Source organism: Rhizobium sp. GR12, from assembly GCF_036596185.1.
Lineage (GTDB): Bacteria > Pseudomonadota > Alphaproteobacteria > Rhizobiales > Rhizobiaceae > Agrobacterium > Agrobacterium nepotum.
Genome location: NZ_JASXTH010000005.1, coordinates 338,738 through 391,106, shown reverse-complemented (window position 1 = coordinate 391,106; position 52,369 = coordinate 338,738). Strand labels below are relative to the sequence as shown.

At 59.4% G+C, this 52,369-nt stretch carries 56 protein-coding genes, 1 pseudogene and 1 riboswitch (1 of these 58 only partly in view); of the genes and pseudogenes, 21 read left to right on the top strand and 36 right to left on the bottom strand.

The features are described from left to right. Positions 1–136: 136 nt before the first annotated feature. A pseudogene (locus tag QSK43_RS11670) lies at positions 137–1,040 on the top strand (IS30 family transposase); the annotation flags it as partial. 63 nt (positions 1,041–1,103) lie between these two features. Here the strand turns inward: QSK43_RS11670 and QSK43_RS11665 are convergent. Further along, on the bottom strand, positions 1,104–1,754 hold the full coding sequence (locus QSK43_RS11665; protein ID WP_332303560.1) for a pyridoxamine 5'-phosphate oxidase family protein: 651 nt from the start codon (positions 1,752–1,754) through the stop codon (positions 1,104–1,106). A 346-nt stretch (positions 1,755–2,100) separates the two neighbouring features. Next, positions 2,101–2,625 (bottom strand): glutathione S-transferase family protein, encoded by a 525-nt coding sequence (locus tag QSK43_RS11660; RefSeq protein WP_332303559.1) that lies wholly within the window; start codon positions 2,623–2,625, stop codon positions 2,101–2,103. Between the two features lie 366 nt (positions 2,626–2,991). Here QSK43_RS11660 and QSK43_RS11655 point away from each other — a divergent pair, with 366 nt between their 5' ends. Continuing rightward, on the top strand, positions 2,992–3,648 hold the full coding sequence (locus QSK43_RS11655) for a peroxiredoxin (RefSeq protein WP_332303558.1): 657 nt from the start codon (positions 2,992–2,994) through the stop codon (positions 3,646–3,648). A 68-nt stretch (positions 3,649–3,716) separates the two neighbouring features. Here QSK43_RS11655 and QSK43_RS11650 read toward each other — a convergent pair whose 3' ends face one another. Continuing rightward, on the bottom strand, positions 3,717–4,169 hold the full coding sequence (locus QSK43_RS11650; protein WP_332303557.1) for a DUF5680 domain-containing protein: 453 nt from the start codon (positions 4,167–4,169) through the stop codon (positions 3,717–3,719). A gap of 166 nt (positions 4,170–4,335) precedes the next feature. Here QSK43_RS11650 and QSK43_RS11645 point away from each other — a divergent pair, with 166 nt between their 5' ends. The 3 genes from QSK43_RS11645 to fghA are packed head-to-tail and all read left to right on the top strand — an operon-like array spanning position 4,336 to position 6,340. Continuing rightward, on the top strand, positions 4,336–4,791 hold the full coding sequence (locus QSK43_RS11645; protein WP_045018465.1) for a YaiI/YqxD family protein: 456 nt from the start codon (positions 4,336–4,338) through the stop codon (positions 4,789–4,791). Between the two features lie 25 nt (positions 4,792–4,816). Then, on the top strand, positions 4,817–5,476 hold the full coding sequence (locus QSK43_RS11640) for a DUF1345 domain-containing protein (protein WP_332303556.1): 660 nt from the start codon (positions 4,817–4,819) through the stop codon (positions 5,474–5,476). 30 nt (positions 5,477–5,506) lie between these two features. After that, entirely contained in the window at positions 5,507–6,340 is an 834-nt protein-coding gene (gene fghA / locus QSK43_RS11635; RefSeq protein WP_332303555.1) for an S-formylglutathione hydrolase, read from the top strand. 22 nt (positions 6,341–6,362) lie between these two features. On the opposite strand, the gene QSK43_RS11630 is transcribed toward fghA, so the two are convergent. The 5 genes from QSK43_RS11630 to crcB form a co-directional block, all read right to left on the bottom strand. Further along, on the bottom strand, positions 6,363–6,851 hold the full coding sequence (locus QSK43_RS11630) for a hypothetical protein (RefSeq protein WP_332303554.1): 489 nt from the start codon (positions 6,849–6,851) through the stop codon (positions 6,363–6,365). Positions 6,852–6,911: 60 nt separating this feature from the next. Beyond that, positions 6,912–7,706 (bottom strand): ATP12 family chaperone protein, encoded by a 795-nt coding sequence (locus QSK43_RS11625; RefSeq protein ID WP_332303553.1) that lies wholly within the window; start codon positions 7,704–7,706, stop codon positions 6,912–6,914. A gap of 30 nt (positions 7,707–7,736) precedes the next feature. Further along, complete coding sequence (locus tag QSK43_RS11620; protein ID WP_045018470.1) at positions 7,737–8,405, bottom strand: HAD family hydrolase; 669 nt, start codon at positions 8,403–8,405, stop codon at positions 7,737–7,739. Positions 8,406–8,411: 6 nt separating this feature from the next. Then, positions 8,412–9,401 (bottom strand): RluA family pseudouridine synthase, encoded by a 990-nt coding sequence (locus QSK43_RS11615; RefSeq protein WP_045018471.1) that lies wholly within the window; start codon positions 9,399–9,401, stop codon positions 8,412–8,414. A gap of 67 nt (positions 9,402–9,468) precedes the next feature. Beyond that, positions 9,469–9,846: a fluoride efflux transporter CrcB gene (gene crcB, locus QSK43_RS11610; RefSeq protein ID WP_045018472.1), complete on the bottom strand. Its 378-nt coding sequence runs from the start codon at positions 9,844–9,846 to the stop codon at positions 9,469–9,471. A 204-nt stretch (positions 9,847–10,050) separates the two neighbouring features. Between crcB and QSK43_RS11605 the strand changes: the two genes are divergently transcribed. Then, entirely contained in the window at positions 10,051–10,371 is a 321-nt protein-coding gene (locus QSK43_RS11605) for a hypothetical protein (RefSeq protein WP_045018473.1), read from the top strand. Positions 10,372–10,594: 223 nt separating this feature from the next. Here the strand turns inward: QSK43_RS11605 and QSK43_RS11600 are convergent, their stop codons facing one another. Further along, positions 10,595–11,572, bottom strand: a complete 978-nt coding sequence (locus QSK43_RS11600; protein ID WP_332303552.1) for a copper chaperone PCu(A)C — start codon at positions 11,570–11,572, stop codon at positions 10,595–10,597. A gap of 89 nt (positions 11,573–11,661) precedes the next feature. After that, on the bottom strand, positions 11,662–12,042 hold the full coding sequence (locus QSK43_RS11595) for a hypothetical protein (RefSeq protein ID WP_332303551.1): 381 nt from the start codon (positions 12,040–12,042) through the stop codon (positions 11,662–11,664). Positions 12,043–12,214: 172 nt separating this feature from the next. On the opposite strand from QSK43_RS11595, the gene QSK43_RS11590 reads away from it, so the two are divergent. From QSK43_RS11590 to QSK43_RS11560, 7 genes are all read left to right on the top strand, one after another. After that, the gene (locus QSK43_RS11590; protein WP_045018479.1) at positions 12,215–12,400 is read left to right on the top strand and encodes a DUF3008 family protein; all 186 of its coding nucleotides are present in this window, start codon (positions 12,215–12,217) and stop codon (positions 12,398–12,400) included. Positions 12,401–12,524: 124 nt separating this feature from the next. After that, positions 12,525–12,612, top strand: a riboswitch (glycine riboswitch). Between the two features lie 154 nt (positions 12,613–12,766). Continuing rightward, complete coding sequence (gene gcvT, locus QSK43_RS11585) at positions 12,767–13,906, top strand: glycine cleavage system aminomethyltransferase GcvT (RefSeq protein ID WP_332303550.1); 1,140 nt, start codon at positions 12,767–12,769, stop codon at positions 13,904–13,906. 28 nt (positions 13,907–13,934) lie between these two features. Beyond that, positions 13,935–14,297, top strand: coding sequence for a glycine cleavage system protein GcvH (gene gcvH, locus QSK43_RS11580; protein WP_045016075.1), 363 nt, complete (start codon positions 13,935–13,937; stop codon positions 14,295–14,297). Next, complete coding sequence (gene gcvP, locus QSK43_RS11575; protein ID WP_332303549.1) at positions 14,297–17,161, top strand: aminomethyl-transferring glycine dehydrogenase; 2,865 nt, start codon at positions 14,297–14,299, stop codon at positions 17,159–17,161. The genes gcvH and gcvP overlap by 1 nt, the downstream gene beginning before the upstream one ends. A 157-nt stretch (positions 17,162–17,318) precedes the next feature. Further along, positions 17,319–17,861 carry a sigma-70 family RNA polymerase sigma factor gene (locus tag QSK43_RS11570; protein ID WP_332303548.1) on the top strand — a complete coding sequence of 181 codons (543 nt, stop codon included), beginning with the start codon at positions 17,319–17,321 and terminating at the stop codon, positions 17,859–17,861. Further along, positions 17,858–18,574 (top strand): anti-sigma factor, encoded by a 717-nt coding sequence (locus QSK43_RS11565; protein WP_332303547.1) that lies wholly within the window; start codon positions 17,858–17,860, stop codon positions 18,572–18,574. The genes QSK43_RS11570 and QSK43_RS11565 overlap by 4 nt, the downstream gene beginning before the upstream one ends. A gap of 166 nt (positions 18,575–18,740) precedes the next feature. Then, positions 18,741–19,298, top strand: coding sequence for a fasciclin domain-containing protein (locus QSK43_RS11560; RefSeq protein WP_332303546.1), 558 nt, complete (start codon positions 18,741–18,743; stop codon positions 19,296–19,298). A 218-nt stretch (positions 19,299–19,516) separates the two neighbouring features. Here QSK43_RS11560 and QSK43_RS11555 read toward each other — a convergent pair whose 3' ends face one another. Further along, positions 19,517–19,921, bottom strand: coding sequence for a nuclear transport factor 2 family protein (locus QSK43_RS11555; protein ID WP_332303545.1), 405 nt, complete (start codon positions 19,919–19,921; stop codon positions 19,517–19,519). A gap of 159 nt (positions 19,922–20,080) precedes the next feature. On the opposite strand from QSK43_RS11555, the gene QSK43_RS11550 reads away from it, so the two are divergent. After that, positions 20,081–20,671 carry a TetR/AcrR family transcriptional regulator gene (locus QSK43_RS11550; RefSeq protein WP_332303544.1) on the top strand — a complete coding sequence of 197 codons (591 nt, stop codon included), beginning with the start codon at positions 20,081–20,083 and terminating at the stop codon, positions 20,669–20,671. 36 nt (positions 20,672–20,707) lie between these two features. Here the strand turns inward: QSK43_RS11550 and QSK43_RS11545 are convergent, their stop codons facing one another. The 6 genes from QSK43_RS11545 to cysG form a co-directional block, all read right to left on the bottom strand. Beyond that, the gene (locus tag QSK43_RS11545) at positions 20,708–21,223 is read right to left on the bottom strand and encodes a hypothetical protein (protein ID WP_442967825.1); all 516 of its coding nucleotides are present in this window, start codon (positions 21,221–21,223) and stop codon (positions 20,708–20,710) included. Positions 21,224–21,382: 159 nt separating this feature from the next. Beyond that, positions 21,383–22,195: a ferredoxin--NADP reductase gene (locus QSK43_RS11540; protein WP_332303543.1), complete on the bottom strand. Its 813-nt coding sequence runs from the start codon at positions 22,193–22,195 to the stop codon at positions 21,383–21,385. A gap of 149 nt (positions 22,196–22,344) precedes the next feature. Further along, positions 22,345–22,851, bottom strand: coding sequence for a DUF934 domain-containing protein (locus tag QSK43_RS11535; RefSeq protein ID WP_332303542.1), 507 nt, complete (start codon positions 22,849–22,851; stop codon positions 22,345–22,347). A gap of 10 nt (positions 22,852–22,861) precedes the next feature. Then, on the bottom strand, positions 22,862–24,532 hold the full coding sequence (locus QSK43_RS11530) for a nitrite/sulfite reductase (protein WP_332303541.1): 1,671 nt from the start codon (positions 24,530–24,532) through the stop codon (positions 22,862–22,864). An 8-nt stretch (positions 24,533–24,540) separates the two neighbouring features. Next, a complete protein-coding gene (locus QSK43_RS11525) occupies positions 24,541–24,855 on the bottom strand; it encodes a DUF2849 domain-containing protein (protein WP_097102468.1) in 315 nt (104 codons plus the stop codon). Beyond that, a complete protein-coding gene (gene cysG / locus QSK43_RS11520) occupies positions 24,848–26,311 on the bottom strand; it encodes a siroheme synthase CysG (RefSeq protein WP_332303540.1) in 1,464 nt (487 codons plus the stop codon). Before cysG ends, QSK43_RS11525 begins: the two co-directional genes overlap by 8 nt. Before the next feature lie 261 nt (positions 26,312–26,572). On the opposite strand from cysG, the gene QSK43_RS11515 reads away from it, so the two are divergent. Beyond that, positions 26,573–27,160 carry a nucleoside deaminase gene (locus tag QSK43_RS11515; RefSeq protein WP_332303539.1) on the top strand — a complete coding sequence of 196 codons (588 nt, stop codon included), beginning with the start codon at positions 26,573–26,575 and terminating at the stop codon, positions 27,158–27,160. Between the two features lie 51 nt (positions 27,161–27,211). Further along, positions 27,212–28,057 (top strand): nucleoside triphosphate pyrophosphohydrolase, encoded by an 846-nt coding sequence (gene mazG, locus QSK43_RS11510; protein ID WP_332303538.1) that lies wholly within the window; start codon positions 27,212–27,214, stop codon positions 28,055–28,057. Positions 28,058–28,216: 159 nt separating this feature from the next. On the opposite strand, the gene hflX is transcribed toward mazG, so the two are convergent. From hflX to dusB, 8 genes are all read right to left on the bottom strand, one after another. Further along, positions 28,217–29,641 (bottom strand): GTPase HflX, encoded by a 1,425-nt coding sequence (gene hflX, locus QSK43_RS11505; RefSeq protein WP_332303537.1) that lies wholly within the window; start codon positions 29,639–29,641, stop codon positions 28,217–28,219. 108 nt (positions 29,642–29,749) lie between these two features. After that, positions 29,750–29,992, bottom strand: coding sequence for an RNA chaperone Hfq (hfq, locus tag QSK43_RS11500; protein ID WP_003496145.1), 243 nt, complete (start codon positions 29,990–29,992; stop codon positions 29,750–29,752). A 184-nt stretch (positions 29,993–30,176) separates the two neighbouring features. After that, the gene (gene trkA / locus QSK43_RS11495; protein WP_332303536.1) at positions 30,177–31,553 is read right to left on the bottom strand and encodes a Trk system potassium transporter TrkA; all 1,377 of its coding nucleotides are present in this window, start codon (positions 31,551–31,553) and stop codon (positions 30,177–30,179) included. Positions 31,554–31,602: 49 nt separating this feature from the next. Next, on the bottom strand, positions 31,603–32,967 hold the full coding sequence (gene ntrX, locus QSK43_RS11490; RefSeq protein WP_045018507.1) for a nitrogen assimilation response regulator NtrX: 1,365 nt from the start codon (positions 32,965–32,967) through the stop codon (positions 31,603–31,605). After that, positions 32,957–35,218, bottom strand: coding sequence for a sensor histidine kinase NtrY-like (locus QSK43_RS11485; protein ID WP_332303535.1), 2,262 nt, complete (start codon positions 35,216–35,218; stop codon positions 32,957–32,959). The genes ntrX and QSK43_RS11485 overlap by 11 nt, the downstream gene beginning before the upstream one ends. A gap of 148 nt (positions 35,219–35,366) precedes the next feature. Continuing rightward, entirely contained in the window at positions 35,367–36,818 is a 1,452-nt protein-coding gene (gene ntrC / locus QSK43_RS11480) for a nitrogen regulation protein NR(I) (RefSeq protein ID WP_045018510.1), read from the bottom strand. Then, positions 36,815–37,963 carry a two-component system sensor histidine kinase NtrB gene (locus QSK43_RS11475; RefSeq protein ID WP_045018511.1) on the bottom strand — a complete coding sequence of 383 codons (1,149 nt, stop codon included), beginning with the start codon at positions 37,961–37,963 and terminating at the stop codon, positions 36,815–36,817. Before QSK43_RS11475 ends, ntrC begins: the two co-directional genes overlap by 4 nt. Continuing rightward, positions 37,960–38,973, bottom strand: a complete 1,014-nt coding sequence (dusB, locus tag QSK43_RS11470) for a tRNA dihydrouridine synthase DusB (protein WP_332303534.1) — start codon at positions 38,971–38,973, stop codon at positions 37,960–37,962. Before dusB ends, QSK43_RS11475 begins: the two co-directional genes overlap by 4 nt. Positions 38,974–39,248: 275 nt before the next feature. On the opposite strand from dusB, the gene QSK43_RS11465 reads away from it, so the two are divergent. Both QSK43_RS11465 and QSK43_RS11460 read left to right on the top strand, forming a co-directional pair. Beyond that, positions 39,249–40,436 carry a bifunctional 2-C-methyl-D-erythritol 4-phosphate cytidylyltransferase/2-C-methyl-D-erythritol 2,4-cyclodiphosphate synthase gene (locus tag QSK43_RS11465; RefSeq protein ID WP_332303533.1) on the top strand — a complete coding sequence of 396 codons (1,188 nt, stop codon included), beginning with the start codon at positions 39,249–39,251 and terminating at the stop codon, positions 40,434–40,436. Continuing rightward, positions 40,433–40,942, top strand: coding sequence for a CinA family protein (locus tag QSK43_RS11460; RefSeq protein WP_332303532.1), 510 nt, complete (start codon positions 40,433–40,435; stop codon positions 40,940–40,942). Before QSK43_RS11465 ends, QSK43_RS11460 begins: the two co-directional genes overlap by 4 nt. On the opposite strand, the gene QSK43_RS11455 is transcribed toward QSK43_RS11460, so the two are convergent. Then, positions 40,924–41,379, bottom strand: coding sequence for a type II toxin-antitoxin system RatA family toxin (locus tag QSK43_RS11455; protein WP_045018516.1), 456 nt, complete (start codon positions 41,377–41,379; stop codon positions 40,924–40,926). The genes QSK43_RS11460 and QSK43_RS11455 overlap by 19 nt on opposite strands. A 9-nt stretch (positions 41,380–41,388) precedes the next feature. Continuing rightward, complete coding sequence (locus QSK43_RS11450; RefSeq protein ID WP_332303531.1) at positions 41,389–41,958, bottom strand: AAA family ATPase; 570 nt, start codon at positions 41,956–41,958, stop codon at positions 41,389–41,391. A 250-nt stretch (positions 41,959–42,208) separates the two neighbouring features. Between QSK43_RS11450 and QSK43_RS11445 the strand changes: the two genes are divergently transcribed. The 3 genes from QSK43_RS11445 to QSK43_RS11435 all read left to right on the top strand — a co-directional run bounded on the left by QSK43_RS11445 (position 42,209) and on the right by QSK43_RS11435 (position 44,268). Beyond that, entirely contained in the window at positions 42,209–42,385 is a 177-nt protein-coding gene (locus QSK43_RS11445) for a hypothetical protein (protein WP_167341581.1), read from the top strand. Positions 42,386–42,512: 127 nt separating this feature from the next. After that, positions 42,513–43,247, top strand: coding sequence for a helix-turn-helix transcriptional regulator (locus QSK43_RS11440; protein WP_332303530.1), 735 nt, complete (start codon positions 42,513–42,515; stop codon positions 43,245–43,247). 91 nt (positions 43,248–43,338) lie between these two features. Then, positions 43,339–44,268 carry a DMT family transporter gene (locus QSK43_RS11435; protein WP_332303529.1) on the top strand — a complete coding sequence of 310 codons (930 nt, stop codon included), beginning with the start codon at positions 43,339–43,341 and terminating at the stop codon, positions 44,266–44,268. Positions 44,269–44,425: 157 nt separating this feature from the next. Here QSK43_RS11435 and lipA read toward each other — a convergent pair whose 3' ends face one another. From lipA to pdhA, 9 genes are all read right to left on the bottom strand, one after another. Continuing rightward, complete coding sequence (gene lipA / locus QSK43_RS11430; RefSeq protein ID WP_332303528.1) at positions 44,426–45,397, bottom strand: lipoyl synthase; 972 nt, start codon at positions 45,395–45,397, stop codon at positions 44,426–44,428. Positions 45,398–45,555: 158 nt separating this feature from the next. Continuing rightward, entirely contained in the window at positions 45,556–45,804 is a 249-nt protein-coding gene (locus QSK43_RS11425) for a GlsB/YeaQ/YmgE family stress response membrane protein (protein ID WP_045018519.1), read from the bottom strand. 98 nt (positions 45,805–45,902) lie between these two features. After that, positions 45,903–47,348, bottom strand: a complete 1,446-nt coding sequence (lpdA, locus tag QSK43_RS11420) for a dihydrolipoyl dehydrogenase (RefSeq protein ID WP_045018520.1) — start codon at positions 47,346–47,348, stop codon at positions 45,903–45,905. Between the two features lie 58 nt (positions 47,349–47,406). Beyond that, positions 47,407–48,048 carry an SGNH/GDSL hydrolase family protein gene (locus tag QSK43_RS11415; protein WP_332303527.1) on the bottom strand — a complete coding sequence of 214 codons (642 nt, stop codon included), beginning with the start codon at positions 48,046–48,048 and terminating at the stop codon, positions 47,407–47,409. Beyond that, positions 48,045–48,311 (bottom strand): hypothetical protein, encoded by a 267-nt coding sequence (locus QSK43_RS11410; RefSeq protein WP_332303526.1) that lies wholly within the window; start codon positions 48,309–48,311, stop codon positions 48,045–48,047. The genes QSK43_RS11415 and QSK43_RS11410 overlap by 4 nt, the downstream gene beginning before the upstream one ends. 1 nt (position 48,312) lies before the next feature. Further along, on the bottom strand, positions 48,313–49,650 hold the full coding sequence (locus QSK43_RS11405; protein ID WP_332303525.1) for a pyruvate dehydrogenase complex dihydrolipoamide acetyltransferase: 1,338 nt from the start codon (positions 49,648–49,650) through the stop codon (positions 48,313–48,315). Positions 49,651–49,652: 2 nt separating this feature from the next. Then, on the bottom strand, positions 49,653–49,937 hold the full coding sequence (locus QSK43_RS11400) for a hypothetical protein (protein ID WP_332303524.1): 285 nt from the start codon (positions 49,935–49,937) through the stop codon (positions 49,653–49,655). Positions 49,938–49,948: 11 nt separating this feature from the next. Then, positions 49,949–51,370: a pyruvate dehydrogenase complex E1 component subunit beta gene (locus tag QSK43_RS11395; protein ID WP_332303523.1), complete on the bottom strand. Its 1,422-nt coding sequence runs from the start codon at positions 51,368–51,370 to the stop codon at positions 49,949–49,951. A gap of 17 nt (positions 51,371–51,387) precedes the next feature. Continuing rightward, positions 51,388–52,369: the 3' portion of a pyruvate dehydrogenase (acetyl-transferring) E1 component subunit alpha gene (gene pdhA, locus QSK43_RS11390; RefSeq protein WP_332303522.1), read on the bottom strand. Its footprint extends 62 nt past the window's final position; 982 of the gene's 1,044 nt are visible here — the last part of the coding sequence; its start codon lies beyond the right edge, outside the window; its stop codon occupies positions 51,388–51,390.

Here is a 52,369-nt window from a genome sequence, read left to right as displayed (position 1 = left end):
AAGAAAGTTCTCGCGCAGATGCGGCATGCAAGTTAGCTTTGGATGCCCCGCAAGTCGCGGTTCAGCATGAACTCACAGGGGTACATTCTATTTCCAAGTGCGACATGCCAATAATTTCAATGGCTTCACTTTGGAGATTTTCGCATGTTATTCGCAACTGACCCTCGCCGATCGGCGTCAACTTCATAAGCTTGTTGAGCGAAAAGTGCCGATCAAACGAGATGGCACGCCAGCTCGGTCGTCACTGCTCGACAATTTATCGGGAGACCCGTCGCAACACGTTCCGTGATCACGAACTCCCCGAGTACAGCGGCTATTTTCCCGTCATTGCCGACGAGATCACGCGTGAACGCCGGCGCCGGTTAAGAAAACTGCGGCGACACCCGAACTTGCGCAAGGAGGTCATCAAAAAACTGGAAGCACGCTGGTCGCCCGAGCAGATTGCCGGACGCCTGTTATTGGAGGGGTTAAGCCTTGTGAGTGTGTGTGCCGAGACCATCTACCGGTTTATCTACAGCAAGGAAGACTATGCGCTCGGCTTGTATCAATATCTGCCGGAAGCACGTCGAAGACGCCGTCCGCTTCACTCCAGAAAGCCGCGCGACGGGGCATTTCCCGCCAGCCACCGCATCTCCCAAAGGCCTGATTTTATTGGAAACAGATCGCAATTCGGGCACTGGGAGGGCGACCTCATCGTCTTCGAGCGTCCGTTTGGACATGCCAATGTCACGTCACTCGTCGAGCGCAAAAGCCGGTACACCGTTCTGATCAAAAACCCCAGCCGACACTCGCGGCCGATCATGGACAAGATCATCCGCGCATTCTCGTCCCTACCCGCATTCGCGCGTCAGAGCTTCACCTTTGATCGGGGCACGGAGTTTGCTGCATTCCGGGCTCTGGAAGATGGTATTGGTGCGCGCAACTGGTTCTGCGATCCCAGCGCGCCCTGGCAGAAAGGTGCGGTGGAAAACGCAAACAAGCGCATCCGTCGTTACCTGCCCTCCAATACAGACCTCAGCCAGATGTCGCCGGCAACACTCGATCAGACCGCAACGTTAAAGATATGGGTCGCGCCCAACACTTCCGTTTAAACCGGGTGCGCACTAGTAAAGTGTCCGCTGATAGTCTTTCTCAAGGTCGTCATCCATTTTCCGCATCTCATCCCTGTTGCTGGGTGCGCCTGTCGTTTCATCCAGAATAATCTTGATAAGCGACGGCATTTCGGAGCGATCCTGAAAATGATCCGGGCTCCATAAATGAGACCGCCGAAATGCCTTGGCGCAATGCATGAAAACCTCGCTCACTCTGACGACTATCGCCAGTTTCGGAGCGCGGTCATTGATGCTCATGCTTTTCAGGAGTTCAGGGTCGGTCGCCAACGCCGCCTGCCCGTTCACGCGCAATGTATCGTCGAACCCCGGTATGACGAACAACAATCCGACGTTCGGATTGGCAATGATATTGGTCAACGTATCCAGCCGGTTATTGCCCGGTCGATCCGGGATCGCGAGTGTGTGTTCATCAAGAACCTTGACGAACCCCGCAGGGTCGCCACGAGGGCTGACATCGGCGCGTCCTTCCCCATTCTGGGTTCCGATGCACAGGAATGGTGAGCGCCTGATGAACTCCCGCGCGTGCTCGCCAATTGCGTCCTGACACTTCAATATCGCGAGAGAATGGGTCGCCTCGAACAACCCTCGAAGCGACGGCTCATCCGTTATGGCGAATTCTGGATTGAGTTCGAATGCCGTCATCATACCCCACTTTTTTCACGTTACGCCGTTGTTCCCATCAGCTTTTCCAGACGGAACAGCCCGGCTGTTGCGGACCCGCCGAATGGCTGTTTTGTTGGCTTTTCAGTGCCTTTCACGATTCTGATGTACGTACCTCATAAATATCGATATCGCACATTTCCATTCCAATCAAGGCGTGGAGCACGCACTGGGGGGGGTTCGCGTTCGCGGTTACGGACGCTTCATGAAGGCGGTGCGTGTCATCGGGGTCGATCGGGAGCGGCTATGGACGCCTTCTACGGCGGATAATTCCCTGTAGAAATATCGGGCGGGTCTGCACGTTCAGGCCCTCGCCACTCAGCGACGCTCAGCCGCCCGAAGCGGCCTTGAAAACCGCCAGTTGGTCGGCAAAGGCGCGTTTATAGGCGGGACGCGCCTCACCGCGGGCCACATAGGCTGAAAGGTTCGGATATTCGTCGAGGATGCCCGAACTTTTTATCCTTTGCAGCACCGATATCATCAGGAGGTCGCCGGCACTGAACGCGCCGTCGAGCCAGTCGGCGATCGGCGGTTCCACGGTGCTGAGCGCGGCGAACATCCATGTTATCGCCCGCGCATTCGCATCCCCCGGCAAAAGGCCGGCATGGCGCTCCGCGATGTGGAAAACGATCGCACCGGACTCGAACAGGACAAGGTCGCCCTCTTCATAGGTCGGAATCTGCCCGAATGGCTGAAGCGCCAGATGCTCGGGTTCCCTCATCGCCTTGAAGGAGAGAAGACGAACATCGTAGGGCTGGCCTACTTCCTCCAGTGCCCAGCGCACGCGCGTGTCGCGGGCCAGACCCTTGCCGCCATCGGGCGAGCGTTCAAAAGCGGTAATTGTGATCGTCATTGCCGTTCTCCATCGCGTCTGTTTGGAGATTGTTGGCTCGCGTGGTGCTCGAGCGTCGTTCGCGTTTTGCGCCAGCCGGGAAAGCCATCTTGGCCTGTTTCTGGCCGATCCGGCAGGGGCCGCCATGTCAGGATAGATGCTTGACCGAACGAAAACAATCCTCGTGCGTTTCCGTGACAGGTCATTTGCGTCCCGCTTTCCGGCCTCACGTGAGCTTGATGAAGACGGGCGGCGCGCCCTGCCCGTTTCGAATTTTTGCCGTGAAAAAGCTGGCCATTTCGCGCGAAAACTCTAAGCTCCAGCGCCGGAAATGGATTGCCAGAACCTTCAGGATTTCAATTCAAATCATTAGGGAGAAACCAACAAATGAGCCTTCGTATCAACGACATAGCGCCCGATTTCACCGCCGAAACCACGCACGGTCCGGTGAGCTTTCACGACTGGATCGGCGACGGCTGGGCGGTTCTGTTTTCGCATCCGAAAAATTTCACGCCGGTCTGCACCACCGAACTTGGCGCGATGGGCGGCCTGCAGCCGGAATTCGAAAAACGCGGCGTCAAGATCATCGGCATCTCTGTCGATCCGGTCGAAAGCCATGAAAAATGGAAAAACGACATCCGCACCGCGACCGGCTTTAACGTCGATTATCCGCTGATCGGCGACAAGGATCTGAAAGTGGCGAAGCTCTACGACATGCTGCCGGCGGGCGCTGGTGAGAGTTCCGAAGGCCGCACCCCGGCCGACAACGCCACCGTGCGCTCCGTCTTCGTCATCGGTCCTGACAAGAAGATCAAGCTGGTCCTCACCTACCCGATGACAACCGGCCGCAACTTCGAGGAAATTCTTCGCGCGATCGATTCCATCCAGCTGACCTCGAAACATCAGGTGGCGACGCCGGCCAACTGGAAACAGGGTGAAGACGTGATCATCACCGCCGCCGTCTCGAACGAGGACGCCATCGCCCGCTTCGGCTCTTACGATACTGTCCTTCCCTATCTGCGCAAGACGAGGCAGCCGGGCTGATTTGAAACGGACAAAAAAAGGGGCGATGAGCCATCATCGTCCCCATTCGATCCTCCTGACGGTGGCAATTATGGCTTTATCAGGCCACCATGATAATCGAGCCGATATGCCTCGACGCCGTCACGATAAATCCGCTCGACCCCGGTAAAAGACTGGAATTCGCCCTCATTGGTATCGATATAGGTCATGTCTTCGACCTCGTGAGTGAAGCCGCCGAGAAACCGCCCTTCCCTGTAAAGCGTTGAGAGCGAGTGCTGGATCACCCTGCCCGCCACGGTGCCATCAATTGACGCAGGGCGAATGATGCGACCGTAATAGTTCATGGCCCATAGTGGAATACCCCGATGCCAGACAACCTCCTGGCCGATGAAATCGGTTCCGCCGAAATAACTGTCGATATAATGCCAGTCGCCGTTCCGATAGGTCAGATCGTGCGAGCTGAGGCGAGTGGGTGTCGCGGAGGTGTCGCCGCCGCCCACATAGGTGGCGGATTTGGCCTGCACGATGAATTCTTCCAGCATCGCAAATCTCCTCACCGAGAACATAAAGCGAACATATTCAAATTGCGCGGCAGTCGCAAGTGCGTTCTCGGCCCGGCTTCATGCCATAATTTCACCGATGGCGGGCTTGGTAATCGCTGCTTTTGCCCTTACAAGCGTGGCAGAAATTATCCCGCTAAGAGTACCCATGTCGCAGAACCCGCAAATCTATGTCGATGCCGACGCCTGCCCCGTGAAACCGGAGATACTCAAGGTGGCGGAACGGCATGGGCTGGAGGTGACCTTCGTTGCAAATTCCGGCTTGCGCCCGTCGCGCGATCCGATGGTGAAGAACGTCATCGTATCGGCCGGTTTCGATGCGGCTGACGACTGGATTGCCGAGCGTGCCGGCGAAAACGACATTGTCATCACCGCCGATGTGCCGTTGGCCGGGCGTTGCGTCGCCAAGGGCGCACTGGTGACCGGGCCAACGGGCCGTGTTTTCGACCAGACAAACATCGGCATGGCGACTGCGATGCGCGATCTTGGCGCGCATCTGCGCGAAACCGGCGAAAGCAAGGGATATAATGCGGCCTTTTCGCCGCGCGATCGTTCGGCTTTTCTGGAGACCCTTGACCGTTTCTGCCGCCGTGTCAAAAAATGACGGCACAAACAGAAAGACGCGATCCATGACCCCGGTCAAACCGCAAAGCAACGCCTATCGCCGCCATAAGCCCTTCCTCGTCGCTTTTCTCGTCAGCGCTTTCGGCCTCGGTCTGGCGCTGGTTTTCGCGCGATCGATTGCCATCGAAATCGCAGCTGTCCTGTTTTTTCTGACCTATCTCGTACTGGTGGCATTTCGGCTTCCCAAACTGACGGCGCAACACCTGAGGGCGCACGCCGACAGCGACGACCTGCCGGCAATAGCCATCATCGCCATTACGCTGCTTGCCGTTGGCGTTGCCGTCGTTTCGCTGTTCCAGGCGCTCAACCATTCCGGCGAAACGGTCTGGACCCTGCTCATCGCCTTCGGCTCCGTGATCTTCGGATGGCTGACGATCCATACCATGACGGCATTGCATTACGCCCATCTCTACTGGCGCCCTGAAACCGTTGATGGCAAGCGCCAGCACCGCGGCGGCATGGATTTTCCGGCGACGAAAGAGCCTTGCGGTTATGATTTCCTCTATTTCGCCGTGGTGATCGGCATGACGGCGCAGACATCGGATGTGGGCGTGACCACGACCGCCATGCGCAAGGTCACATTGCTGCATTCCATCGTCTCTTTCTTCTTCAACACGGTTCTGGTGGCGGCGGCGGTCAATGCCGCAGTCGCGCTTGCCGGCTGAACCGAAAACTCTTCTTAAGGGAATGGCTTCATGAACATCGTTTCGCAGAATACGGCCTTTGGCGGCATGCAGGGCGTATTTTCGCACGCATCCGAAACCCTGAAATGCGAAATGACCTTTGCGGTCTATGTGCCACCGAAGGCGATCAGCGAGCCCTGCCCGGTTGTCTGGTATCTCTCCGGTCTCACCTGCACCCACGCCAATGTCATGGAAAAAGGCGAATATCGCCGCATGGCGTCCGAGCTGGGGTTGATCGTCGTCTGCCCGGATACCAGCCCGCGCGGCAATGACGTGCCGGACGAGCTGACCAACTGGCAGATGGGCAAGGGCGCCGGCTTTTATCTCGACGCCACGCAGGAGCCTTGGTCGGAGCACTACCACATGTACAGCTACGTGACGGAAGAGTTGCCCGCCTTCATCGGCCAGCATTTTCGTGCGGATATGAGCCGTCAGGGCATTTTCGGCCACTCGATGGGCGGCCATGGCGCGATGACGATCGCTTTGAAGAACCCGGATCGCTTCAAGAGCTGCTCCGCCTTCGCCCCGATCGTCGCCCCCTCCTCCGCAGACTGGTCCGAACCGGCGCTGGAAAAATATCTCGGTACGGACCGGGCCGCATGGCGGCAATACGACGCCTGCGCGCTGATCGAAGACGGCGCACGTTTTCCCGAATTCCTGATCGATCAGGGCAAGGCCGACAACTTCCTCGAAAAAGGCCTGCGCCCCTGGCTGTTCGAAGAAGCGGTCAAGGGCACGGATATCGGCCTGACGCTGCGCATGCACGAGCGCTACGACCATTCCTATTATTTTATTTCCAGCTTCATGGACGACCATCTGAAGTGGCATGCCGAACGGCTTGGCTGAGGGTTGCGACAGGCGGCGTTGTTCACGGAAACAATGCCGTCGCCAGCGTCGTCGGGCCGGGCCGGCTAAGCCTGAATTCGCGGATGACGCGTTCCGCGACACCGTAAGCGAGATCCTGCTCGATTGACCGATTGTCGAAACTCACCACCGTGGTCGTGAATTTCGCCTCGGCGATCACCTCGCCCGTTGCCACGGCGGCGGCGCGCACGATCACACGGGCCGATGCCCGTTCTCCAAACAGGAAGGGCCCGCGTGTGACGGATGCGAGGCGAATTGTCAGCACCACGCGTGGTCTGATTTCGCCGCGTGCAGTCGTCTTGATCGCGTTCTGCAACTGCGCGTGAATGGATTGCATCAGTGCCGGCGCGACATCCGGTCGGGCCGCAACGAATGCGCCGCGCACATCGTAAAGCAGCCGGTCGGCATTGGTCGCTTCCGGTTCCAGCCTGAAAGACATGAGCGTGAAAGACGCCAGCACAACGATGCCAAGGCGCTTCAGCGTGGTGATCATGATCTGCGGCTCCCCTTACGTGAGGTAGCCGCATATTCGGTCATCAGGGTTAAAAAAGCGTCAAGAAGCGCTCTTCAACGCCTCCAGAACGTTGAGTGCCGCACGCATGTCGACAAGCCTGAGGGCACGGCGCTCCAGCGCCTCCTCATCCTCGCCCCATTGTTCGGCGGTCCAGTCCTCATCGAGATGCGCCAGCGCCCAGGTTTCTTCCAGCGTCTGCTGCCCCTCCGCCAGCGCCAGCGCCAGAATGGCGGAGCCGGTCAGGGACGTCATGGTGTGCAGGGCGGCGAGCGCTATCGGCGTATCGTATTTCCTGAGCGTCACGGCAAAGGCCGCAACGGCCTCCCGTGGCTGCTCGCGATGCATCACGCCTTCGATGAGGATGAAGCGGGCGCCGAGAACATTGGCCGCCCAGTCAAGCACCGGGTCCCAATGATCGATCTGGCGCTGAACCAGCGCGGATGGGTCGCCAGCGCGGTAGCACAGAAGGTCGGAGGAAGAAAAGCGGAGGATGTCCTCGAAAACCGCCTGGGTGTCGTCGGCGATGCCATCAATGGCGGTGTTCACATGCCGTGACACGGGCATGACGACCGGGTTCACCACTTCCTTCTGCGCATCCCATTCGTCGCGAAGCAGGTCCGCGAGCGCCTTGGATGGCAGCACAAGCGGCTTCTTGGCGGGCGTGCGCAGCGGCTTGCCATCGAGATGGATGGTGAAGCCGCCGTCTTCCACGTCAGCAACGGTGACGTCCTTGTAGAAGCGCTTCGGCAAAGGCCTCTGCATCTGGAGTTGCGCGCGAATGATCGGATCGGGATGGCTGAGGCCTTCCGAAAGGTCGTTCAGGAGATCACGCATGGCACGTCCTCATCAGTCGGATAGAAAGGGTCATTCGAGAATATCGGCGGGAACATAGGCCGGGATTTCGCGAGGGTGGCTGACGACCGCATCGGCGCCGGCCTTCCAGAGATCATCGACCGAGGCGTAACCCCAGGCGACGCCGATGGCCTTTGCGCCGGCCGCTTTCGCCATCTGCATGTCATAGATCGCATCGCCGATGACGACAGTGTCAGCCGGAACCATGCCGGTTTCATGGCAGCATTCCATCACCATGGCCGGATGCGGCTTGGATGGGCAATCATCCGCCGTGCGTGACACGATGAAATGCTCGGCAAAACCATGCGTTTCGAGAATATGGGTCAGTCCGCGACGGCCCTTGCCGGTGACCGCGCCGATCAGCACGTCGTCCCGCTTCGCCAGAGTGTCGATCAGCGGCGCGATGCCGTCGAAAAGCGGCTCGATCATGCCCGGCCGGGCGCGGATCGGGTGATAGATTTCCCGATAGCGCTCCGTCATCGCGCGCGCCTCGTCATCCACATGCGCCTTGCCGAGCATGCGGGCGATGGCGATATCGAGTGTGAGGCCAATGATCGCCTTGGTCTCTGAAATGTCAGGCCGAGGCTTTCCGAAATCGACGAATGTATCGGCCATGACGGCATGGATCAGGCCGGCACTATCCACCAGCGTGCCGTCGCAATCAAAAAGAACGAGTTTCATCGGCTATCAGCCTTCCCTGTCGCCATCGGCCACGTCGAGACCGAGCAGGTTCCAAGTCTGCACCATATGCGGCGACAAAGGCGCGCTGACGCGAAGCCGTCCGCCATTCGGGTGCGGAATGTCGATATGGCGGGCATGCAGGTGCAGGCGTTTCTGTACGCCGCCCGGAAAATCCCAGTTCGGATCGTCGATGTAATATTTCGGATCGCCGATGATCGGGTGCCCTATATGCAGCGCGTGAACGCGAAGCTGGTGGGTACGGCCGGTATAAGGCTCCATCTCCAGCCAGGCGAGGTTCTGCGCGGCGGTATCGATGACACGGTAATAGGAAACGGCGTGATCGGCCCCCTCCTCGCCGTGCTTGGCGATACGCATGCGGTCGCCGTCGGGCGTCTGTTCCTTGACCAGCCAGGTGGAAATCTTGTCCTGATGCTTGCGCGGCACGCCGCGAACCAGCGCCCAGTAGGTCTTCTTGGTATCGCGCTCGCGGAAAGCGGCCGTCAGCTTCTGCGCAGCACCACGGGTGCGGGCAACCACCAGCACGCCGGATGTGTCACGGTCCAGGCGGTGCACCAGACGCGGCTTTTCACCCTTCGGGCTGGTCCATGCTTCCAGAAGCCCGTCAATGTGGCGGTTGATGCCGGAACCGCCCTGCACGGCGATGCCGGCCGGCTTGTTGAACACTAAAACCTTGTCGTCCTCATGCAGCAGCATGCGCGCCAGAAGTTCGCTGTCTGCCGAATGTTTGAGATCCTTCGATCCGATAGGGCCGCTTTTGACCTTGAGGTCGGAATCGACCGGCGGTACGCGCACCATCTGTCCCGGCTGCACCCTTGCATCCGTCTTCACCCGGCCGCCGTCCACACGCACCTGTCCCGAGCGCAGCAGCTTTTGCAACTGCCCGAACCCCAGACCCGGATAGTGAATCTTGAACCAGCGATCGAGGCGCATACCGGCCTCGTCGGCCTCGACCTTGATATGCTCGATACCTGCCATGAAATTTCCAGTCTCTCTGTCTTGATCGCACGCCCTTTATCTCTGGCGCGCCGTTTGGATCAAGCCTTTAGAACAAACTGCGGCCCAAGGCCAGCCCGGCGAAAACCGCCGCGATGGAAACCAACAGACTTGCCATGATGTAAACGGCCGAAAGGCCGAGCGCACCGCGTTCGAAAAGCGAGACCGCATCGAGCGAGAAGGACGAAAATGTGGTGAAGCCGCCGAGCACGCCGGTAACCAGAAACAGGCGCATCTCCATGGACGCGTTCAGCCTTCTGGCCACAAGTTCGACGAGGAGACCGATCAGGAAAGATCCGACCACATTGACCGCAAGCGTTCCCCACGGAAAACTCGGCCCGGCAAGCCTCACGCTCCAGACGCCGACCAGATAACGGAACACGGAACCGATTGCGCCGCCTGTGGCGACAAGAGCGATATTCACCATTTGGGGATTGTCTCCGGAGGAAATTGTCGGACCGGGCTGTCCGGTGCATTTCTAGACCATAGCAATCGCCGGCGAAACCCCTTTGCCCGGAGCTTTCATCCATTAAAATACGGTTAAATTGCAAGCCCGCGATTTAGCCTTCCGACAAGGCGCGGCTGTTAATCTCCAGCTTTTACGGGGTCGGCGAAGAAGGCCGGAGGTTGGATGACACAGGTTCTTTCCGTTTCAGCAAATACAGCGGCCTATGCGCTGGAGGCTGTGAAACCGTCGCAGCGCGTGCCGCGCAAGACCGAGGTCGAAGAGGCCATTCACGCATTGGCGCGCAAGGCCGAACAGGGCGACGACTTCCAGCTCAAAGGCTTTATGACGGCGATCAAACCGCCGGCCTTGACGCTCTATTTCCTGACCACCGCCAGCCAGCGTCAGGAACCGCAGGCGACGCTCGAGCAGGCTGTGGAGGCTTACGAGGAGAATGGGGCCGAAACTCGTTCTAAAAATAATGTTTTAGATCAGATTGATATTTAGATATTCTAATTTCGTTTCTGAGGTATGGGGCGATATCGAACCGGCCTCCGGCGTTCAGGTTGCTGTCAGCCCGATTTTATAGATATTGTCGACCGAAGACCGGAAAAATTGCGGAAGCGATCGCTCTCACGCCTTTTCCGCCACGGCGCTGAAAACAATACAATAGACGAAAAGCTTGCGGCTACCGGACCTGTCACGCGTCCCGGTAGCCGTTTTTCGTGGATCAATTATGCTGGTGGTCGCCGCCCTTGGCTGAACCTGCGGAAAGCACGATCTCCACCTTACCGGCCTTTTCGAAGATCAGCGTCACCGGCACCTTATCGCCTTCGGCAAAGGGCTTCTTCACGTTGAAGAACATCATGTGCAGGCCGCCGGGCTTCAGCTCCACCGTGTGACCGGCGGGAATGACGATACCGTCATCCAGCTTGCGCATTTTCATCACGTCGTTGACCATCGCCATTTCGTGAATTTCGGCACGGCCGGCGGCGGAAGATTCGATGCCGATCAGCTTGTCGTCGCTGGAACCGGTATTTTTGATCGTCACATAACCGCCGCCCACCGGCTGGCCGGGCAACATGGCCTTGGTTGCGCCAGCGGAAAGCTCGAGGCTGCCGGCTTTCACGACATCCATGTCCATATCCATGTTCATGGCGGAATGGTCATGCCCGCCGGCATGGGTCTTGGCGGCGACACGGATCGTCGGAGCCGGGCTTTTCAGCGAATGTGGATCGACGCCCGCTGCCGCCACCTCATCCCAGGAAACCTTACCCTTGTCGCCGCAAAGCTGCGTTACCTTGAAAGGCAGGTCCTGCCCCGCCTCCACGCCGGTGATTTTTCCCTGTACGGCAAAGGTGTCGTAAAATTCGTCCGGCAGGTCGCCGCCCTTCCAGCGGATTTCGACTGGCCCGCTTTTGATCTCCTGCCCGTGGTTCTTGTAGGACTTCTGGTAGTCGCCCTTGATGATTTCCAGTTCCCAGCCGGCCTTTGGCTGCGGCTTGGCGGAAATGAAACCTTCCGGCAACTTGATCTGGACTTCGGTGGTGGCAAGCCCGCCGTCACAGCCATGCGGCACCTGGAGTGCGGCAACGATGGTGCTGTCCTGTTCGGCAGAACCATCAACGAAGGTTGCATGGGCGAAGGCCTGTGCCGTCGAGACGGAGGCGATGAACAGGGTGCAGGTGATGATCTTGGTGGTTTTCATTTGTCTTGTCCTTGCGACTGCGGCCCATGAGGCATTGCAGCCGTTGCGTACCGCCAGCCGGCGGCGATGATCCTGTAAAAACGAAGAGATCAGGCGGACAGGGAGGGCGGGCCGCGAGCGGACGGTTTGCGGATCGGCAGGACCGAGAGAAAATTCCACTCTGCGGACAAGCGATTATCGAGCCACGCGAATTCGTTCCTCAGCCAGCTCGTTGCATCGGGCGCGGGCACAAGAATGGAGGACGCCAGCAGGCAGGCCTCGCAGAACAGGATCGCATCACTCGAATGAGCGGGACCGTCCTTGGCGTGCGAGGCATCAACGCCGCCGCTGTGGCCGAGGCAGATCTCGGCAAACGTGCCGTCCGGCAGCCGGTAGCTCTCATCGAGAGCAACGGCAGGTGCCGCAGCGAGCGCGGGCTTGTGGGCGAAACCAAGCGACAACATCAGCATCGCGCAGAAAATGCGAAGCATCTTCTCCACCCCTGTCAGCCGTCGTTTTCGGTTTGCGTCCATACTCAGGCGATACCCCTCTTTCTTGCCGATTTCAAAGGGGAAATTTGCCGCAGGCCCAACCTCTGACTTGGAACAATCGTCGGAGCGCAGCATTTCCTGTCGGTAAGATCATTTCGGAAGGAGAACCGACATGCCAGCCAAATCGAAAGCCCAGCAGAAAGCGGCGGGCGCGGCGCTGGCCGCCAAACGCGGCGAAATGAAGAAATCCAGTTTACAAGGTGCTTCAAAAAGCATGGAGAAGTCTATGACAGAAAAGGAACTTGAGGATTTCGCCTCGACAAAACGGAAGGGTTTGCCGGAGAAAAAATCTGACTAACGGCGCGCGGCATCGAGTATATTCGCCACATACCGTACCCGCGATGGCGCAGATGGAGCAAAAATCTGTTCAGATGCGTCATTTGGTCCTTGCCAATAATGGCCCTTCGAAGATAATGAGCGTCGCATCATCGTTGGGAGAAACCGCTTCAATGCGGTGCCGAAGGAGCAACCGCCCCGGAAACTCTCAGGCAAAAGGACCAGCGGTGACGACGGAACTCTGGAGAGAAGCCACCTTTCATAAGGACGGCTCGCCGAAGGGATAACAATCTCAGGCGACAAGGACAGAGGGGGCTCTTGAACCCGGCGCGTTTTCCGCGTCATGACCTGAGCCCGCGCGATCTTTCGCGCAACCCTGGAGGCGTCCTTGGACGATACCGCCGAGCTTAAAATCACGCCGCTCCATTCCCTGCATCTTTCGCTTGGCGCCCGCATGGTGCCATTTGCCGGTTACGACATGCCGGTGCAATATCCGGCCGGCGTGCTGAAGGAACATCTTCAGACCCGCACCTCCGCCGGTTTATTCGACGTATCCCATATGGGCCAGGTGATCCTAAAGGCGAAATCCGGCAACAATGAAGATGCCGCACTTGCGCTGGAAAAGCTGGTGCCGGTGGATATTCTCGGCCTCAAGGAAGGTCGCCAGCGTTACGGTTTCTTCACAGATGAGAACGGCTGCATTCTCGACGACCTGATGATCACCAATCGCGGCGATCATCTTTTTGTCGTCGTCAATGCCTCCTGCAAGCACGCCGATGTCGCGCATATGAAGGCGCATCTTTCCGACGCCTGCGAGATCACCCTTCTCGACGACCGGGCGCTGATCGCGCTCCAGGGCCCCCGCGCGGAAGCGGTTCTGGCGGAACTGTGGGCCGGCGTGTCCGACATGAAGTTCATGGATGTGCTGGAAATTCCGCTGCACGATGTGCCCTGCATCGTTTCCCGTTCCGGTTATTCCGGTGAGGATGGTTTTGAAATCTCCGTACCGGCCGACGAGGCGCAGGAGATCGCCAAGGCCCTGCTCGAACATCCCGATTGTGAGCCTATCGGTCTCGGCGCGCGCGACAGCCTGCGTCTGGAAGCAGGCCTTTGTCTTTATGGCAACGATATCGACACCACGACCTCCCCCATCGAAGCGTCACTTGAATGGGCGATCCAGAAGGCACGTCGCGCCGGCGGTGAGCGCGAAGGCGGTTTTCCGGGTGCCGAGCGCATTCTGCGCGAACTGAAAGACGGCACATCGCGCCGCCGCGTCGGCCTGAAGCCCGAGGGCAAGGCGCCGGTGCGCGGCCATTCCAAGCTTTTTGCGGATGCCGAGGGCAAGACGGAAATCGGCGAAGTGACCTCCGGCGGCTTCGGCCCATCGGTCGAAGGTCCCGTCGCCATGGGTTACGTGCCAGCGGCCTACACGGCTCCCGGCACGGCGATCTTTGCGGAAGTGCGCGGCAAATATCTGCCCGTCACCGTCGCTGCCCTGCCCTTCATCAAGCCCACCTACAAACGATAATCTTCATCCCATCTCCGGAGAGAATACGATGCTGAAATTTACCGCAGAACACGAATGGCTGAAGTTCGAAGGCGATATTGCCACCGTTGGCATTACCAGCCACGCCGCTGAACAGCTTGGCGATCTCGTCTTCGTCGAATTGCCGGAAGTGGGCGCTACCTTCTCCAAGGATGGCGATGCCGCTACCGTTGAATCCGTCAAGGCGGCTTCCGATGTCTATTGTCCGCTGGATGGCGAAGTGGTGGAAATCAACCAGGCGATCGTCGACGATCCCTCGCTGGTCAATTCCGATCCGCAGGGTGCTGGCTGGTTCTTCAAGCTGAAGCTTTCCAACGTCGCGGATGCCGATACGCTGCTCGACGAGGCAGCCTACAAGGAGCTGATCGCGTAATGACGACGCCCACGGAATTCCACTTCACCGACTATCAGCCCTATGACTTCGCCAACCGGCGTCACATCGGGCCGTCGCCGTCGGAAATGGCGGAGATGCTGAAGGTCATCGGCTACAAGAGCCTCGATGCCCTGATCGACGCCACCGTTCCCTCCTCCATCCGCCAGAAGGTGCCGCTCACCTGGGGTGCCGCGTTGACCGAACGCGAGGCGCTGGATCGCCTTCGTGAAACGGCCAACAAGAACCTGGTGCTGACATCGCTGATCGGCCAGGGCTATTACGGCACGATCACGCCGCCGGTCATCCAGCGCAACATTCTGGAAAACCCGGCATGGTACACGGCCTATACGCCCTACCAGCCGGAAATCAGCCAGGGCCGTCTTGAGGCGCTGCTGAACTACCAGACCATGGTCTGCGACCTGACCGGCCTCGATGTCGCCAATGCATCGCTGCTCGATGAAGCGACGGCTGCGGCCGAAGCCATGGCCATGTGCCAGCGCGTCGCCAAATCCAAGGCCACCGCCTTCTTCGTCGACGCCAATTGCCACCCGCAGACCATCGCGCTGATCGAGACCCGTGCGGCCCCGCTCGGCTGGAAGGTGATCGTCGGCAATCCCTTCACCGATCTCGATCCGGTCGACGTGTTCGGCGCGATCTTCCAGTATCCGGGCACCCACGGTCATGTCAGCGATTTCTCGGGCCTGATCTCCCGCCTGCACCAGACGGGTGCCATCGCTGCCGTCGCCGCCGATCTTCTGGCGCTGACGCTGCTGAAATCGCCCGGCGAAATGGGCGCGGATATCGCCATCGGCACCTCGCAGCGTTTCGGCGTTCCGGTCGGTTACGGCGGTCCGCATGCCGCCTATATGTCGGTCAAGGATGCGCATAAGCGCTCCATGCCCGGTCGTCTGGTCGGCGTCTCGGTCGATGCGCGCGGCAACCGCGCCTATCGCCTGTCGCTGCAGACCCGCGAGCAGCATATCCGCCGCGAAAAGGCCACCTCCAACATCTGCACGGCACAGGTGCTCTTGGCCGTCATGGCCTCGATGTATGGCGTCTTCCACGGCCCGCAGGGCATAAAGGCGATTGCCCAGCAGACCCACCAGAAGGCCGTGCTGATGGCCAAGGGTCTGGAAAAACTCGGTTACACCATCGAGCCGGAAACCTTCTTCGATACGATCACCGTCGAAGTCGGCCATATGCAGGGCGTCATCCTGCGCTCTGCCGTTGCGGAAGGCGTGAACCTGCGCAAGGTCGGCGCGACCAAGATCGGCATGAGCCTTGACGAGCGCACGCGTCCCGCGACGCTTGAAGCGGTCTGGCGCGCTTTCGGCGGCAATTTCCCGATCTCGGATTTCGAGCCGGAATATCGCCTGCCGAAGGAGCTGCTGCGCACCAGCCAGTACATGACGCATCCGATCTTCCACATGAACCGTGCCGAAAGCGAGATGACCCGTTACATCCGCCGCCTTTCGGACCGCGATCTGGCGCTCGACCGCTCGATGATCCCGCTCGGTTCCTGCACCATGAAACTGAATGCAACTGCGGAAATGCTGCCGATCACCTGGCCGGAATTTTCCGACATCCATCCCTTCGTACCGGCCAATCAGGCGCTCGGCTACAAGGAGATGATCGACGATCTCTCGGAAAAGCTCTGCTCGGTCACCGGTTACGACGCCTTTTCCATGCAGCCGAATTCCGGTGCGCAAGGTGAATATGCGGGGCTTCTGACCATCCGCAACTATCACATCGCCAATGGCGGCACACATCGCGACGTCTGCCTCATTCCAACCTCGGCGCATGGCACCAATCCTGCCTCCGCGCAGATGGTCGGCATGAAAGTGGTGCCGGTGAAGGTGCGGGACAATGGTGATATTGATATCGACGATTTCCGTGCAAAAGCAGAGCAGTATGCGGAAAACCTCTCGTGCTGCATGATCACTTATCCGTCCACCCACGGCGTGTTCGAGGAGACGGTTCGCGAGATTTGCGAGATTACTCACAAGCATGGTGGTCAGGTCTATCTCGATGGTGCCAACATGAATGCCATGGTCGGCCTTTCCCGCCCCGGCGATATTGGTTCCGACGTTTCGCACCTTAACCTGCACAAGACCTTCTGCATTCCGCATGGCGGCGGCGGTCCGGGCATGGGGCCGATCGGCGTCAAGTCGCATCTTGCTGCCTATCTTCCCGGCCATCCGACGACGGACGGTCGTGAAGGTGCGGTTTCGGCTGCCCCCTTCGGATCGCCTTCGATCCTGCCGATTTCCTGGAGCTATTGCCTGATGATGGGCGGCGAAGGGCTGACGCAGGCGACCAAGGTGGCGATCCTCAACGCCAACTATATCGCGGAGCGGCTGAAAGGCGCTTACGACGTGCTCTACAAGTCCGAAACCGGACGTGTGGCGCATGAGTGCATCATCGACACCCGGCCGCTGGCGGATAGCTGCGGCGTGACGGTGGACGATGTCGCAAAGCGCCTCGTCGACTGCGGTTTCCATGCACCGACCATGAGCTGGCCGGTGGCCGGCACGCTGATGATCGAGCCGACGGAATCCGAAACCAAGGCGGAAATCGATCGTTTCTGCGATGCCATGCTGGCGATCCGCGAAGAAGCCCGCGACATCGAGGAAGGCCGTGCGGACAAGACCAACAATCCGCTGAAGAACGCGCCGCACACTGTGGAAGATTTGGTTGGGGAGTGGGATCGTCCCTATAGCCGCGAACAGGGCTGCTTCCCGCCCGGCACCTTCCGCATCGACAAATACTGGTCGCCGGTCAACCGCATCGACAATGTCTATGGCGACCGCAACCTCATCTGCACCTGCCCGCCGATGGAGGCCTATGCCGAGGCGGCCGAGTAAACTGTCAGTGCAAACAAACGTACGAAGGCCCGGAGTGATCCGGGCCTTTTCTATTGCGGAAATAGCTGAGGGACCTGACCGGGCTTTCTTGCTGCCGGGGGCTTGCGTTTTTTCGGTCCCGCTTGTCTAACGTGGGGAAGAGGCGGAGAATGTGCGGATGCAAGGTGACGAAATTGCTGTCCTGATCGGGCGTGTTGCGCTCGGGGACCGCTCCGCATTCGCCGCGCTCTATCAGGCAACCAGCCCGAAACTTTTTGCGATCTGCATCCGTATCTTGAAAGACCGGGCGGATGCGGAAGAGGCGTTGCAGGAAATCTATGTCAGGATCTGGCAGAGAGCGCATTCCTTCGCAAGCCGCTCGGGGCATGCCTTGGCCTGGCTCGCCACCGTTGCCCGAAACCACTGTATCGACCTCGTCCGCGCGCGAAAACCCCTGAGCGACGACATCGATACCGTGTTGGACCTTGAAGACCGATCGACCCCCGACCCGGAAATGCAAATAGTAATGCGCGATGAAGGCCGGCGAATCGATAGATGCATGGAGGAGTTGCGGCCGGATCAGGCTGCTGCGGTGCGGCGAGCCTATGTGGAGGGTTTGAGTTATGCGGAACTTGCGCAGGAGATGAATGCGCCGCTCAACACGGTGCGAACATGGCTTCGCCGCAGCCTGCTGAAACTGAGAGAGTGCATGGAACGATGACATCTGGCGAACATAGTCGTGGCAACACTCCGCAGGATGAAGTCCTTGCGGCTGAATACGTGCTTGGCCTTCTTTCGCTGGAAAAGCGCCGAACGGTCGAAAAGCGCATGATGGACGATGTCGACTTTCAGCGCCTCGTGGAGCGCTGGCAGATCGATACCGCAGCGTTCAATGATGCTTATGGCGAAGTCCCGCCCGATGCCTCGGTGTTCAGCCGTATCGAAAACCGCCTGTTTTCCGCCCGCCCCGATGCCCCGGCCGGTTCGTTCTGGCAGTCGCTCGTCTTCTGGCGCAGCGTCTCGCTTGTCTCGTCGCTTGCGGCTGTCGTCGCCATAGCCTTTGCATCAGGTCTGCTTGCGCCGGGTGGCCGGCATGCGGCGCCACTCGTTGCCAACCTCACCGCGCCCGGCAACTTGATCGATCTCGTGGCATCCTACGATGCATCGAGCGGACGCCTGAAGATCACACCGGTTGCGGCAGACAGCGGTGAACGCCGGTCGCTTGAACTGTGGCTGGTGCCACCGGCGGGCAAGCCGAAATCGCTCGGGACGATCAACGCGGCGGTTGACGCCGACATGGTCATTTCGCCCGAGATACGGGGTACACTCGGCGAAGGCTCCGTATTTGCCGTTAGCCTCGAACCATTCGGTGGCTCTCCTACCGGCCTTCCCACTGGCCCGATTGTTGCCTCGGGTACTGCACGTCGCCTGTAACAAGCGCGCAGTTAATCCTTTTTAAAATCAGTTATTTATCATTTTTCCTGACTTGCCTGAAACTTCGAGGGACCAACCTCCGTCTCTTGTGTTGCTACGGATGACCGATAGCGGCCGCTGGAAGGGCTACCTTTCGGGGTCTGGATGTCACCAAGGAGGAATAACGATGCACAAGGTTTCCGTTCGCGCCCTGACGCTGGCCGCAGCTCTTTCAATCGGCATGGTTTCCGCTTATGCCGCAAACCCCAAGGTTGGCGGCGCCGCGATGTTCGAGAACAAGAACATCGTTGAAAATGCAGTGAACTCGAAAGACCATACGACGCTCGTCGCAGCGGTGAAGGCCGCCGGTCTTGTCGAAACGCTTCAGGGCAAAGGTCCGTTCACGGTGTTCGCGCCGACCAACGAGGCTTTCGCGGCCCTTCCCAAGGGTGCAGTCGACGATCTTCTGAAGCCGGAAAACAAGCAGAAGCTGGTCAAAGTGCTGACCTGCCATGTGGTTGCCGCCAATGCGCTGTCAACCGCCATCGAAAAGATGATCAAGGACGACAATGGCGAGCATGACGTGAAAACGGTCGGCGGCTGCGTGCTCAAGGCCAAGGAAAGCATGGGCAAAATCACCTTGACGGACGAGAACGGCACGGTTGCTCATGTAACCATCGCAGACGTCAAGCAATCCAACGGCGTCATTCACGTCGTCGACAAGGTGCTGTTGCCGAAAATGTAATTTAGCGCTGCATGACACGAAACGGCCAGCAGCAGGCTGGCCGTTTTGATGAAAAGGCAGACGACTGGCAGATACGAAGGCCCGGAGCGATCCGGGCCTTTTTTCGTTACGGCAACGGAGTTTTTCGACCGTTGGAATTGCGTATGATTGATCGTCAATCGTTCGCTGAAAAGCCGATGCGGCTCGCATCATTCGGGCAAGATCCTGCCCGGACTTGTCTACCTGATGGCGGTGGCTTGCGACCAGACGACCATCCAGTGACCATCGCGGTGCTCATAGGTGTCGGTATGCCAGTAGTCACTGAGGGGAACATGATGCCCGCCGAAGATGACTTCGAGCTGAGCGCGATATCGAATAATTGCGACCCCGTCGTACAGGCGCACCGCAATCTCGGCTGGCTCCCACGTCAGGTACTTGATTTGCCCGGAGGCTACCGCGCCCAGATAGTCTTCCTTTGAAAGAGGTACGCCGATTGGCGTTATCAACTGAAAGTCTGGAGCATGAAACAGTCGCGCCTGAACGATATCGGCGCTGACCAGGGCGCGAAGTCTGGCGCGTTCCGTTTCACGCAGGAGGTCCGCCTCGTGGGTCAGCGAGGATGCGTCGACATTCGGGATTGTCATAGGTGTTCTCCATTTGATAGCGACGCTGTGCGGGATTACCGACGGGCTGCACCAATCCCAGGACGCACCATGGCAATCCGTGAAATTAGACACTTAGACTGTTTTAGTCCAATCGTCTCTTTTGACACTATGGATTTGAAGTGTCAATGTGACTACATCATGCAGACCGATCAGAAAATAGCCCAGATTCTGGACGCCGCCTTGCCGTTGTTCGTACGCTTTGGCTTTCGCAAGACCTCCATGGCCGACATCGCGCGCGCCTCAGGAATCTCGCGGGCCTCGCTCTATCTGAGCTTCAACAGCAAGGAAGAGCTGTTTCGGGCCGGCTCGATGCGAGCGCACAAACGGACAATGGATGAAGTAGAAGCGGTGCTGGCAGGCCATGGCAGTGCTTTTGAGCGCATGGAAATGGCCATCGCGGTCTTTCAGCGGGAACTGATCGTTCCCTTTGGAAACAGTGCCGATGCAGAAGAGCTGTTTGCGGCCAACATGGCCCTGGCTGAGGATATCACGCTTGAAGCACGGGCGAAGCTGCTGAACATGCTGACGCAGACATTGATAGCGGCCACAGAAAACAGGGAAATCGATCTTGACCCGTTGCAAACCCAACCCGCTCAACTGGCAAATATCATTGTGGCTGCGATGGATGGGATCAAACACGCGCAGAGACGTTGTCCCGATCTTGAGGGTGACACAAGACTGTTCATGCGCCTGCTACGGGTGGCGTTGATGCCCCGGACAGGTCAGTAGGGAGAGTTTGGAGGCGACCGTTCACTGACCCAGATCTCACCGCACCAGACGGATATCGCTCGTCACCACCGTTTTGCCTGTCTTGCCGTCTTTGTCGGTGGTGCGCAGCCGCAGGCCGTTGTCGCCGATCTTTTCGATGGTCATGGCGGCGACGCGGTCGCCGTTGATTTCGCGGTTCCAGCGTACCGTGAGGTTGATCGCATTGCCCCGGCGGTTGCCGGCGAGCGCCGAAGGACGGCCGGAGGGACCGGTATAGGTGCCGCTATAACGCGCACCGCTGGCGGCGAGATCGGCAGCGATGGCGCGCCTGACCACCAAAAGACCACGACAGGTGCCCGACATCCTGAGCGCCGTCGCCTTTGCATCTGAACTGAGCGTGCAATTGACGTTGATCGGCGGCATGCCGATGCGGGTGATCACCGTTCCCTTGCCTGTCCAGTTGCCTTCGAGCGACGACAAAAACGTGCTTTCGTCGGCGGCGGCGGGCAGCGCGGCAAAAAGACCTGCCGCGACGGCGATGATTGAGGTGCGAATTGATCCTGTTTTTTCCATTGGACAACTTTGCCGGTTAGGTTTGGTTCGACCCCTAACGCATCACCGCCTCCGGATGTTCCAGTCCCACGAATTGCCGTTCAGATCGTGCAGCCGACTCGACACAAAAAAGGAGGCCTTGCGGCCTCCTGTCATCATCATTTGTGAAAGAAATGCCCGTCAGCCAACGAAAGCGCGCTCGATGACAAACTCGGCAGGCTTGTTGTTGGCGCCTTCGGTAAGGCTGGCCTTTTCCAGAAGCTCCTTGGTGTCCTTCAGCATGGCCGAGGAACCGCAGATCATGCCGCGATCGATTGCAGGATCGAGAGGCGGTACGCCGAGATCAGCAAAGAGTTTGCCGTTCTCGATCAGCGTGGTGATGCGGCCCTTGAAGGGGTAATCCTCACGCGTGACCGTTGCATAATGCTTGAGCTTGTCGCCGACGATCTCGTTCAGGAACTCATGGTTGCGGATTTCCTCGACCAGATCGAAACCGTATTTCAGTTCGGCCACATCGCGGCAGGTATGGGTAAGGATGACCTCCTCGAACTTTTCATAGGTATCCGGATCGCGGATCAGGCTCGCGAAGGGCGCGATGCCGGTGCCGGTCGAGAACATATAAAGCCGTCTGCCGGGTGTCAGCGCATCCAGAACCAGCGTACCTGTCGGCTTCTTACGCATCAGCACGGTATCGCCGGGCTTGATTGCCTGAAGATGCGACGTCAGCGGGCCATCCGGAACCTTGATCGAGAAGAATTCCAGTTCTTCATCCCAGGCGGGGCTGGCGATGGAATAGGCGCGATAGACCGGCTTTTCACCGACCATCAGGCCGATCATGGCGAATTCACCGGAACGGAAGCGGAAGCCGGCCGGGCGCGTCATCCGGAAACGGAACAGGTGATCCGTATAATGCTCCACCGACAAAACCGTCTCGGCGTAAACACCATCAGGTATCTTGATCGCAAAATCTTCCGTCTTGGCTGGCGCGTTCATTTCAGGTTCCGTTCATTCTTACTCGATAGTCGATATTCTCCGACCGGGCAATTATACCATTTTTGTCGCCTTTTGAAGGCATGAGAATATCAATACTGCCATGTGCGCAGGAAATATGTATCTAAAACTCATATTTCCCGCATCATGCGTCAACCGGCCGCACGGCGACGCCAACTATAGGTCTCGCCGCCGGTGGCCGGCCGGGCCGCCGGTTGATAATAGACCGGAATTTCCGGCAGGCGACTTTCGGACAGGCGACGGATCGCCGTCCCGTTCGTCACCGCAAAGCTGGTAAAGCCGGTGCGCAACATCAGCGGCACCTGGTCGATCAGCACATCGCCGACCGCCCTCACCTCGCCTGCAAAATCAAGACGGCTACGCAGCAGCGAGGCGTGGCTGAAACCACGGCCGTCATTGAAGGCCGGGAAGCTGACGGCGACAAGCTCGATACGGTCGAGATAGGGCTCGAGCCGGGTGACATCGTCAGCCGGAGCGATCAGGACGCCAAGGCCGATATCGTTGCTTTCAGCGGCACGGACGAGGAAATCGGCAAGCGACAGCACCGGCTTCTGCTCGGCAGTCGCCTTCACCTCTTCCGTTTCGATCACCCAGGGATCTTTTTCCACGAAGCCGTCGCGGTTCCAGATTTTCGTCATGGCAATCTCCTCAGGCGGCTTCGGCCGCGGAACCGTAGAGCGCATTCTTGAAGGGTTGCGGCCCGACGCGACGATAGGCTTCGAGGAAGTTTTCTTCCTTCGAAAGGCGCAGGCCCAGATAGGTATCGACAATGGTTTCCACCGCGTCGGTCACCTTTTCCGGCTCGAAACCACGGCCGATGATCTCGCCGATCGAGGTGTTTTCGTCACCCGATCCGCCAAGCGTGATCTGGTAGAGTTCGGCACCCTTCTTTTCCACACCCAGAAGGCCGATATGGCCGACATGGTGGTGGCCGCAGGCATTGATGCAGCCGGAAATCTTGATCTTTAGCTCACCGATTTCCAACTGACGCTCATGCGCGCCGAAACGAGTGGAGATTTCCTGCGCCAGCGGAATGGAGCGCGCGTTGGCAAGCGCGCAATAGTCCAGCCCGGGACAGGCAATGATATCGGTGATCAGCCCGGCATTGGCGGTGGCCAACCCCGCACCCACCAGTGCACGATAGACCGGCTCAAGATCGGCCAGCGCCACATGCGGCAGGATGATGTTCTGCTCGTGGCTGATGCGGATTTCATCGAAGGCGTATTCGGCAGCGATATCGGCGACGAGTTCCATCTGCTCGTCCGTCGCATCGCCAGGAATGCCACCGATCGGCTTCAGTGAAATCGTCACCATGCCGTAATCGGGGTGCTTGTGCGGCGCGACGTTCTGCTCGACGAAGCGGGCAAAGCCCTCATCCGCCCGCTTCCAGCGCGCCAGGCTCTCCCAGCCTTCAGGGCGGTCCTTCAGCGCCGGCGGCGCGAAATAGGCGGTGATTGCCGCAATATCGGCATCCGGCAGCTTCAATTCGCTGTTTTTCAGTTCCGCGAACTCGACCTCGACCTGACGGGCCAGTTCTTCCGCACCGGTCTCGTGCACGAGGATCTTGATGCGCGCCTTGTATTTGTTGTCGCGGCGGCCGTGCAGGTTATAAACGCGCATGACAGCCGTGGTGTAGGACAACAGGTCCTCTTCCGGCAGGAAGTCACGGATTTTCTTGGCGATCATCGGCGTGCGGCCCTGTCCGCCGCCGACATAGACGGCAAAACCGATCTCGCCCTTGTCGTTCTTTTTCAGGTGCAGGCCGATATCGTGAACCTGAATGGCGGCGCGGTCGCGCTCGGCACCCGTTACCGCGATCTTGAACTTGCGCGGCAGGAACGAGAATTCCGGATGCACGGAAGACCATTGACGCAGGATTTCCGCATAAGGACGTGGATCGGCGACCTCATCGGCGGCAGCGCCTGCGAAATGGTCGGCGGTCACGTTGCGAATGCAGTTGCCGGAAGTCTGCAGCGCATGCATTTCCACGCTTGCCAGTTCGGCGAGGATATCCGGCGTATCCGACAGACGCGGCCAATTGTACTGGATGTTCTGGCGGGTGGTGAAGTGGCCGTAACCCCGGTCATATTTGCGGGCGATATGGGCCAGCATCCGCATCTGCTGAGAATTCAGCGTGCCATAGGGAATGGCGACGCGCAGCATATAGGCATGGAGCTGGAGATAGACACCGTTCATAAGGCGCAGCGGCTTGAATGCGTCCTCGGCCAGTTCGCCGGACAGCCGGCGCTCGACCTGATCGCGAAACTGCGCCACGCGGCCTTCAACAAATGCGTGATCAAACTCGTCGTAACGGTACATCTTCTTCCTCAGACTGCGATGAATGCTGCATCGGCCGGCTTGAAGCCGTTGGCATAGTGCATGGTCGGGCCAGCGGCGCGAATGCGCTCGCGAAGCCGCGTCGGCCAGAGCTTGCCATTCTCCTCCACCACGTCGATGACATTCACGTCAACGACCTTGTTGGCGGAAAAATCACGCTTGCCGATTTCCTCGAACGAAGTGACGGCCTCCGCATGGCGGGCGACGATCGCGTCCTGCAGGTTCTCCGTCCATTCGCCATTGGCATCGAGCCAGACGGCGATACCATCGCCAAGGCGGTTGGCGGTCAAAACCTTGTCAGCCATTTGCATACTCCCGTTTGAGGTTCGCTGGCTTTGAGCCAAGCGCAAGCGCCTCGGACCTGTCAAAATTGGCGCCCGCCACCGCATCGCCGATGATGACCATGACCGGACCGGTCAACTCATCGCGATATTCGAGGTCGGGCAGATCGTTCAATGTGCCATGCAGCAGGCGGCGATCCGCGCGGCTGGCATTTTCGATGACGGCCACCGTCGTTTCCACGCCAAGCCCGGCCTCGATCAGCCTTGTCGCGACGGACGCTGCAACGCTGCGGCCCATATAAACGGCAATGGTGGCGCCGGAAACGGCAAGACGGGCCCAATCGGGCAGGACATCGCCGGTCAGATCGTGGCCGGTGGTGAAAATCAGCGACGAGGCGACACCGCGCAGCGTCAGCGGCAATTCGAAATCCGCAGCTGCGGCGAAGGCCGAGGTGATGCCAGGCACGATCTCGTAGCCGATGCCGGCATTACGCAGCGCGGCCATTTCCTCACCCGCCCGGCCATAGACCAGCGGATCGCCGGATTTGAGGCGCACGACGCGTTTGCCGTCTTTGCCGAGGCGCACCAGCAGGCGGTTGATTTCGTCCTGCGACTTGCTGTGGCAACCCTTGCGCTTGCCAACAGACAGGCGCTCGGCATCGCGGCGGCCCATATCAACGATCGCCTGTGGTACCAGAGCATCGTAGACGATCACATCCGCTTCCATCAGCACGCGCTGGGCGCGCAACGTCAGCAGGTCTTCCGCACCGGGACCGGCGCCGACAAGCCAGACGCGGCCTTCGCTGCGTTCGGGCGATAACAACAGACGATTAGCGGCGTCACGGGCGGAAAGCGTATCGCCGAGAGCGACGGCATCTGCGACAGCACCTGAAAAGAACCGGCGCCAGAAATTGCGCCGCAACGCGCCCTTGGGCACATTCTGCTCGGCCACGTCACGATACTGCACGGCAAGGCGCGCAAGCTTGCCAAGCGACGGCGACAGCATCTGGTCGATGCGCGCGCGGATCATCTGGGCGAGAACCGGCCCTGCCCCTTCGGTGCCAATGGCGATGGCGACGGGTGCGCGGGCAACGAGCGCCGGGGTGAAGAAATCGCAAAATTCCGGCTGGTCCACCGCATTGGCGGGGACTTTCTTCGCACGAGCGACTGAGACGATCTCGCGGTCCAGCGCCTCGTCTCCAGTGGCGGCAAAAACCAGAGTTGCGCCATCGACCAGCCTGCTGGAAAAACCCAGGGCCTGATGATCGATGCCGTTATTGCGGAGATAGCGCGCAAAATCCGCTTCCGGCTCGTCGGCATAGGCAACGATATGCGCATTGGTATTGGCAAGCAGCCTTACCTTTGCGAAAGCCTCATCGCCATTTCCGAAGACAATGACCTGCCGTCCCTCAACCCGGAAGAAAGCGGGGAAGGTCGAAAGGCGGTCGCCGGCTGCGGAAAAATCATGTTCGTCGTGCATTGTGCATATATCCCGCATTGCGGCGCAAGATTGAAGAAACAGAAATTCAAGCCTTTCCGGCACCTGGATTTTTATTTCTCGAACACCCCTGTTTTTGAGGAAAACCAACCGGCACCCCTGTTTTACCCCTGTCAGAGGCATCGGAATCCCGTGAGAATCCCTTGACAAACCATGTCCTCGCGCCGAACAAGGGAGGACCATTTTCGTCGATTTCTCCACGCGAAAACCGCTTTTTTTAGAGCGGCACGAAGGATCAGACCCTTGACCAGCCCCACTCTCGCCGCCCGTCTTCTCGATGTCATCGAACACGATATCCTGCCGTTGACGGTGCGCGGGGTCAGCCTCGGAAACAAGGTTTTCGGCGCGGCGATCCTGCGCAAATCCGACCTGTCGCTGGTGATTGCGGAGACGAATAACGAGCTGGAAAACCCGCTCTGGCACGGTGAGGTGCACGCCCTGAAGCGGTTTTACGAACTGGGCGAGAAGCCGAATACCAAGGACCTGATTTTCCTTTCCACCCACGAACCCTGCACCATGTGCATGTCCGCCATCACCTGGGCCGGGTTCGACAATTTCTATTCGTTCTTCAGCCACGAGGATTCCCGCGATGCTTTCGCGATCCCGCACGATCTGAAAATCCTGAAGGAAGTATTCGGGCTGGAGCCGGGCGGATATCGCCGCAACAATGCCTTTTGGAACTCTTTCTTCATCGCCGATCTGGTGGAAAGCGAGGACGATCCATTGAAAAGCACGTTGAAGACGCAGACAGCCCGCATCAAGGCCGCCTATGACGATCTCTCCACCACCTACCAGTCGTCGAAGAGCGATAACGACATTCCGCTGAACTAGAGCATTTCCCGGAAAAGTGCGTAAAAACAAAGAATGAAGGTTTGAGACACGATGGAAGCCTCGAAGGATATTTCCCGCCTGATCGAGATCATGGAAGCCCTGCGCCAGCCGGAAACCGGTTGCCCGTGGGATGTCGTCCAGACCTTCGAGACGATCAAACCCTACACCATCGAAGAGGCCTATGAAGTCGCCGACGCCATCGAGCGCAAGGATATGGACGATCTTTGCGACGAGCTGGGAGACCTGTTGTTGCAGGTGGTCTTCCATGCCCGCATTGCCGAGGAACGGGGCGAATTCGCCTTTGGCGACGTGGTTGAGGCTGTCACCTCGAAAATGATCCGCCGCCATCCACATGTCTTTGCCGTGTCCGCCGCGGATACGCCAGAGAGCGTCAAGCTGCAATGGGACCAGATCAAGGCCGCGGAAAAACGCGAACGTGCGGAGCGCCGCGTGCAGCGGGGTATCACGGAGGATTTCAAAGCCGGATTTCTTGGTGGTGTACAGCGCAGCCAGCCGGCGCTGACCGAGGCACTCAAGCTGCAGGAGCAGGCCGCGCGCGTTGGTTTCGACTGGTCGGACCCCGCTCCCATTCTCGACAAGATCGAGGAGGAGATCGCGGAATTGCGCGAAGCGCTGGCGGAGGGGAAACCGGAGAAGGTCTCGGACGAACTCGGCGATCTCATCTTCGCGCTCGTCAATATCGGCCGCCACGTCAAGGCCGATCCGGAAGATGCGCTGCGCGGCACCAATACGAAATTCCGCAGGCGTTTCAACCACATCGAAACGTCTCTCACCGAAAATGGCGAGACGCTGGAAGAAGCAAGCCTTGAGAGAATGGAAGACCTCTGGCAGGCAGCAAAACGCATCGAACGCTCGCTCGATACGGTTTCGTCCTAGCCCGCCGTCACCCCGGATTTAGTCCGGGGTCCAGTGCGATCAAGTCCTTGATCGCAAAAGACTCTTTCCTCACGACACAGACGCGCCGTGGCTGGATTCCGGCTCAAGGCCGGAATGACGGGGAGAGGTTTTCGGGCCTTACAATCGTTCTCGGAGCAATTACTGCTCCCAGTCTTCCCGCTCGCGGAGGGTCGCTTTTCCAAGCTTCCGTTCCAGTTCGGCGGCCTGCGCTTCCGACAGGCGCACATCGAGAACGACCGAGCCGTCTTCCTGGTCTTCACGGCTGTCGACGATGGAATTGCTGTAAACCCAGGAGATCAGCGGCAATTGCTCGACGGAGAGAACAACGGTCGTTTCCGTCAGAACACCGGACAGACGCCCGGAAATCTCGTCCATCAGGGCATCGACGCCCTCGCCCGTGACGGCTGAAACGGCACGAATATTGGCGCTGCCTTCGGCGCGCTCGATGATGGCGTCATGCACCTCCGGCTCGAGACGGTCGACCTTGTTCCAGACCTCGATGATGCGCTTTTCGGCTTCCTTCTCGTCAATGCCGAGATCGCCGAGAATGCGCAGCACATCCGCCGACTGGGCGGCATTGTCCGGATCGGACATGTCGCGCACATGCAAAACGAGATCGGCTTCCAGCACCTCTTCCAGCGTTGCGCGGAAAGCGGCGACCAGATGCGTCGGCAGGTCGGAGATGAACCCGACCGTGTCGGACAGGATGACCGTGCGGCCATGCGGCAGCTTCATGCGGCGCAAGGTCGGATCGAGCGTGGCGAACAGCATGTCCTCGGCCAGAACGCCAGCACCGGTGATGCGGTTGAACAGCGTGGATTTGCCAGCGTTGGTGTAACCGACCAGAGCCACGATCGGATGCGGCACCTTGCGGCGCTTGGCGCGGTGAAGCTGGCGGGTGCGCACCACCTGCTCCAGCTCGCGCTCCAGCTTGACGATGCGATCCTGAAGCAGCCGGCGGTCGGCCTCGATCTGGGTTTCACCCGGACCGCCCATGAAGCCTGCGCCACCGCGCTGACGCTCAAGGTGGGTCCAGCTTCTGACGAGGCGGCCCTTTTGGTAGTTCAGATGCGCAAGATCGACCTGCAGCGTGCCTTCCTTGGTGGAGGCGCGGCGGCCGAAGATTTCAAGGATCAGGCCGGTCCGGTCGATGACCTTGCAATTCCACTGTTTTTCAAGATTGCGTTGCTGCACCGGGGTCAAGGGATGATCGACGATCACCAGACCGGAATCGGTTTCATCCAGAAGATGACCGATTTCCTCGATCTTGCCGGTTCCGAACAATGTCGCCGGACGCGGCTGGTTGACCGGAACGATGAGCCCTTGTGTCACCTCCAGATCGATCGCGAGCGCCAGCCCCTTCGCTTCCTCCAGCTTGGCTTCGACAGACCGGCTCGCGGTCGCCGGAGCTGCCGCCGCGTCGCGATTTTCGCGTGGCTGTTTGAGGACCGGAACGAGGACGATGGCGCGCATGTCGTCGCGGCGCTTCTCCTGCTCCGGAATGATGGATTCGTTCGAGGTGTCTCGCGTCGAAATTGGCTCAGCCTTATCCAGAAAAAACATTGCGGCCGACCGCATCCGCGCGGACGGCCTTGAGGATTAACCTGACGGAACCGGAAATGTTCCCGGTCCGGGTCGGTTTATGTCGAAGATACCGTCGAGGGAGCCTGATCAGGCCGCGCCTTCTTCGCTCTCGAACATCTGCATCGGCTGGCCGGGCATGATGGTGGAGATCGCATGCTTGTAAACAAGCTGAGAGTGACCGTCACGGCGCAAAAGCACGCAGAAATTGTCGAAGGAGGTGACAACGCCCGTCAGCTTGACGCCGTTGATCAGGAAAATCGTGAGCGAAATCTTCTGCTTACGAACGGTATTGAGGAAAAGATCCTGAAGGTTTTGAGAACGTTCCGCCATGGCGCCGCTTCTTTCTTTTTTGCCGGCAGGGATACCGGAAAATAATCAATCAATAATAAACCGGCCGAGTCTTGTCCCCCGCTTGGCCGACCTGCAACTCTGGTATCAAATCGTGTCCTGTTCCGCAACGGCGAAAACAGCCGAATGAGTACGAGTATTGACCCGCTTTTTCGATTCGAAACAGTCAGAAATATTGTATCGAAACCCGGAAAAGCTGTTCCACGTCGCGGACAGCATCGGCGGACGCAAACAGCACGACGCGGTCCTTCGCCTTGATCTTCGTACTGCCGTCCGGGCGGATCACCACGCCGTCGCGATAGATCGCGCCGATGCGCACGCCTTCGGGCATATCGATGTCGCGGAAGGACTGACCGACCAATGGCGATGTCTCCAGCGCCTCCGCCTCGATCACCTCCGCCGACCCGTGCTGGACGGCATAAACCGAGCGTATGCGGCCTTTGCGCACATGCTGGAGAACGCGCGAGATGGTGACGGCCCGTGGGTTGATATAGGCATCGAGACCGAGTGAATCTGCAACCTCGTGGAAGGACGAGCTGTTCAGCAGGGCGAGGTTTGATTTGCAGCCGAGCTGCTTGGCCATCACGGCCGCCAGAATATTGGTCTGGTCGCTGTTGGTGAGCGTCACGATCAGGTCGGCATCCTGAATGTCTGCCTGCATCAGAATCTTCTGGTCGAGCGCCGAACCATGCATGACGATGGTGTTGCTGAGCTGCTCCGATGCGGCAACAGCCCTGTCGCGATCCGACTCGATGATCTTCACCCGCGTCTTTGGCTGCAACTCCTCGATCTTGTGCGCGACGAAGTGGCCGATATTGCCGGCGCCCGCGATGACGATGCGCTGCGCCTCCTGCTCCTCGTGGCCAAAGAGGCTCAAGGTGCGGCGGGCGTGCTGGCGCTGACAGATCACATAGGCAAGGTCGCCGACCCGCAACTGCTCGGAGGAATGCGCGACTTTCAGGATGCCGTTGCGGTAAACGCCCACCACTGTCGCGATGAGGTCGGGAAACAGGTTGGAAAGCTGCTGCAGCGGTGTGTTGATGACCGGGCAGTCCTCCATGCATTCGATCGCCAGCATGAAGATCGTATCGTCGGCGAAACGCACGACATCGGTGGCACCCGGAAAGGCGATGCGCCTGAGCACCATCTTGCCGACTTCTACCTCTGGCGAAATCGTCACGTCGATCGACATGTTCTCGCGGCTGAAGAGATCGGCATATTCCGGCCTCAGATAGCTCTGGTCGCGGATGCGGGCGATCTTGGTCGGAACGCTGAACAGCGCATGCGCCACCTCGCAGGCGACGATGTTGATTTCGTCATGCAAAGTCACGGCGATGATCATGTCCGCCTGGTCGGCACCCGCTTTCGCCAGCATATCGGGATGCGCGCCATGGCCGACATAACCGCGCACATCCAGTGTCTCGGTAATGGCGGTGATCAACGAGGCGGCCGTATCGATCACCGATACCTCGTTATCCTCGCGCGATAATTGTTCGGCGATGCCGTAACCCACCTGCCCTGCGCCGCATATGATGACTTTCATGCTGTCTCTCTGACGGAATAATCGGTTTCGGCGACTTGGCCTTTATCCCTTATACGCCGAGAGATTTCAGTTTGCGATGCAGCGCCGACCTTTCCATGCCGACAAATTCCGCCGTTCGCGAAATATTGCCGCCGAAGCGGTTGATCTGGGCCACCAGATAATCCCGCTCGAACATTTCACGCGCCTCGCGCAGCGGCAGGGTCATAATGTGCTGATCGCCCTGCGCCGAAATCTTCGGCAGCATATCGCCAATATCCGCCGGCAGCATATCGGCCGAAATCGGTGCCTCGCCGCCCTCTGGACGGGCGAGGATCATCAGCCGCTCGATATTGTTGCGGAGCTGGCGGATGTTGCCCGGCCAGTCATGCGTCTGGAGAACGGCCATGGCGTCGTCGCCGATCTTGCGCGGACGGATACCGGCCTGTTCGGAAATCTGCCGCATGAACATGTCGACGAGGAAAGGAATATCCTCGCGCCGTTCCGACAGCGCCGGCACCTTCACCGGCACCACGGCGAGGCGGTGGTAAAGGTCTTCGCGGAACTGGCCTTCGGCGATCAGGCTTTCGAGGTGATGGGCGGTCGAGGAAATGATGCGCACATCCACCTTCACCCGCTTGCCGCCGCCGACACGCTCGAACTGCTGGTCGACCAACACACGCAGGATCTTGTTCTGCGTTTCGCGCGGCATTTCGCCGACTTCATCGAGATAAAGCACGCCGCGATGGGCCTCTTCGAGCGCTCCCACCTTGCGTGGCTGCCCGGGCAGGCCTTCCGTGCCGAAAAGCGCGATTTCCATGCGGTCGGGCGTGATCGTCGCCGCGTTCAGCGCCACGAAAGGTCCGCTGGCGCGCGAGGACTTCTTGTGCACCATGCGCGCCACCAGCTCCTTGCCGGAACCGGAGGGGCCGAGGATCATGATGCGGCTGTTGGTGGGCGCGACCCTGTCGATGGTCTGGCGAAGCTGCGAAACGGCAAGCGACGCGCCAACGAGTTCAACCGCGTCACCGGTGCGCTTCTTGAGTTCCAGAACCTCCCGCTTCAGCTTGGAATTTTCCAGCGCCCGCTCGGCGATCAGGATGAGGCGGTCCGCTTTGAACGGCTTTTCGATAAAATCGAACGCGCCGCGCTTGATAGCGTTAACGGCGGTTTCGATATTGCCGTGACCTGAGATCATGACCACCGGAATATCGGGATGGCGGCTCTTGATCTCGTCCAGCAGAGCCAGACCGTCGAGCTTCGAACCCTGCATCCAGATGTCGAGAAAGATCAGACGCGGCACGCGTTCCGAAATGGCGGCCAACGCACTGTCGCTGTCGAACGCCATGCGCGTCTCGTGGCCCTCGTCGGACAGAATACCCGCTACGATTTCGCGAATATCCGCTTCGTCATCCACGACCAGAATATCAGACGCCATATGCTGCTTCCTTGTTATTTTTGCCGCCGACCGCCTCGATATAGGGCAGCAGCACTCTGATCATGGCGCCGTGGCCATGGTCGAACTCCGGCGGGGCATCGTGGAGTTCCAGATACCCGCCATGCTCTTCAATGATCTTCTTGACGATGGCGAGGCCGAGGCCGGTGCCCTTGTCCCGCATCGTCATGTAGGGTTCGAGAATACGGTGGCGGTTCTCGACGGGAAGGCCGCGGCCATTGTCGATGATATCGGCCACGAAACGGGAATTTGTCTCGTCGAAGGAAGCGCGCACCAGGATCTTGCCCGGCCGCTTTTCGCCTTCCACCGCCTCGATGGCTTCCGTCGCATTCTTGATAAGATTGCCGAACGCCTGTCCCAGCATACGGGCATCGAACATGCCCTCCAGCGGAATATCGCCCAGCTCCGTTGAGAATTTGGTGTCGGCGGCGCTGATTTCGCGCAGGAATGCCGCGTCCTTCAAAATCGCGCGCAGGTCCGACTTTTCCTTCGTCGGCTTCGGCATACGCGCGAAAGCCGAGAACTCGTCCACCATCCGGCCGATGTCACCGACCTGCCGGACGATGGTATCCGTACACTGGTCAAAAATGGCGCGGTCGCTCTCGTCGATCTGCTTGCCGAAACGGCGCTTGATGCGTTCGGCGGAAAGCTGGATCGGCGTCAGCGGGTTCTTGATCTCGTGGGCGATGCGCCGCGCGACATCAGACCATGCGGTCGAGCGCTGGGCGATGACGAGATCGGTGATGTCGTCGAGCGTGATGACGTAGCTGTCGCGGCTGTCGCGGGCATCCTCGCGGGTCACCTGCACATTGAGCGTCCGTTCCTTGCCGCGCCGCATGATATTGATCTGCTTGCGGAAGTTGCCGCGCGACCAGGTATTGGCCTCAGTCACGACCTCTTCGATTTCAGGCGCGATTTCTGACAGTTGCGCGCCGATCAGCTGTTCGGAGGTCTGTGCCAGGAACTCTTCTCCCGAGGGATTGACGATGGTGATCTTGCGGTTCTCGTCAACACCGATGACGGCGGCGGTAACGCCCGACAGCACGGCCTCAATGAAGCGGCGGCGATCGTCGATATCGTCCTTCGCCTCGATGATCTGCTCCTGCTGGCTGCGCAGTTCCGAGACCATCTTGTTGAAGGTGCGGGACAGACGTCCGACGTCGCCGTCCACGGCGCGAACGGGAACCAGCACATGCATGTTGCCGGTGGCGACACTGTCTGCGGCGCTGATGAGAAGGCGGATCGGACGCACAATGCGGTCAGCCACCGCAATCGCCGTCCAGATCGCGGCCAGAAGAACGATCAGCGCGAAACCGAGATAGAGGATCGCGAACGCGATCTGCAAGGGCGCGCGGCCCGCTTCCATCGCCTTGTATTCGGCGCGGTTCTCCTCCATCAGCCGCATCGCGCTCATCACTTTTGGATCGACGGCGCGCACGGTGTAGAGGAATGTGCCGCTGATACCCTCGAGCTTGATGATGGCGCCGACGAGATTGGTGATACCCGGCGGAATAAGGGTCGGCTGACCGGCGGCGGCCTTTTCAAGCGCATCATGCGGAATGGCGGGAAGCGGTTTTTCCGTCTTGATGTCGGCCTGCGCGACGGCGTCGCCATCCTCCTGCACCAGAAACGCGCCGAGAAGACCTCGGCCCTTGGCCTGGCGGGTCATCAGATCGACGAAACCGGTGCGGTCGAGGTAAAACAGGGCACGGTTGCGGTCGAGGTCGGTGGCCATCGACAGGGTCTGTCCCTGAAGATAACCGGCATTTTCCATCATATAGGCCTGGGCGATATTGCTGGAGGAATCGACGATCGACTGGGTGCGGAGCGAAAACCAGCGGTCGAGACCGACATTCAGCGTCAGACTTGCGAAGATGGCGACAAGAACGGCGGGCGTGATCGCCACGATGGAAAAAAGCACGACGATGCGCACATGCAAACGCGCCGCCGCCCTGCCCTTTTTCCGCGCTTTCAGCAGGCGGTTGATTTCCCGGCCGATGAGGAACATCAGTCCGATCACGAGGATCGAATTGATGACGACGGAAGCGATGACGACATTCGATGTCGGCGCAATCGGCGTGACGCCCATAAGCACGAAGAGGGTCACGATAGCGCAAATAAGAGCGACGCCGGCGAGCACCAGCCCAGGCAGAGCGAAAGACATCCTGCGATCGGCAACCACCATTCCCGCTGCGTCTTCGGCAACGGCTTTTTCGGCGGCGGGTTTCCGCATGCATTTCTCCCAATCGCTGGCAAGCCAGCACCACATTTACGAAAATTGGGCAAATCCGCCTCGTGCCGGCGAATCTCTCCATCCTAGTGTTTTCCAAGCAACACAATGTGGCGAAAATGCAACGACAAATGCGGCCTTGTCAACATTCTCAGCTGGGGCGGGAGCTGCGATAGACGGAAACACCAAGCTCGCGGATTTTCTTGCGCAGCGTATTGCGGTTCAATCCGAGAAGATCGGCGGCCTTGATCTGGTTGCCCCGCGTCGCCGTCAGCGCGGCGAGGATCAGGGGATATTCCAGTTCGCGCAGCACACGGTCATAGAGGCCGGGCGGCGGCAGGCCCTCGCCAAAGCTCGAGAAATAATCCCGCATGTTCTCCTCGACCGCCTGCGAAATGGTCAGTGAGCCGGAGCGGACCGCCATCTTGTCGAGCGGACTGTCGGGAACGTCCGACTGCAATTCCTGCTCGATGATCTCACGGGTAATGACCTCCTGCGGATAAAGCGCCATCAGCCGGCGGATCAGGTTTTCCAGCTCGCGCACGTTGCCCGGCCAGGCATAGGCCTTCATGACTTCCAGCGCCTCGGTCTCGAAACGCTTGCCCTCCAGCCCCTCCTTCTCACCCGTCTGGATGAAATGGCGCACAAGATCGGGAATATCCTCCGCCCGGTCACGCAGCGGCGGCAACCGTAGCGGCACGACGTTCAGGCGGTAATAGAGGTCCTCGCGGAAGAGGCCCTGATTGATCGACTGTTTCAGGTCCTTGTTGGTGGCCGCAACGATGCGGACATCGGTCCTGATCGGCGTGCGCCCGCCAACCGTCGTATATTCGCCCTGTTGCAGCACGCGCAGCAGGCGCGTCTGGGCATCCATCGGCATGTCGCCGATTTCGTCGAGAAACAGCGTGCCGCCCTCGGCCTGTTCGAAACGGCCGGTCGAGCGGTTCTGCGCGCCGGTGAAGGCGCCCTTCTCGTGGCCGAACAGTTCGGATTCGATCAGGTCGCGCGGGATCGCCGCCATGTTGATGGCAACGAAGGGGCCGTTGCGGCGCTTGCCGTAATCGTGCAACGCCCGCGCCACCAGCTCCTTGCCGGTGCCGGATTCGCCGGTAATCATCAGCGTCAGGTCGGTCTGCATCAGGCGGGCCAGAACCCGGTAGATTTCCTGCATCGCCGCCGAGCGGCCAACCAGCGGCATGCCATCCTGCATGTCGTCGTCAAGCTTCGCGGGCTTGCGCTTCGGCTCTGACAAAGCGCGGCCGATGATGGCGATCAGCTCCGTCAGATCGAAGGGCTTAGGCAGGTAGTCGTAAGCGCCCTTCTCCGAGGCCTTGATCGCCGTCATGAAGGTATTCTGGGCGCTCATCACGAGAACCGGCAGGTCCGGGCGGGCTTTCTTGATGCGCGGCAGAAGATCGAAGGCGTTTTCGTCGGGCATCACGACATCGGTCACGACCAGATCGCCCTCGCCCGCCGAAACCCAGCGCCAGAGCGTTGCGGCATTGGAGGTGATGCGCACGTCGTAACCGGCGCGGCTGAGCGCCTGGTTGAGCACCGTGCGGATCGCGGCATCATCATCGGCGACGAGGATAGTAGCTGTCATTGGTCATTTCCTGTCGTGTTCGGCAAAGTGCGGTCGTCCAGCCCCATTTCCGGCGAGACGGGCAGTAATACGCGGAAAGTCGTGCGATGGTTCTGGCTGTCGCATTCGACGATGCCGCCATGGGCGCCGATGAGTTTGGCGACAAGCGCCAGCCCGAGGCCAGAACCGTTCGTCTTGGTGGTAATGAAGGGGTCGAAGAGATGCGGCAAAAGATCCGCCGGAACTCCCGGCCCGTTATCGTGCACGCAAAATTCGAGCGGCAGCGAGATGCGTTCGCGACTACCGGCAACCGACATGCGCATGCCGGGCCGATAGGCGGTGGTCAGCACGATCTCGCCTTCCGGCTGGTTGCCGACGGCTTCCGCCGCATTCTTTACCAGATTGAGAAAGACCTGCACCAGCTGGTCGCGATTGGCATAGACCGGCGGCAACGACGGATCGTAGTTTTCAGAAATCTTGATATTGCGGGCAAAGCCGGCCTTGGCTATCGCCTTTACGTGATCGAGTACCGAATGGATGTTGACCGGCACGCGGTCCACCGGCCGCTCGTCGGAAAACACCTCCATGCGATCGACCAGCGAGACTATGCGGTCGGTCTCGTCACAGATCAGCCGCGTCAGCGCCCGGTCCTCGTCGGGAACCGACGTTTCGAGAAGCTGGGCAGCACCACGAATGCCCGAAAGCGGGTTCTTGATCTCATGCGCCAGCATGGAGGCAAGGCCGGTGACGGAGCGGGCAGCGGCGCGATGGGTCAGTTGCCGGTCGATCTTGTCGGCCATCGATCGTTCCTGAAAGACGACGACCACCGATCCCGGCTCGCTGACGACGGGCGCCACATAAAGATCGACAAGCTTGTCCTGCCCAAGCCGCGGCGAACTCAGATCGACCCGATATTCGTTCACCGGCGCGCGGCGTTCGCGCACCTGATCGATGAGCGCAAGCAGCGGACTGCCGAAGGGAATGAAGGTGGAAACGCGGTAGCGCGCGAGATGCGAAGCACTGGCCCCGAAAAAGGCTTCGGCCTCCCAATTGGCGAAGGCGATGAAACCTTCCGCATCCACCAGGATGACGGGGTTCTGCACCGCATTGAGAACCGCCATGGCAAGCGGGTTCGCATCTGCCGGGCTATGTTTATCAGCGCTCATGCGGCCTTCCTTGCGGCTTCGCCCGCATTTTCGCTAAGGGCAGAGCGCAGCAGATCCGCCACCTCCGCAGTATCGCGCGATGTCATGATTTGAGCCTTTTTCGGGGTAGCGATCTCCGGCGCGAAACGGTCGAGATACCAGCCCAGATGTTTGCGGGCGTGCCGAAGACCGGCTTCCCTTCCGTAAAATTCCAGCATCATGTCGTAATGCTCGACAGCAATGCCGGCAATATCGGCGCGTTGCGGCGCGGCATGTCCCGCCAGCACCGCCGGCAGCCAGGGCTGGCCCTGTGCGCCGCGACCGACCATGACGGCATCCGCGCCGGAACGACGCAGGATTTCCCGCGCATCCGCAGCAGTCTCGACATCGCCGTTGGCGATCAGCGGAACGGAAATCACTTCCCGCACGGCCCGAATGGCATCCCAGTCCGCGCGGCCCTCGTAAAACTGCATGCGGGTGCGGCCGTGAATGGTGATGAGCCGGACGCCTGCCTCTTCGGCGCGTTTGGCGATTTCCGGTGCATTGATGGAATTTTCGTCCCAGCCGAGCCGCATCTTCAGCGTCACGGGCACGTCGACTGCGCCGACCGTCGCCTTGATCAGCGACAGGGCATGATCGGGATCGCGCATCAAAGCCGAACCGGAATAACCGCCCGTCACCTTCTTGGCAGGACAGCCCATATTGATATCGATGATCCCCGCGCCGTTATCGGCCGCGATCTTCGCCGCCTCGGCCATGAAATGCGCCTCGCGTCCGGCGAGCTGCACCATATGCGGAACCATGCCGGCATTTTTCAGCCGCGCCCAGGATTCCCCGCGATTAGCGACGAGTTCGCGGCTTGCGACCATCTCGGTAACGACGAGGCCCGCGCCATAACGCCAGGCGAGCTGCCGGAACGGCAAATCCGTCACGCCCGACATGGGCGCCAGCACGGCACGATTACGGATCGTGACTGAGCCGATGCTGAACGGTTCTGACAACTCCGGAGGGGGCAACTGATGATCTTTCATGCAGAAGGGTTATATGCATTATTTTTAGACAGTGTTTGCGCGCTTGCCAAGCACTTTTAAAGCGTTGCACGTTTTATTTGCTAGGCGTCTGCCTGCCTCTTTTGCTGTCGATAGCAATTTGTGCAGGTTCGGATGCGCACGAGCCGCCAATCCTGCGATGTGCAGGCAGATACCGCGTCTTATCGGGCTGGCCTTCCGGGTTTTGAAACGCTAGAGCAGGACTGTCAACCATTGAGGGTTGCACACAAAGCATAAGACCAATGCAGGAAAGCACTATGAAACTCGGCATCGTCATCGTCGCCGCAGGACGCGGAGAAAGAGCCGGCTCCCCCGAGGAAGGGCCAAAACAATATCGTTCCGTCGGCGGCAAGGCCGTGATCGAACATACGTTGTCGACCTTTCTGGACTGGGGCAAAGCCTCATCGATCGTGGTCGTCATCCATGCCGACGATTTGAGCCTCCTATCGCCCATCCTCGAACGGCTGAATGCCGGGGAGCGGGTCGTCACCGTCACGGGCGGTACGACACGGCAGCAATCGGTGCTGGCCGGGCTGGAAGCACTGGCCTTGCAGGACCTGACGCATGTGATGATCCATGACGCCGTGCGGCCTTTCGTCGCCAAGGACATGCTGGAGCGCGTCGTGGCGCTGCACCAGGCGGGTGCGAACGGCGTTCTGCCTGCCCTGCCCGTCACCGATACGCTGAAGCGCGGCGCAGGTGATTCTGTTGCGGAGACCGTTTCCAGACAGGGGCTTTATGCAGCGCAGACACCGCAAAGTTTCGGCTATGGCGAAATCCTCGCCGCGCATCGCGCCGCTGCCGCCTCGGGAAAAACGGATTTTACCGACGATGCATCGATCGCCGAATGGGCAGGACTGACGGTGACGCTGACCGAAGGCTCGGTCGACAATGTGAAACTCACTCTGAAGCGGGATATCGCCATGGCCGATGAAAAGCTCTCCCACGGACTGCCTGACGTGCGCACCGGCAATGGTTACGACGTGCACCAGCTGGAGGCCGGAGACGGCGTTACGCTATGCGGCGTCTTCATTGAACACGACCAGAAACTCAAAGGCCACTCGGATGCCGATGTGGCGCTGCATGCGCTGACGGATGCGCTGCTCGCCACCTGCGGCGCGGGTGATATCGGCGATCACTTCCCGCCTTCCGATCCGCAATGGAAGGGTGCCGCATCGCGCATCTTCCTCGAACATGCGGCGAAAGTCGTGCGCGACAATGGTGGCACGATCATGAATGCGGATGTCTCGCTGATTGCCGAAGCGCCGCGTATCGGTCCGCACCGGCAGGCCATGCGCGAGACGCTGGCGGACATACTCGGCATTGCGCTGGAGCGCTGCTCGGTCAAGGCGACCACCAACGAGACGATCGGTTTCGTCGGCCGTCGCGAAGGCATTGCGGCGATCGCAACCGCCACGGTGGTCTACAGGGGCAGACCGTTATGAGTCTGTTTCCCGCAGATATCGAAGAGCTGGCGCGGAAAATCGTTTCCGGCTTTACCGTCAAAGGCTTCATGGTCTCGACAGCGGAAAGCTGCACGGGCGGCCTTATCGCCGGTGCGTTGACGGAAATCGCCGGCTCCTCCGCCGTCGTCGACCGGGGGTTCGTTACCTATACCAACGAAGCAAAGATGGACATGCTGGGTGTTGGCGCTGATACGCTCACAGCCTTCGGCGCGGTGTCCCGGCAAACGGCTCTTCAGATGGCGCATGGCGCCCTGTTCCGTTCGCGCGCGGATTTTGCCGTTGCCGTCACCGGCATTGCCGGTCCGGGCGGCGGTTCAACGGATAAACCGGTGGGACTGGTGCATCTGGCCGCCAAAGCACGCAACGGCAAGACCTTGCACCATGAGATGCGTTACGGCGAGATCGGCCGCACCGAAATTCGTCTTGCGACCGTCAGGACGGCACTTGAAATGCTGCTTGCCCTCAATCAGGCCGGGTCCGCGTAAATCTTGTCGGCGCGGGTCTCGAAGGCTTCCGCGAACATGCGGAAGGCCCGGTCGAACATCGACCCCATAACCGCGCCAAGCAGACGGTTCTTGAATTCATAGTCGATGAAGAAATGAATGGCCGAGCCGCCATCTTCGGCAGCTTCGAAACGCCAGCGATTGTCGAGAAACTTGAACGGTCCGTCGATATATTTCACGTCGATGGCGCGCTCGGCCGGGTTCAACAGCACCTGCGTGGTGAAGGTCTCGCGGATGGCCTTGTAGCCCACCGTCATATCCGCCACCAGCAATGTCTTGCCATCCCGCTCCTTGCGCGAGCGGATAACCAGCGCTTCGCAAAGGGGCAGAAACTGCGGATACTTCTCCACATCGGCGACGAGGTCGTACATGCGGACGGGAGAGTGTTTTACAAGGCGATGCGTTTCGAACTTTGGCATGAGCGGCAGTTAATCCTCGATAACAAGAAGATCAAGAAGGCGGCGAAGCTGTTTTCGGCTTTTTAGCTGAAATACCGGTACGTTGGGGCCATAAAGCGCAAAATTTTGCTCGAAGATAGGGGCGTGGCGGCGTTCGAAATTCCAGATATAGCGCAGGAAATCGAGGTCTATTCTTTCCGGACAACCCGCCGCCATTTCGGGCCGCGCCTTGCCATAACCCTTGGCGATCCGGCTGACGGCGCCCCACAGGCAGAGCCAGCGCGGCATGCGCACCCAAAGGACGATATCGGATCTCGGCAGACGCATGTCAAAAGACGACGGATTGCTGCCATCCATCAGCCATCGTTCCCCGGTGATGATGGCGGCGATCCTCTGCCGTTGTTCTTCACGCGGGCGCGCCTGCCAGCCGGGCAACCAGAAAATATCGCGATCCATGGAAATATAACGCAGCCCGAAAGCGGCTGATAGCTTTTGCGACAGCGTCGACTTGCCGCCGCCGGAGCAGCCGACGACCATGATACGTTGTGCAGACGCGATAATCGCGGCCGCGTCCTCCACGTTTTTAAGATAGTTCGACATCGAATAAACCTCATCTTCGCCACGGTGCCATTGTCTGACAATGCGAGTATTATTCTGTGGCGATACGGCTGCCGGACCCGACGTTACGGAAATTTAACTATTGCAACCCCCTCGCAGGGATTGCTATTTATTTACGACTAATATTACACCCTTGGGATGCAAAGGCGCTGGAAGCTCCCATTTTCACCGCGCGTATTCATCCTTGGGTTCAGACCCGACATATAACCGCTTTGAGGCACTGAGTGAGCCGATGGACGATTTTTCCAACATCATCAACCTTCTCGAATCCGCCAAGCAACTCGCATCGATGAACGAAATGCCGATGCTTGCCTACCTCATCGACGTTGCGAAATGCGAGGCGAGAGAGAACAAGCCGGTTCTGCGCAAGCGCAAACGCGGCGAATCAACCGTCAAGGAAGACTGTTAAGCGCCAGTCTGCAAAGCAGACCGATAAAGCCGGCTGGCCCAATCTTCAAGACGATGTCATAATCAGGGAATGAAAACGGCCGCTTTTCGAGGCGGCCATTTCTTTGCACGATGGAAATGACAATCTCATGATGGCTGCATCCGCCGATATCAGAACCTATACGCAGGAAAGACCTAGGGAACGGCACGGCTTCGTGCAGATCGTTCTTCCGGTCTCCGGGCGTCTGCGGATCGATGTGGCTGGGCGCCAGGATGAATTATTCGTCGGGCGCGGTGTCTTCATCCATAGCGGCACGCCGCATACCCAGGAAGCGACGACGATCAACCGGTCTTTGGTTGTCGATATCGACGAAGCTGTTGTTCCCGAGCAGGTGCTGGAGAGATTTTCCCGCATGCCGTTTCTCAATATCGCGCAGGATACACGCCAGCTGATCATCTATATGCGGCGCGTCATCGGATCGGAGGGACCACACGACGATATTGCCGGTCTTTGGGCGCCGCTCCTTGTCGACAGTCTTGCGAATAAGAAAATCGATCCCCGTCGCCGCCTGCGCTCGCTTGGCGTGATCGTCAGGGCGGAACCGTTTTTCCCCTGGACCATCGAGATGCTCGCAGCCTGCGCCGCAATCAGCGACAGCCGCCTGCATGCGCTGTTTCTCGAAGAGTTCGGCCTTCCCCCTCACCGCTGGCTTGCCGAATTGCGCATGGACAAGGTCTGCGCATTGTTGCGCCAATCCACCCTGCCGATTGCCGAAATCGCCCTGCGGGCCGGCTTTTCCGACCAGACGGCGCTGACGCGCGCCATGCGCAACGCGATCGGTGAAACGCCCGCCGCCTATCGCCGGACCTTCGGAATTCACTAACCGGCCGATCTCTTCGTCAGGAGTTTTTGTCAAGACAGCCGCAAAGGGCTGTGGCACATCGCGGCAATCGTGAATGCGGATGTGACATGACATGAACAAGACAAGCCTCGGTGTTTTTTACGGTATGATGGCGGGTGCGCTCTGGGGAGCCATCTTTCTCGCCCCGAAACTCGTGCCGGATTTTTCCGCCCTGCAACTGTCGACTGCCCGTTACCTCACCTACGGGCTGATTTCTCTCATCATCATCGGACCGCGCCTGAAACGGGTTTCGGCCCATTTCGGCGCGCGCGAGTGGATCGCGCTCGGCTGGCTGAGCATGATCGGCAACATCGCCTACTACGTCTTCATATCGACGGCGGTGAAACTGAGCGGTGTCGCCTTCACCTCGATCATCATCGGTTTCCTGCCGGTTGCCGTCACCATCATCGGCAGTCGCGATCATGGCGCGGTGTCGCTCAAGCGCCTGTGGCCGTCGCTCGCCTTCGGCGCTATCGGTATTATCGGCATTTCCTGGCAATCGCTGACGGAAAACGATGCGGGGCTGGATGTCTCGCGTCTTGTGGGTCTTGCCTGCGCCCTTGGCGCGCTGGCTTCGTGGACGGCCTTTGCTGTTGGCAATGCCCGCTGGCTGTCACGCCTTCACGATGTCAGCGCCGATGACTGGAACATGATGACAGGCGTGGTGACCGGCGGGCTTGCGCTGGCGCTCGCCATCCCGGCCTTTGCCTTCGGTGGGGAAAGCCATGGCTCTGAGGACTGGCTGCATTTCGCGGCCATTGCCGCCGGCCTCGGTTTCACCGCATCCATTCTCGGCAATGCCTTCTGGAACCGCATGAGCCGCCTGCTGCCGCTCACCATGGTTGGTCAGATGATCCTGTTCGAGACGCTGTTTGCGCTGCTCTATGGTTTCCTGTGGGAAGGGCGTGGCCCGACCCTCATAGAGATCGTGGCGATCTGCTCGGTGGTTCTGAGCGTCATCCTGTGCATGCGGGCGCATCGGCCGGAGAAGGCTGTGGCCTGAGTTTAGGCAAAATCCGAGAACATTTGGCTGGGCTTCATCACGGGCCACACCTCCACTCGGCGTCATCCTCAGGCTCGACCCGAGGATCCACCTTTTTCGGCGGCTATGGATCCTCGCCTCAAGGCGAGGATGACGGAGGCGAGAGGATTCCCGCCTCTTACTCCGCAGCCGCCAGAAGCTTCTTCTCGCGGGCCGCACGCAGGCGTTCAAAATCGTCGCCGGCGTGGTGGGAGGAGCGGGTCAGCGGGCTGGAGGAGACCATCAGGAAGCCCTTGGTGTAGGCGACCGTCTCGTAGGACTTGAACTCCTCCGGCGTGACGTAAGCCTCGACTTTGTGGTGCTTGCGGGTCGGCTGCAGATATTGGCCGATGGTCAGGAAGTCCACGTCGGCGCTACGCAGATCGTCCATCAATTGCAGCACTTCGTTGCGCTCTTCGCCGAGGCCGACCATGATGCCTGATTTGGTGAACATGGTGGGGTCCAGTTCCTTGACACGCTGCAACAGGCGCACGGAATGGAAATAACGCGCACCGGGGCGAACCGTGAGGTAATTGCCCGGAACGGTTTCCATATTGTGGTTGAAGACATCGGGCTTGGCGGCGACGACACGCTCCAGCGCGCCGGGCTTCTTCAGGAAGTCGGGGGTTAGGATTTCAATGGTCGTATTGGGAGACGCAGCCCGGATCGCCCAGATCACCTTCTCGAAATGCTCCGCGCCGCCATCAGCGAGATCGTCGCGGTCAACCGAGGTGATGACGACGTGGGAGAGACCCATCTGCTTGACGGCCTTGGCGACGTTTTCCGGCTCATCCATATCCAGCGCATTGGGCTTGCCGGTCGCGACGTTGCAGAACGCACAGGCGCGGGTGCAGATCTCGCCCATGATCATGAAGGTCGCGTGTTTCTTTTCCCAGCATTCGCCGATATTCGGACAGCCGGCTTCCTCGCACACCGTCACCAGCTTGTGGCTGCGCACCAGTTCGCGCGTCTCGTGATAGCCCTTGGATGTCGGCGCCTTGACGCGGATCCATTCCGGCTTGCGCATGACCTCGGTATCGGGCCGATGGGCCTTTTCCGGGTGGCGGATACGCTTTTCTTCGGACGAAGTCCTGTCGAGAATAGTGACCATAAGAAACCTGCTTCTATCGCTTGCCGCGACCATCACATTTGTTGACGCGATGCTCGTTCTTGGCATGTCTTTATCCCAAAACCGCAGCACACTTTTGGGAGACATGCTTTAGAACAATTCCAGAAAAAGCGTAAGCCCCTTCCGTGCACGAAGCCTTGTCAGCGCCTGACCAGCTTTGCCAGAAACAGCAACAGGCTGGCGCCGACGAAAGACGTGACGAAATAACCGAGCCTGCTGTCCTGGACGAAAACGTCGAAGGTGCGAAGCACGGCAACAGCGACGACCGAACCGACGATGCCGAGAACGATGTTCATGAAGATGCCGAACCGCATATCCATGAGCTTTCCGGCAAGCCAGCCGGCCAGACCGCCGATGATGATTGCCGCAATCCAGCCTATGTTTTCCATTCCCGCGCTCCCTTAGAGAACCAGCCCCCTTAGGAACCGGCATTGAGACATATGGGACACCCGGCACGCTTAGACAATGCCGGGTATCATGGGGGCACTTATGCGTTCAGCACACGTCCGTAAGCGTCGAGCACACTTTCCTTCATCGACTCGGAAATGGTCGGATGCGGGAAAATCGTGTGCATCAGTTCTTCCTCGGTGGTCTCGAGGTTCATGGCGACGACGAAGCCCTGAATAAGCTCGGTGACTTCCGCACCGACCATATGCGCGCCGATCAGTTCGCCGGTCTTCTTGTCGAAAATGGTCTTGACCATGCCCTGATCTTCACCCAGCGCCACGGCCTTGCCATTGGCGGCAAAGGAGAAGCGGCCGACGCGGATATCGCGGCCCAGTTCCTTCGCCTTGGCTTCGGTGAGACCGACCGAGGCGACCTGCGGGTTGCAATAGGTGCAGCCGGGAATCTTGAGCTTGTCCATCGGATGGACATTCGGCAGACCGGCGATTTTTTCAACGCAGATGACGGCCTCATGCTCGGCCTTGTGGGCAAGCAGCGGCGGGCCGGCAACGTCGCCGATGGCGTAGACACCAGGCACATTGGTCTTGCCATAACCGTCAATGACGATGAAGCCGCGATCGGTCTTCACACCCACGGCCTCAAGGCCGATGCCTTCGACGTTAGCGACGACGCCGACGGCCGAAATCATCCGGTCGGCGGTGATCTTCTCGGACGAACCATCCTTCTTCTCCAACGTCGCCGTGACGGAGTTCGCAGCCTTCTCGACCTTGGAAACCTTGGTTTCCAGATGGAACTTGATACCCTGCTTTTCCAGCTGCTTTCTGGCGAAGGCGGAAATTTCCGCGTCCTCGACCGGCATCACCTGGCTCATGATCTCGACGACGGTAACGTCAACGCCCATGGTGCGGTAAAAGCTTGCGAACTCGATCCCGATAGCGCCAGACCCCATGACGAGCAGGGACTTCGGCAGTTCTTCCGGCTTCATCGCCTCGAAATAGGTCCAGATCAGCTTGCCATCCGGCTCGATGCCGGGAAGCGCGCGCGGGCGCGCGCCGGTGGCGACGATGATGTGCTTGGCAGTGTAAGTGCCCTCACCCAGCGTGTTCTTCGGCACGGGACCCTGCGGCTGAACCACCGGCTTGGCGGACTTGCCGACGACGATTTCGCCCGGCTTGGTGATTTTTGCTTCACCCCAGATGATGTCGACCTTGTTCTTCTTAAACAGGAAACCGACGCCGTTGTTCATGCGAGCGGCAATGCCGCGCGAACGGGCGACGATCGCCTTGACATCAGGCTTGATCGAGCCTTCGAGCGTCAGGCCGTAATCCTTGGCGTGCTGAGCCGTATGCAGGACATCGGCGGTGCGCAGCAAGGCCTTGGTCGGAATGCAACCCCAGTTGGAGCAGATACCGGCAAGGTGCTCGCGCTCGACGACGGCAACCTTCATGCCGAGTTGGGCTGCACGGATCGCGGCTATATAACCGCCCGGTCCCGAACCGATGATGATGACGTCATAAGATTGAGCCATAGGTGTCCTGCCTTGTCTTATTCGGATGACGGCGCACCGTCCCGATCGAGAATTGTTGTCAAAGTCCGAGCATCATGCGAACGACAGGCTCAAGCCCGCGCCCGATGGCCCGTGTGTTTTCAGCATCGAGATGAACGCCGTCCACCGGCGTCGTGCGGGCAACGGACCCGGCATCGAAAAAGCCGCAATCGAGATCGTCGGCAAGATCCCGGTAAACGGAAGCCAGCATTGCAGACTCATCGATCGCGTCGCGAAAGATCGCGCCCATCACGGGGTTGGCCGTTTCGCATAGTTGCGGCGGCGCGACGATCAGAACTTCCGGCGCCTCCCATTCGGGAAGTTGCCATACGTGGTTGCGCGTCAGTTTCACCAGCCGCTCCACGCCCTTCATCGCAACGATGGCCGAACCATGGATCGCCGGCTTCAGGTCGTTGGTGCCGAGCATGATGACGACCAGATCGAGCGGTGCATGGCTATGCAGAAGCGTCGGCAGAATCCTGGCGCCATTGCGATCGCAATCGGCGGTGTGGTCGTCATAGGCGGTGGTACGGCCGCCCAGCCCTTCGTGGATCACCTGCACATCCGGCCCGAGCGCCTTTTGCAAGACGCTCGGCCAAAGATCGTCATGGCTGTGCCGGCCACCCGTTTCCGCATCTGATCCCCATGTGAGGGAATCGCCAAAGCAGAGGACTGTTTTCAAGGTGTCGCACTCCAAATCTGTAGAACAGTTCCTACAAGTTGAAAAACGAATCCAGAAAGAATAGCCGAGAAACCGACATAGTCTAAAATCTTGGGAAGTTTGCGCTTGCTTTCTAGTGCCTGCATTCCGCCCCGATTGCCGTTACTATCGCCAGACCTAATAATAAAGCCATCGAGCCTGTTGAAATTTCGCGCAAAATTACCGTTGTAAAACAAAATAATAAAGCCGAAAATATCCAACAAAAGCCCGATAGCTGACCACATTTTACACCAGCATGCCCATCGGGTTTTCGATGTAGCGCTTGAAGGCGCCGATCAACTCGGCTCCGAGCGCGCCATCGACGCAGCGGTGGTCGGTGGAAAGCGTGACCGTCATGACGTTGGCGATCTTGATCTCGCCGTTCTTCACCACAGCGCGCTCCTCGCCCGCGCCGACCGCCAGAATGGTGGCGTGCGGCGGGTTGATGACGGCGGAGAAGCTCTTGACGCCCATCATGCCCATGTTGGACACGGCCGTCGTGCCGCCCTGATACTCCTCGGGCTTCAGCTTGCGCTCCTTGGCGCGCTTGCCGTAGTCCTTCATCTCGTTGGAGATGGTGGAGAGCGACTTCTCTTCCGCCTTGCGGATGATCGGCGTGATCAGGCCACCCGGAATGGAAACGGCAACGCCGACATCCGAATGCTTGTGCTTGACCATGTTGCTTTCCGTCCAGGAGACGTTGGCGTCAGGCACGTCGCGCAGCGCGAGAGCAAGCGCCTTGATGACCATGTCGTTGACCGAAAGCTTGTAGGCCGGCTTGCCGTCCTTTTCGGGAGCGGCAGCATTGAGCTGGGCGCGCAGTGCCAGAAGCGTATCCAGTTCGCAATCTACCGAGACGTAGAAATGCGGAACGGTCTGCTTGGATTCGACCAGACGCTTGGCGATGACCTTGCGCATGCCGTCATGCGGCACCAGTTCGTAAGAGCCGGGTTCGAACAGCTTGAGAACCGCTTCCTCGGACTGGCCCTTGGCGAGTGCCGGAGCCGGTGCGCCTGCCGCTGCGCTCGGCGCAGCCTTCGCGCCGCCGGAAGCAGCAGCCTTTTCCACGTCGGTCTTGACGATGCGGCCGTGCGGGCCGGAACCGGAGACGGCCGTAAGGTCGAGACCGGCTTCCTTGGCGAGACGGCGGGCAAGCGGCGAAGCGAAAATGCGCTCGCCGGACTTTGCAACCGGAGCCGGCGTGGAAGGTGCAGCCGCCTGATCGGCGACCGGCTTTTCAGCCTTGGCCGGTGCAGCTTCTTCCTTCGGCGCTTCCTGCTTGGGGGCCTCGGCTTTGGCAGGAGCGGCATTGCCGCCCTTTGCCGCCTCGGCCACATCCTCGCCATCGGCAGCAAGGATGGCGATCAGGGCATTGACCTTGACCCCTTCGCTACCAGCGGGAACGACCAGCTTGGCGACCGTACCTTCATCGACGGCTTCCACTTCCATGGTCGCCTTGTCGGTCTCGATCTCGGCGATCACGTCACCGGGTGCGACCTTGTCGCCTTCCTTGACCAGCCACTTGGCCAGATTGCCCTCTTCCATCGTCGGAGAAAGGGCAGGCATGGTGATGTTGATAGGCATGACTAGTCCCCCCAAACGAGATTATATTGGTCCAGCTCTTCAGGATGTTCCGCCAGCCGATCCAGCTGCGATGGCGAGACTTCGATATATCCGGCAACATCGCTCAGCCATTCGCTAACGGCGCCGATGACGCCGATATAGTCACGCGGAACACCGGCAATCACATCGCCTTCACCGTCATTGATAACAGCCCAAAAGACGACGCGCTCGAACTGAGGAGTCTCTTTGGAACCTAAAACACGATACCAATTTTCAGTTGCCGGGAGGATTTGTTTTATTTTGCTCACAATCTCCCCCTTTACTTGTAGCAGACGGTTTTGACGGCCTGAACGACTTCATCGACGTTCGGCAGAGCCAGCTTTTCGAGGTTCGCCGCATAAGGCATCGGAACGTCCTTGCCGGCGATCGTCAGGATCGGCGCATCGAGATAATCGAAAGCGGCGCGCATGACCTGGTTGGAGATAAAGTCACCAACCGATGACTGCGGGAAACCTTCCTCGACCGTGACCAGGCGACCGGTCTTCTTGACCGATTCGATGACCGTCGGCAGATCCATCGGGCGGATGGTGCGCAGGTCGATCAGCTCGACGTCGATGCCGAGTTTCTCGAGTTCAGCAACAGCCTTGATCGCATAGGTCATGCCGATACCGAAGGAAACGATGGTCGCATCGTTACCCTTGCGGTGAATGCGCGCCTTGCCGATCGGCAGCACGAAATCATCAAGCTTCGGAACTTCGAAGCTCTGGCCGTAGAGAATTTCGTTCTCGAGGAAGATGACCGGGTTCGGATCGCGGATAGCAGCCTTCAGGAGACCCTTCGCGTCTGCCGCCGTGTAAGGCATGACGACCTTGAGGCCCGGAATATGGCTGTACCATGCGGCGTAACATTGCGAATGCTGCGCGCCGACGCGGGCTGCAGCACCCGAAGGACCGCGGAACACCATCGGTGCGCCCATCTGGCCGCCCGACATGTAAAGCGTCTTCGCCGCCGAGTTGACGATCTGGTCGATCGCCTGCATGGCGAAGTTGAAGGTCATGAATTCGACGATGGGCCGCAGGCCCGTCATTGCCGCACCGACGCCGATACCGGCAAAGCCATGCTCGGTGATCGGGGTGTCGATAACGCGGCGATCGCCGAATTCCTGCAACAGGCCTTGAGTGATTTTGTAGGCGCCCTGGTATTCGGCGACTTCTTCACCCATGACGAAGACTTTTTCGTCGGCGCGCATTTCCTCGGCCATGGCGTCGCGCAGCGCTTCACGCACCGTCGTCATCACCATTTCCGTGCCTTCAGGAATATCCGGATCGGCAGCGACTTCGATCTTCGGTGCTGCCGGAACCTTGGCGGCTTCCTTGGCAGCGCTCGGCTCTTCGGTTGCTTCGCGGGTCTTGCCGCCTGCGGCGTCCGAATCGGAATTTGCGGCCTGCGCCTTCGGCTCTTCCTTCTTGGCGGAAGAAGAGATGTCGGCGGCGCTTTCGCCTTCCTGAATGAGAACGGCGATCGGCGTATTGACCTTGACGCCTTCGGTGCCGGCGTCGATCAGGAGCTTGCCGATCACGCCTTCATCCACGGCTTCCACTTCCATGGTCGCCTTGTCGGTCTCGATCTCGGCGATCACGTCACCGGAGGTGACCTTGTCGCCTTCCTTTTTAAGCCACTTGGAAAGCGTGCCTTCCTCCATGGTCGGGGAAAGGGCGGGCATAAGAATTTCTACTGGCATGGGTTTCCCTTTCCCGATCAGAGCAGAATGTCGGTGTAGAGCTCGGATACATCCGGCTCGGGGTCGTTCTGGGCGAAGTCGGCGCTGTCGGCGACGATATCACGGACATCCTTGTCGATGGCCTTGAGTTCTTCCTCGCTTGCCCAGCCCTGCTCCACGAGCCGCACCTTGACCTGCTCGATCGGGTCGTGTTCGGAGCGCATTTTCTGCACTTCGTCTTTCGAACGGTATTTTGCCGGGTCGGACATGGAGTGACCGCGGTAACGGTAAGTCAGCATTTCCAGAATGATCGGACCCTTGCCGGAGCGGCAATGTTCCAGCGCCTGATCGGCGGCGGCCTTGACGGCGCGCACATCCATACCATCCACCTGAATGCCGGGGATGCCGAACGACCGGCCACGCAGCGAATAGTTCGACTGCGCGGTAGCGCGGGCGGTCGATGTGCCCATCGCGTAGTGGTTGTTTTCGACGATATAGATGATCGGCAGCTTCCAGAGAGCGGCCATGTTGAAGCTCTCGTAGACCTGGCCCTGGTTGGCAGCGCCATCACCGAAATAGGTCACGGAGACATTGTCGTTGCCGCGATATTTGTTGGCGAAGGCGAGACCGGTTCCGAGCGAAACCTGTGCGCCGACGATGCCGTGGCCACCGTAGAAATGCTTCTCCTTGGAGAACATGTGCATCGAGCCGCCCTTGCCCTTCGACAGGCCGCCCTTGCGGCCGGTCAACTCGGCCATGACGCCACGCGGGCTCATGCCAAGCGCCAGCATATGGCCGTGGTCTCGGTAAGCGGTGATGACCTGATCGCCTTCCTTCTGCGACATCTGCATGCCGACGACAACGGCTTCCTGGCCGATGTAGAGGTGACAGAAACCACCGATGAAACCCATGCCATAAAGCTGGCCGGCCTTTTCCTCGAAACGGCGGATGAGGAGCATTTCACGATAGGCGTGAAGCTCTTCTTCCTTCGAGAAGTCCGGGCTGTTCTTGCCGGTGAAT

Coding starts and splice junctions, on each gene's coding strand:
- QSK43_RS11665 (WP_332303560.1), bottom strand. CDS start 1,754: ATGACGGCATTCGAACTCAATCCAGAATTCGCCATAACGGATGAGCCG.
- QSK43_RS11660 (WP_332303559.1), bottom strand. CDS start 2,625: ATGACGATCACAATTACCGCTTTTGAACGCTCGCCCGATGGCGGCAAG.
- QSK43_RS11655 (WP_332303558.1), top strand. CDS start 2,992: ATGAGCCTTCGTATCAACGACATAGCGCCCGATTTCACCGCCGAAACC.
- QSK43_RS11650 (WP_332303557.1), bottom strand. CDS start 4,169: ATGCTGGAAGAATTCATCGTGCAGGCCAAATCCGCCACCTATGTGGGC.
- QSK43_RS11645 (WP_045018465.1), top strand. CDS start 4,336: ATGTCGCAGAACCCGCAAATCTATGTCGATGCCGACGCCTGCCCCGTG.
- QSK43_RS11640 (WP_332303556.1), top strand. CDS start 4,817: ATGACCCCGGTCAAACCGCAAAGCAACGCCTATCGCCGCCATAAGCCC.
- fghA (WP_332303555.1), top strand. CDS start 5,507: ATGAACATCGTTTCGCAGAATACGGCCTTTGGCGGCATGCAGGGCGTA.
- QSK43_RS11630 (WP_332303554.1), bottom strand. CDS start 6,851: ATGATCACCACGCTGAAGCGCCTTGGCATCGTTGTGCTGGCGTCTTTC.
- QSK43_RS11625 (WP_332303553.1), bottom strand. CDS start 7,706: ATGCGTGATCTCCTGAACGACCTTTCGGAAGGCCTCAGCCATCCCGAT.
- QSK43_RS11620 (WP_045018470.1), bottom strand. CDS start 8,405: ATGAAACTCGTTCTTTTTGATTGCGACGGCACGCTGGTGGATAGTGCC.
- QSK43_RS11615 (WP_045018471.1), bottom strand. CDS start 9,401: ATGGCAGGTATCGAGCATATCAAGGTCGAGGCCGACGAGGCCGGTATG.
- crcB (WP_045018472.1), bottom strand. CDS start 9,846: ATGGTGAATATCGCTCTTGTCGCCACAGGCGGCGCAATCGGTTCCGTG.
- QSK43_RS11605 (WP_045018473.1), top strand. CDS start 10,051: ATGACACAGGTTCTTTCCGTTTCAGCAAATACAGCGGCCTATGCGCTG.
- QSK43_RS11600 (WP_332303552.1), bottom strand. CDS start 11,572: ATGAAAACCACCAAGATCATCACCTGCACCCTGTTCATCGCCTCCGTC.
- QSK43_RS11595 (WP_332303551.1), bottom strand. CDS start 12,042: ATGCTTCGCATTTTCTGCGCGATGCTGATGTTGTCGCTTGGTTTCGCC.
- QSK43_RS11590 (WP_045018479.1), top strand. CDS start 12,215: ATGCCAGCCAAATCGAAAGCCCAGCAGAAAGCGGCGGGCGCGGCGCTG.
- gcvH (WP_045016075.1), top strand. CDS start 13,935: ATGCTGAAATTTACCGCAGAACACGAATGGCTGAAGTTCGAAGGCGAT.
- gcvP (WP_332303549.1), top strand. CDS start 14,297: ATGACGACGCCCACGGAATTCCACTTCACCGACTATCAGCCCTATGAC.
- QSK43_RS11570 (WP_332303548.1), top strand. CDS start 17,319: ATGCAAGGTGACGAAATTGCTGTCCTGATCGGGCGTGTTGCGCTCGGG.
- QSK43_RS11565 (WP_332303547.1), top strand. CDS start 17,858: ATGACATCTGGCGAACATAGTCGTGGCAACACTCCGCAGGATGAAGTC.
- QSK43_RS11560 (WP_332303546.1), top strand. CDS start 18,741: ATGCACAAGGTTTCCGTTCGCGCCCTGACGCTGGCCGCAGCTCTTTCA.
- QSK43_RS11555 (WP_332303545.1), bottom strand. CDS start 19,921: ATGACAATCCCGAATGTCGACGCATCCTCGCTGACCCACGAGGCGGAC.
- QSK43_RS11550 (WP_332303544.1), top strand. CDS start 20,081: ATGCAGACCGATCAGAAAATAGCCCAGATTCTGGACGCCGCCTTGCCG.
- QSK43_RS11545 (WP_442967825.1), bottom strand. CDS start 21,223: ATGGAAAAAACAGGATCAATTCGCACCTCAATCATCGCCGTCGCGGCA.
- QSK43_RS11540 (WP_332303543.1), bottom strand. CDS start 22,195: ATGAACGCGCCAGCCAAGACGGAAGATTTTGCGATCAAGATACCTGAT.
- QSK43_RS11535 (WP_332303542.1), bottom strand. CDS start 22,851: ATGACGAAAATCTGGAACCGCGACGGCTTCGTGGAAAAAGATCCCTGG.
- QSK43_RS11530 (WP_332303541.1), bottom strand. CDS start 24,532: ATGTACCGTTACGACGAGTTTGATCACGCATTTGTTGAAGGCCGCGTG.
- QSK43_RS11525 (WP_097102468.1), bottom strand. CDS start 24,855: ATGGCTGACAAGGTTTTGACCGCCAACCGCCTTGGCGATGGTATCGCC.
- cysG (WP_332303540.1), bottom strand. CDS start 26,311: ATGCACGACGAACATGATTTTTCCGCAGCCGGCGACCGCCTTTCGACC.
- mazG (WP_332303538.1), top strand. CDS start 27,212: ATGGAAGCCTCGAAGGATATTTCCCGCCTGATCGAGATCATGGAAGCC.
- hflX (WP_332303537.1), bottom strand. CDS start 29,641: ATGTTTTTTCTGGATAAGGCTGAGCCAATTTCGACGCGAGACACCTCG.
- hfq (WP_003496145.1), bottom strand. CDS start 29,992: ATGGCGGAACGTTCTCAAAACCTTCAGGATCTTTTCCTCAATACCGTT.
- trkA (WP_332303536.1), bottom strand. CDS start 31,553: ATGAAAGTCATCATATGCGGCGCAGGGCAGGTGGGTTACGGCATCGCC.
- ntrX (WP_045018507.1), bottom strand. CDS start 32,967: ATGGCGTCTGATATTCTGGTCGTGGATGACGAAGCGGATATTCGCGAA.
- QSK43_RS11485 (WP_332303535.1), bottom strand. CDS start 35,218: ATGCGGAAACCCGCCGCCGAAAAAGCCGTTGCCGAAGACGCAGCGGGA.
- ntrC (WP_045018510.1), bottom strand. CDS start 36,818: ATGACAGCTACTATCCTCGTCGCCGATGATGATGCCGCGATCCGCACG.
- QSK43_RS11475 (WP_045018511.1), bottom strand. CDS start 37,963: ATGAGCGCTGATAAACATAGCCCGGCAGATGCGAACCCGCTTGCCATG.
- dusB (WP_332303534.1), bottom strand. CDS start 38,973: ATGAAAGATCATCAGTTGCCCCCTCCGGAGTTGTCAGAACCGTTCAGC.
- QSK43_RS11465 (WP_332303533.1), top strand. CDS start 39,249: ATGAAACTCGGCATCGTCATCGTCGCCGCAGGACGCGGAGAAAGAGCC.
- QSK43_RS11460 (WP_332303532.1), top strand. CDS start 40,433: ATGAGTCTGTTTCCCGCAGATATCGAAGAGCTGGCGCGGAAAATCGTT.
- QSK43_RS11455 (WP_045018516.1), bottom strand. CDS start 41,379: ATGCCAAAGTTCGAAACGCATCGCCTTGTAAAACACTCTCCCGTCCGC.
- QSK43_RS11450 (WP_332303531.1), bottom strand. CDS start 41,958: ATGTCGAACTATCTTAAAAACGTGGAGGACGCGGCCGCGATTATCGCG.
- QSK43_RS11445 (WP_167341581.1), top strand. CDS start 42,209: ATGGACGATTTTTCCAACATCATCAACCTTCTCGAATCCGCCAAGCAA.
- QSK43_RS11440 (WP_332303530.1), top strand. CDS start 42,513: ATGATGGCTGCATCCGCCGATATCAGAACCTATACGCAGGAAAGACCT.
- QSK43_RS11435 (WP_332303529.1), top strand. CDS start 43,339: ATGAACAAGACAAGCCTCGGTGTTTTTTACGGTATGATGGCGGGTGCG.
- lipA (WP_332303528.1), bottom strand. CDS start 45,397: ATGGTCACTATTCTCGACAGGACTTCGTCCGAAGAAAAGCGTATCCGC.
- QSK43_RS11425 (WP_045018519.1), bottom strand. CDS start 45,804: ATGGAAAACATAGGCTGGATTGCGGCAATCATCATCGGCGGTCTGGCC.
- lpdA (WP_045018520.1), bottom strand. CDS start 47,348: ATGGCTCAATCTTATGACGTCATCATCATCGGTTCGGGACCGGGCGGT.
- QSK43_RS11410 (WP_332303526.1), bottom strand. CDS start 48,311: ATGTGGTCAGCTATCGGGCTTTTGTTGGATATTTTCGGCTTTATTATT.
- QSK43_RS11405 (WP_332303525.1), bottom strand. CDS start 49,650: ATGCCTATCAACATCACCATGCCTGCCCTTTCTCCGACGATGGAAGAG.
- QSK43_RS11395 (WP_332303523.1), bottom strand. CDS start 51,370: ATGCCAGTAGAAATTCTTATGCCCGCCCTTTCCCCGACCATGGAGGAA.